Genomic DNA, 56869 nt, shown 5'->3' with positions numbered 1-56869 from the left:
GGCGACGTCACCGACGAGGCCGTCATCGAAGCGTGCGAGACCCTGGCGAACATCCGCCAGTTCCACGACGACGACGTCACGGCGGCGGTCGCCCTGACCGATGCCGCCGCGCGCCTGGTGGTGTCCGACGAGGCCGTCGAACGGCTGCGGCTGCTCCGGATGGCGCACCAGGGCTGGGGCGGGGACTTCGCCGAGGTCCGGGCCGAGATCGAGCGCAGCGGCATCGTGGACGCCCCGACGATGCCGATGTCGTTCCTCGCCGTCGCACCCTGCGCCGTGATGGCGTTGGCGACCGCCGGCCGACTGGACGACGCGTCCGCGCTCGGCCACCGCGCCCTGGCCACCGCCGTGGCGCACGTCGAGGCGGCGCCCTGGAGCGTCGGCGAGAACTCCTCCGTCCTGCACCAGGTGCAGATGTGGCGCGGCGACCTGGACGACCTGATCATCGAGGTGCCGGCCGGCCGGTCCAGCCCCTACCTGAAGTACGACTTCACGCTCGAGCTCATCGGCCAGGGCAACCTGGCGATCGCGCAGCGCCGCTGGGACGACGCCGTCGCCGCGTTCTCGGCGGCGTGCGAACGGTACGACATCGCCGACCACGGCGGGTTCGCGGCCTACCCCTGGGCACGTCTGGCCCTGGCGCACGCCTACGCAGGACGCCCGGAAGCAGCCTCCGGCGCGCTCGAACGGGCCCGGACCACCCCGCAGCGGGCGATGCGGATCACCGGCGAGCAGGTCGCCGTGTCGATCGCCTGGACCGAGGCCGTGCTCGGCAACCCGGCCGGGCTGCAGCACGCCGACGAGATCATCGAACGCAGCACGGCGAACGGCTCGTGGACGCACGTGATGTACGGGTACGCCCTGCACCACGCGGTCGGCATGTCGCAGGGGCGCGACTCGACCGGCTCGCTCGAGCGGATGCGCGAGGCCGCCACCCGCGTCGACGGGCCACTCGCCGCCGCCGTGATCGAGTACGCCGACGCCGTGCGCGCCGACGACCGCACGCGGGTGATCGCGGCGCAGGGCGTGCTCGCGGCGCACGGGGTCTCGGTGGCCGCCGGGCGCTCGAAACCGCCGCTGACGAAGCGCGAGTACGAGGTCGCCGAGCTCGCGGCGCAAGGGCTGAGCAACCGGCGGATCGCGGAGTCCCTCGGGCTCTCGACGCGGACGATCGACGCGCACCTGTCACGTGTCTTCGCGAAGTGGGACCTGCACGCGCGGTCGGAGCTCAGCGAGCTGCTCTGAGCTGCTCGGCGTTCGGCATCGGCTGTCGCACACGCAAGAACGTTGCGGATTGCAGCACGACGCGCCGCCACGATTGACACGTTGTGTGGAACATCGCGTACCTTGGTGCCTGTCGCCGGGTTCGGACCCGTTCGGGTCGGGTCCGAATCCCGGCGACTTCAAGCTTAGGAACCAGGTCGATGCGGGCGCATCGGTAGGCACTACCTAATTCGCGCGGGACTCCTCCGCAGGCGCCTTCGGCGTGGGTGGCTCTGATTCCGGTGGGTCTGGTGCCGGCGGATCTGGAGCCCGGGGGGTCAGGCGCCGGGGGCGGGCAGCCGGACCGGCAGGAACGCCGTCAGGTCGGCGCGCGAGCCCGAGGCGCTGACGCGCGACTGCGCGACCGCCTCGGCCCAGGTCAGCTCGCCCGACGCGAGCGCCAGCCACGTGGTGGCATCGGTCTCGACCACGTTCGGCGGCGTGCCGCGGGTGTGCCGGGGCCCGGGCACTGCCTGGACGGCGGCGAACGGCGGCACCCGCACCTCGACGCTGTTGCCCGGCACCTCGTCCGCCAGGCACTGCAACGTCCACCGCACCGCGGTCGCGACGGCCGGTCGGGCCGTCTCCCCACGACGCACCGCGGCGAGTGCCGCGCGCCCGTCGGCGTCCTCGATCCTCCTGGGTGGCATCTCCACAGGCTAGCCCTCGCATCGCGGGCGGCGAGTCGGGCTGGGTAGGGTGATCGGGTGCGAATCCTCGTCCTCGGTTCCGGTGCCCGCGAGCACGCGATCATCACGGCCCTCCTCGCTGAGCATGCGGGCCACGTCATCACGGCAGCGCCCGGCAACGCCGGCATCGCCGCCGACGTCGAGACCGTCTCCCTCGACCCCACCAACGGTGCGCTCGTCGCCGAGTACGCGATCGAGAACGACGTCGAGCTCGTCGTCGTGGGCCCCGAGGCCCCGCTCATCGCCGGCGTGGCCGACCCGGTGCGCACCCGCGGCATCCCGGTGTTCGGGCCGGGCAAGGCCGCCGCGCAGCTCGAGGGCTCGAAGGCGTTCGCCAAGCGGATCATGGGCGAGGCCGGTGTGCCCACCGGGCGTCCGGTCTACGCCGGCACGGCGGACGAAGCCGTCGCCGCGATCGACGAGCTCGGCGCCCCGTACGTGGTCAAGGCCGACGGGCTCGCCGCCGGCAAGGGCGTGCTCGTGACCGACGACCGCCAGGCTGCGATCGACCACGCCACCTACTGGCTCCAGCACGGACACGTCGTGGTCGAGGAGTTCCTCGACGGCGAAGAGGTCTCGCTGTTCTTCCTGAGCGACGGGCACGACGTCCGCGCGCTCAGCCCCGCGCAGGACTACAAGCGCCTGGCCGACGGCGACCTCGGACCGAACACCGGCGGCATGGGCGCGTACTCGCCGCTGCCGTGGCTCGCCGAGCGCTGGCCGTCCGAGCAGGCCTTCGTCGACGAGGTCACCGAGCTCGTCGCGCTCCCGACCGTCCGCCGCCTCGAGCACGAGGGCACGCCGTTCGTCGGGCTCCTGTACTGCGGCCTCATCGTCACCGAGCAGGGCGTCCGCGTGATCGAGTTCAACGCGCGCTTCGGCGACCCGGAGACGCAGGTCGTGCTCCCCCGCCTGGCCACGCCGCTCAGCGAACTCCTGCTGGCCGCCGCCACCGGGCAGCTCGGTGCCGTCCCCGCACCCGTGTTCCGCGACGAGGTCGCCGTGACCGTCGTCCTGGCGAGCGAGGGCTACCCGGAGAACCCGCAGACCGGTCGACCGATCACCGGCATCGACGACGCGAACGCCCGCGACGGCGTATCGGTCGCACACGCCGCCACCGGCGTCCTCGACGACACGCTCGTGGCCACCGGCGGTCGGGTGCTCAGCGTCGTGGCGACCGGGTCCGACTTCACCCAGGCCCGCGAGCGCGCCTACGCCGGGCTCGGCGACATCACGCTCGACGGCGCGCAGTTCCGCACCGACATCGCGGCGAAGGTCGCGAAGTGACCGCCCCCGCGCCGATCGCCGGCTGGCGGCACGTCTCGTCCGGCAAGGTGCGCGAGCTCTACGTGCCCGAGGGCACCGCTGACCTGGCGAGCGCGTCCGAACTGCTGCTCGTCGCCTCTGACCGGGTCAGCGCGTACGACTTCGCGCTCGAGCCGCCGATCCCGGGCAAGGGCGAACTGCTGACCCGCCTGTCCCGGTTCTGGTTCACCCAGCTGAGCGACGTCCCGAACCACATCATCGGCCCCTCCTCCGGTGGCACCCCGGTGCCCGCCGAGGTCGAGGCACGGTCGATGCACGTCATGCCGCTCACGATGTTCCCCGTCGAGTGCGTCGTGCGCGGGTACCTGGTCGGCAGCGGCTGGGCCGAGTACCAGGAGACCGGCAGCGTGTGCGGCGTCGCGCTCCCCGCCGGGCTGTCCAACGGTGACCGCCTGCCGGAACCGATCTACACGCCGGCGTACAAGGCAGCCCAGGGCGAGCACGACGAGAACATCTCCTACGAGCAGACCGTCGACATGGTCGGTGCCGAGACCGCCGCCACCCTGCGCGACCTCTCGCTGCACGTCTACACCGAGGCCGCAGCCATCGCCCTCGAGCGGGACGTCGTCATCGCGGACACCAAGCTCGAGTTCGGGCAGGACGCCACCGGCCGGATCCGCATCGCCGACGAGGTCCTGACGAGCGACTCCAGCCGCTACTGGGACGCCCGCTCGGCCGACCGCACCGACTCGTTCGACAAGCAGATCGTGCGGGACTGGCTCAGCGCGCACTGGGACCGCCAGGGCACGCCGCCGGTGCTCCCGGACGAGATCGTCGAGCGCACGGCTGCGCGCTACGCCGAGCTGATCGAGCGCCTCGGCGCCTGACGCTGCGCCCGGCGCGGCGCGTGGCGTGGCGCGGCGCGGCTTGGCTTGGCTTGGCCCGAACGGTCACGACACCCCGCTCAGCTCCATCGGGCGGTCACGAACCGTCGGCCGAGGCCCCGCCAACCGACGGTTCGCGACCACTCGGCGACGCACCCACGACACGTCGCGACCACCCGCCGCGCCGGTACCCGGTGCCACCCGAACGGTCACGACACCCCGCTCAGCTCCATCGGGCGGTCACGAACCGTCGGCCGAGGCCCCGCCAACCGACAGTTCGCGACCACTGCGCGGCCCACCCACGACACGTCGCGACCACTCGACCGGCGGTGCCCGGTGCCACCCGAACGGTCACGACACCCCGCTCAGCTCCATCGGGCGGTCACGAACCGTCGGCCGAGGCCCCGCCAACCGACAGTTCGCGACCACTCCGCGGCCCACCCACGACACGTCGCGACCACCCGCCGCGCCGGTACCCGGTGCCACCCAAACGGTCACGACACCCCGCTCAGCTCCATCGGGCGGTCACGAACCGTCGGCCGAGGCCCCGCCAACCGACAGTTCGCGACCACTCCGCGGCCCACCCACGACACGTCACGACCACCCGCCGCGCCGGTGCCCGGTGCCACCCGAACGGTCACGACACCCCGCTCAGCTCCATCGAGCGGTCACGAACCGTCGGCTGAGACCCCGCCAACCGACAGTTCGCGACCACCCGGCGGCCCACGCACGACACGTTGCGACCACTCGACCGGCGACGACCGGCCACTCAACCGGCGACGACCCGCCGACGAGCCGGCGACAGTTCTCGACCGTTCAGGCCCCGAGCGCCCCGAGCGCCTCGCGCGCCACCACGACGACGGTCAGGTCGTCGCCCGGGTCGTGCTCGGCGACGCGTGCGCGCACCCGCTGCAGGAACGTCTCGACGTCCGGGGACTCCCGGTACAGCGACCCGAGCTCGGACAGCGACGCGAGCGTGGAGTCCCAGAGCTCGAGCGCGCCGTCGGTCACGACGATGAGCACGTCACCGGGCCGGAGCACGAGCGAGCCGGCGGCGCGGGGCATCCCGGCGGGGTGCAGCCCGATCGGCAGGTCCGACGACCGCAGGATCCGCTCGGCACCGTCGTCACGGAGCTGCAGCACGAGCCCGTGGCCGGCGTCGGCGAAGTCGAGGCGCCCGGTGGACGGGGTCAGCCGACCGTGGAACATCGTCGCGAAGGACTCGGCGCGGCTGAGCTCCGGGGCGACCTGCGCCTCGAGCTCGGCGACGGCGGTGCCCGGGTCCTGGTCGCCGCGGGCGAGCAGGCCTCCGCGGATGTTCGCGGCGAGGAGCCCGGCGGACATCCCCTTGCCCATGACGTCCGACACGGTCAGGTGGATCGAGTCCTCGCCGGAGCGGTGCCAGTCGTGGAAGTCGCCGGAGACGAGCCCGTGCGGGATCGACATCCCCGTGATCCGGTACCCGGGCACCTGCACCGCGGCGGGCTGCAGGCCGTTGAGCACGGTGCGCAGGCGGTCCTCGTCGGCTCCGGCCAGGAGCTCGCGCTCCGCCCAGATGCCGAGTTCCTGCAGCAGTTCGAGCTCGTCGGCGTCGAGGGTGCGCGGCTCGGGGTCGATCAGGCAGAGGGTGCCGATCTTCAGGTCGTCGTCGCCGGCGCGGAGCCCGACACCGGCGTAGAACCGGACGTTGGGGTCGCCGAGCACCATCGGCAGGTCCGCGTACCGGGCGTCCTCGCGGGCATCGGGGACGACCACGGGGCCCTGCTCGCCCAGGGTCCGTCCGCAGAACGTGTCCTGCAGCGGGATGACCGGGCCGAAAGCAGCGTCGCTCTGCTGTGACTTGATCGTCAGCGTGGTCTCGCCGGCCAGGTTCAGGAAGGAGCCGGACACCCCGAGGGCCTCGCGTGCGATCCGGGTGATCCGTTCGAAGCGTTCCTCGACGCCGCCGTCGACCACGTCGAGCGCCGCGATCAGGGCCGCTCGCCGGACGGCATCGGCCCCGGTCGGCGCGGGCACGGACATCGCGGTTTCCGGCTGCATGCTCCCACGGTAACGCGCTGAACGGACAGGGCCTGGCCCCAGTCCGGAGGGCGCAGATCGTCGGGCGCGTCGGCGTACCCTGGTCGTCGTGCTCCGAGTCGTCCCCGCAACCGTCCTGGGCGTGGCCGCACTCCTGGCCATCGCCGGCTGTGGCGCCCACGACTCCACCGGCCAGGTGTCGGTCACGGTGTCGTCGAACGCCGCCGACCACCCATACGAGGTCAAGGTGTTCGCCTCGACCGGCAAGCTCTCCGAGCACCAGCGGGTGTTCCCGGGCGGAACGGCCGACTTCGCGGGCGTTCCCCTCGGCCAGGTCACGGTCCGCGCCGACGACCTCTGCCCGCAGACGACCAAGGTGTCTGACGGCACGGTCGCGACGGTCACCCTGACCACGACGGGCTGCTGACACCGCCCGCCACCACGACGGACCGCTGACCCCGCCCGCCACCACGACGGACGGCTGACCCCGCCCGTCACCCCGACGACGGACCGCCGACCCCCTCCGCGACCAGGTGCTCGACCCGCGGCTCGCCCGCGACCTCGCGCACCGACTGCAGGGTCCGCGCGTCGTCCCCGGTCTGCCGGACCTCGTGCTGGTCGACGTGCTCCTGCCACGACCCCACCCGGAACGCCTCGACCCAGGCGTCCGGCCCGTTCGCCGCGTCCCGGTACAGGTTCCAGTCACGGGCACCGGTCCGCCGCCGGCTCCGCCCGAGCCGTCCGGCGCGCGCCCGGAACTCGTCGACCGCGTCCGCCGGGACCGTCCAGTGCAGCAGCACGAGGGTCTCCCCCGTCGCCGCGCCGTGGTCGTCCGGCACGAACACCTCGTCGCCGAACGGCATCGGCGTCACGGCGCGCTGCCGGTCGGTGAGCACCGGGAACCCGGACACGAGCAGCAGCGCGGCGCTGAGCGCGGTGACGACACCCGCTCCGGCGAGCACCCCCGTCACCCCGAGGGGCGTGGCGACGGCACCGGCGAGCGCCGCACCGATGGCGGTGCAGCCGAAGAGCACGAGCTGGTAGGCGGCGAGCCCGCGGGTCCGGACCCAGGCGGGCAGGAACGCCTGAACGGTGCCGTTCAGCGTCGTCACCACGGCGATCCAGGCCACCCCGCCGACCAGCAGCGCGACGAGCACGACCGGCAGCACGGGGACGAGCGCGACGACCGCGGTGCAGACGCCGAACACCACCGAGGCGATCCCGACGGTGCGGCCGATGCCGAGCCGCGCACGGACCGCCGGCATCAGGAACGCCCCGCCGACCGACCCGGTGCCGACTGCGGCGAGCAGCAGTCCGTACCCACCGGAGGACAGGCCGAGCGGGCCGTCGGCGACGAGCGGCAGGAGCGCCCACAGCGCATTCGCGGGCACCATGAAGACGGCGAGTTGCACGAGCAGCCGGCGGACGACCGCCGCGTGCAGGACGTACCGCAGCCCGGCGCGGGTGGCGTCGATGAACGGTTCGGCCCGCGTCTCGGGGCGCTGGTACCCGCGCCAGGCGACGAGCACCACCAGGAAGAGCGCGAACGACAGCGCGTTGGCGGCGAACACGAACGGCACGCCGAGCTGCGCGATCACCACCCCGGCGAGCGCCGGTCCGATCGCCCGGGCGACGTTGACGCCGACGGAGCTGAGGGCCGCGGCGTCGGTGATCGCGGCGCGCGGCACGATCTCGGGCACGAGCGCCTGGTACGCGGGCAGCTGGAGCGCCGAGGCGGTACCGAGCAGGAACGTGACGGTGAGCAGGAGCGCCGGGGTCATGTCGCCGGTCGCGGTGAGCACGGTCATCACGACGCCGACGACCACCTGGAACGCCTGCACGCCGATGAGCAGCCGCCGCCGGTCGACGAACTCGCCGATCACCCCGGCGGGGATCCCGACGAGCAGCACCGGCAGGCTCGACGCGGTCTGCACGAGGGCGACGACGACGGGTGCGGCGTGCTCGTCGACGAGCAGCCACTGCGCGCCGACGGTCTGCATCCAGCTGCCGATGTTGCTCACGAGCACCGCGATCCACAGGGCGCGGAAGACCGGGATCGCGAGCGGCGCCAGGGCGCCGCCGCGGGGTGCGGGGGTGGTGCGTTCCGTGGTCACGTCGCCTCCTGGGGTGGAACGGGGACATCCGGGAGGCGCGGTGCGCGTCGGGCGCACGCCGCGCCTCCAGGGGTGGTCGCGTCAGGCGGCGGCGTCGGTCGCGCTGGTCGCGGCGACGGCGCGCTCGATGACGTCGGCGACGTCCTTCGGATGGGTCTGCATGACGAGGTGCGGGGCGGCGAGCTCGGTCACGTCGGTGATGCCGGCGCGGGAGTAGCCGAAGCGCTCGACCTCGGGGTTGATGGTGTGGTCGTCGGACGAGACGATCGCCCACGCGGGGGTGGTCTTCCACGCGGCGGCGGAGGCCGGTTCGCCGAAGGCGGCGCCGGACAGCGGGCGCTGCGAGACCGCCAGGACCTCGGCGACGCGCGGGTCGACCCCGGCGGCGAAGACCTGCGGGAACGCGTCGATCGCGACGGAGACGTCGGTGCCGTCCTCGGCGCCGGCGACCGGGTACGGCGTGTACACCAGGTTCGCGGCGAGGTCCGAGTCGGGGAACCCGCCCTGCAGCTGCCCGAGGCTCTCGCCGACCTCGAGCACGTAGCCGGAGACGTAGACGAGTCCGACGACGTTCTCGGCCTCGCCGGCGACGGTGATCACGGCGCCGCCGTACGAGTGCCCGGCGAGGACGACCGGCCCGTCGACGTGCTCGGCGACGGCGCGGATCGAGGCGGCGTCCTCGGCGAGGCTGCGGTTGTAGACCGGCGGGACGAGGACCGTGTGGCCGCGGTCGAGCAACTCGCGGGTGACGGGCGCCCAGCTGGCGGAGTCGGCGAACGCGCCGTGGACGAGGACGATGGTGGGTGCAGCCATTGCGGGTCTCCTTCGTGACGAACGTCTGGGGTGGTGCGGGGACCGGGGGTCCCGGCGTCGTCACGCTAGGGCTGCGGGCGCTGCGCCGTCGTGTCCCTGTCGTTGCCCGTCACCCCCGACGACAGCGCGCGTCGACGGCGCCGGGAGCGACGCGGGGTGCCCTCGGACGGCCGGACGCACCGTGCCGGGGTCCCCCTGCGGGGCGGAGGCACGGCGACGGGGGCCCCGCCGGGGCCCCCTTCTCCCCCCTTCTCCACTGCCCGGCCGGTTAGCGTGATCGCATGGAACACGAGGACGGCACGACGACGACGTCGGCCCAGGACTTCGTGGACGCGCTCGCCGAACCGATCGTGGTCTTCGACCGGCACCTGGACGTGGTGGCGGCGAACCGGCTCGCCGGGGCCCTGTCCGCGTCCCTCACCGTCGGTACGAACCTGGCGCGGTTCACCTTCCTGAACCCCTGGGTCGAGGACTCGGTCGACGGCTGGGAGGCCGAGGCGCACCGCACCGCCGCGATGCTCCGGGACTCGCTGGACGAGCACGACGCCGACGACCGGTTCCAGGAGCTGCTGGGCGAGCTGATGGCGCGGAGCACGACGTTCGCGACCGAGTGGGCCGGCGGCGCGGTGCGGCCGGCTCGACGCGGGGAGTCGACGTTCGAGAACCCGCTGGTGGGCCGGATCGACCTGCGGTGGGAGCAGCTGCGTCGACTGGAGGACCCCGAGCACGTGCTCGTGGTGTGGACGGCAGCGGACGAGGAGTCGGCCGCACGGCTCACGACGCTCCGGGGACTGCTCGACGAGGACGCGACGACCGCCTGACCGCGAGCGCGGCGAGCGCGGCGAGCGCAGCGACCGCAGCGCCCGCAGCGACCGCCTCGCTACCCCACCGCGGTCTCGCCCGCGACCGGCTGCCGGCGGGCGGTGCCCTGCTGCACCTGCGCGGCGAGGTACGCGACGGCCGCGGCTGCGGGGGTGCCGGGGTCGGCCCAGAAGGTCACGAGCACGTGCGAGCTGCCCGGGATCGCGAGGTTCTGCCAGCGGAACTCGACCCACCCGATCGGGTCGATCCAGTGCCGCGAGACCCCGGTGCGCTGCACGGCGACGTCGTGCCGGGCCCAGATGCGGGCGAAGTCCGGGTCCTGCAGGGTCAGGGTGCCGACGATCTCCTGCAGCCGGGGGTCCTCGGGTTCGGCGTGCAGCCGGAGCGCGGCGACGACCCGGTGCGCGGTGGGGTGCCAGTCGGCCGCGTGCTGCCGGGACGCCTCGGAGAACATCTGCAGGACGAGGTTCGCGCCCGGCTCCATGTACCCGGGGCCGAGCGCGCTCGCCAGGGCGTTGGACAGGATGATGTCCTGGTTGCGGTCCATCACGAACGCCGGGGTGTGCGACCACTGCGCCAGCAGCGACCGGACCGAGTCGTCGAGCCCCGGCGGCACGACCCCCTCGGGGCGGCGGCGTTCGGCGTGTGCGAGGCGGCGCAGGTAGTCGACGGCCTCGTGGTCGAGCCGCAGTGCGCGTCCGAGCGCCACGAGCACCTGGTCGGACGGCTGGTGGTCACGGCCGCGTTCGAGCCGCAGGTAGTACTCGGGGCTGATGCCCGCGAGCCGTGCGACCTCTTCGCGGCGCAGGCCGTCCACTCGTCGTCCGGGCTCGCGGGTGAGGCCGACGTCCTCGGGCTGGACGAGTGCCCGACGGGCGCGGAGGTACTGCCCCAGTTCGGACCGTCGCGCATCCACGCGAGCAGGATAGCCGGAATCCGCAAAGAACGCGAGAACTACCGTTCTCCGGGTGTGCCGCTCCGCGCGATGGTCTGGTGCGGCTGCTCCCCGAACCGCTCCCGGTAGTGCGCCGCGAACCGCCCCAGGTGGGTGAACCGCCACCGCCGTGCGACCTGGCTGACGAGCAGCGCGCGGGAATCGGGCCGCCCCAGCTCCAGGTGCACCCGGTCGAGACGGACCTCGCGCAGGTACTGCATGGGGGTGACGCCGAGACGACGGCGGAACAGGTCCTGCAGCCCGCGCTCGCTCAGGTCGCAGGCCGCTGCGACGTCCGCCACCGTCAGCGTCCGGTCGGCGTGGTCGTGCACGAAGCCGATCGCCCGTCGCATCCGGTCAGCGACGTCCGATCGCGACCGGGCGAAGGTCGACAGGACGACGGTCGCGATCCGCCGGTTCAGGGCCGCACGGTCGGCGGCGGGCAGCGCGGGGTCGAGGATGCGCCCGGAGGCCTCGCGCAGCAGTGCCCGCAGCGGCTCGAGTGCGGGATCGGCCGCGTCCGGCTGCCCGAACACCGAGGACTCCCCCGTGTCGCCGAGCAGCGACGGCGACAGGTGCAGCAGCGTCGTGGCGGTCGCGTCGGTCTCGAAGCCGTACGCGACGGACGCCGAGAGCATCATCGGCCGCTCGGCGCCGACCTCCCAGTGCTCGCCGTCGTCGGCGGTCAGGCTGGCCCGGCCGTCGGCGAGCCAGAACACGACGTGGTCGGGGCGCGGACCGATCGTCCCCGACCGCTTGCCCGGTGTCGCGATCCGGTGGATCGACAGATCGTCGTCCCCGCCGGTCTCGTAGCCGAAGCCCTCGTCGTCCGCGGTCACGGCGTCGGGACCCGGTCCCACTCGTCGCCGTACCGGGACAGCACCGACCACCGCGAGACGGGCCACGTGGTGACGAAGGCGCGCCCCACGACGTCGTCGACCGGCACGGTGCCGTGCACACGCGAGTCGGCGGAGTCGTAGCGGTTGTCGCCCATCACCCAGATGCGCCCCTTCGGCACGGTGATCTCGAAGTCCTTCCCGGCGACACGGTCGGATCCGCGTTCGAGCACGACGTAGGGCTCGTCCACCGCGTGCCCGTTCACCGACAGGCGACCCCGCGCGTCGCAGCACGACACCGTGTCACCCGGCAGGCCGATGACCCGCTTGATCAGGTCGTCGCCCTGGCCCATGCCGAGCCAGCCGCCCGGGTCCTGGAACACCACGACGTCACCGCGCTGCAGTGGGACGACCCCGGGCACGAGCTCGTTGACGAGCACCCGGTCCCCGACGAGCAGCGTGTTCTGCATCGAGGCCGAGGGGATGTAGAAGGAACGGACCAGGTACGCCTTCACCAGGAAGGACGCCAACAGCGCCACGACGACGATGATGACGAGGTCGCGCAGGAACCGCAGACCGCCGCGCTTCGGCTCGCTCTCGGGCGCGGGTTCGGAGTGGGGTCCGGCGTCGGCGTGCGTGTCGCTCAATGCGTCAACACCACCTTGACGAGGCCGATCACGAACGCCACGGCGGCCAGCACGATGCCGCCCCACAACCCGAGGAACGTCGGCTGCTTCCCACTGAACCGCTGCATGAACACGCCCACCAGCCCGATGCGCACGACCAGGATCACGGTCGCCGCGACCTGTGCCCACTCCGCCGGCAGCCACCCGATCCAGGCAGCCGCGTAGAGGACCGCCGGGATCATGCCCGAGGTCGCGATCGGGTTGGCGTTCCGGACGATCGTCGCGACCGAGTCGCGGCGCACAGCGCGGTCCGCAGCGGACTCCTCGCCGTCGTCGCCGAGCCCGTGCGCGACCAGGTGCGCGAGCACGTGCGCCAGGTACGTGAGCACCGCGGTCGCCAGGACGGTCGCCACCGCGGCACCGTGGTGGATCTGCTCCGGGTTCACCGCGATCGCGACGGCGAGCACCGTGATGTTGCCGTAGATGTACGACGACATCCGGTCGCGGACGTGCTCGAGCGGCAGATCGCGGGGGTCCGGGCGACCGCCGCGGGGTCCGCGCCCCGGTCGGGAGGGCCGTCGTGTGCGTGGCATCCGTCCATCTTGGCCCCGCGGTCGGCCGTCCGCCGACAGGACACCGGATGCGATGGTCACACGGGTGGCCGGTTCCGGCAGACTGGGTGCCGATCGGCGCGACGGAGCGCCGGACAGGAGGCACGCATGACGTCCGCACGACCACTCGCCCTGGTGACCGGGGTGGGCCGCAGAGCCGGCATCGGCGCAGCGCTCGCCACCCGCCTGGCGACCGACGGCTGGGACCTCGCCATCTCGTGGTGGGGACCCTACGACGACCGCGTGAGCGGCGGGGCAGACCCGGACGGGGTCGAGTCGGTGGTGCAGGAGTGCGAGGCGGCGGGAGCACGGGTGACGCGCCTCCCGGTCGACCTGGAGGACCCGGAGCAGGCGGCCGCGCTCGTCGGCCGCGCCGAGACGGAAGCCGGCGCCCCCGTCACCGCCCTCGTCATGTCGCACTGCGAGTCCGTGGACTCCGACCTGCGCACCACCACGGTCGAGTCGTGGGACCGCCACTTCGCCGTGAACGCCCGCGCACCGTTCCTGCTCGTGCAGGCCTACGCGGCCGGGCTCGAGCGTGCCGGGGACGCCGCTCCGCGCGACCGACGTCGGATCGTCGCGCTGACGAGCGACCACATCGCGTACAACCTGCCGTACGGGGCGTCGAAGGGCGCGCTCGACCGGATCGTGTTCGGCGCCGCGAAGGAGCTCGGCAGCCTCGGCGTCAGCGCCAACGTGGTGAACCCGGGCCCGAACGACACCGGCTGGATGTCCGACGAGGTCAAGGGGTGGGCCGTCGAGGGCACCCCGCTCGGTCGGCTCGGACGCCCGTCGGACACCGCCGCGCTCGTCGGGTTCCTCTGCTCGGAGCAGGGCGCCTGGGTGAACGGGCAGCTGCTGAAGTCGGACGGCGGGATCTCGAACAGCGCCTAGGGCACCGAGTTTGGTTGACGCGTCATCAAATTGGTTGACGCGTCAACCAAACGGGGTCACACTGGGTGCATGCAAACGCACGAACTGCTCGCCGCCGACACCGGGATGGGCGCCGTCACGCTCCGCGTCGCCGACCTCGACGCGATGATCCGGTACTACCGCGACGGCGTGCGGCTGTCGCTGCTCTCCCACGACGGCGGCGTCGCCGTGCTCGGCCGGGGCAGCACGCCGATCGTGGTCCTCGAGCACGCCCCCGCGATGCGGCACGCCGGCCCCCGCGAGGCCGGGCTGTTCCACACGGCGATCCTGTTCGACACCCGCGCCGACCTGGCCGCCGCGCTCTACTCGGTCGCCACGCAGTACCCGGCGGGCTTCACCGGCAGCGCCGACCACCTGGTGAGCAACGCGTTCTACTTCACCGACCCCGAGGGCAACGGCGTCGAGCTGTACTGGGACCGTGACCGCACCGAGTGGTCGTGGACGCACGGCATGGTCGACATGGACACGAAGTACGTCGACCCGAACGCGTTCCTGCAGTCCCACCTGACGCAGGACGCCCTGGACACCGCCGCGGCACGCCCGGGCAAGGTCGGCCACGTGCACCTGTCCGTCGGCGACGTCGCCACCGCACGCTCCTTCTACGTGGACACCCTCGGCTTCGAGACCACCGCCGGCTTCGGCGAGGCACTGTTCGTCAGCGCCGGCGGCTACCACCACCACATGGCGATGAACACCTGGAACTCCCGCGGCGCCGGGCGGCGACAGCTCGCACTCGGCCTGGGGCTCGTGCGCATCGAGGTCCCCGCCGCCGACGACCTCGGTGCCCTGACCGAGCGCATGCGGCACGGCGGCGTGGAGCTCGCCGACGACGGCCGGACCGTGGCGTTCGACGACCCCTGGGCGAACCGCATCGAGGTGACCGCACCGGGTCGCGGGTGACGCGTCGCGACACTCCGCGCTGACCGACACCCCACGCGCGCCAGGACCCGCGAGGTGTCGCGCAGCGCGAAACCTCGCCACACCGGCCGCCGGACCGGCAGGATGGACCCGTGACTGACGACATCCGGTGGAAGGTGGTCGAGGAGAGCACGCTGTCGCTCCCCGACCACGAAGCGATCGCGGCACTGCTCCGGCAGGCCTTCCCCGACTGGTCGCACTGGTACGTGGGCGGCCGGAGCTGGTCCGGCATGCAGCCGGAACGCCGGGTGCTCGCGCACGACGCCGACGGGGTCGTCCTGGCCCACGTCGGCATCCGCCGCATGTACATCTCCGTCGGCGGGCAGGATCTCCTGGTCGGCGACACCGGCCTGGTCGCCGTGTCGCCCCGACTGCAGGGCACCGGCGTCGGCCGCGAGCTGATGACCCGCACCGCCGCGGTCCTCGAGGGCCTCCGCGTGCCCTTCGGGTTCCTCGGCGCGGGCGAGGACCGCATCCCCTTCTACGCGAAGCTCGGCTGGCACGAGTTCCCCGAGGCCGTCGGCACCTTCTCGGCGTTCACCGCCGAGGGCGCGGGCGTCAGCAACACCGAGCAGGGCGGCTGGATGGCACTGCCGGTGGCAGCGCAGCTCGAGGACTGGCCCGCTGGCCCGATCTGGCTGAACGGCCAGCAGGTCTAGACCCGCTTCAGACCAACGGACAGGAGGCCCGGTACCAGCTGGTACCGGGCCTCCCGTCCGTCAGGTCGTCCAGCGGGGCTTACGCCTCGACCGCGACCTTCTCCGGGTCCTCGTTGGAGCCCGGCGCGCTCGGCGCGACCGCGGCGCGCACGCGCGCACCCAGGTCGGCGTCGACGTTCGTCCAGTAGGCGAACACGCGCTCGCGCAGGTCGTCGCGCGTCACCTTCGAGACGTGGCCGGCGATGTTGCCGACCAGGCGCTCACGGGCGGCGTCGTCCAGGACCTCGCGGACGAGCGTGCCGGCCTGGCCGAAGTCGTCGTCCTCCGGGTGCAGGGTCGCGGCGGAACGCTGCAGCGCACCGTCGGACTCCCAGCCCGGGGCGTCGTCGGTCGCGTTCGGGTCGGCGTGCGCACCACCGAGCGAGTTCGGCGCGTACACCGGCACCTCGGACTTCTGGAAGTCGAAGCGCATGCCGCCGTCCTTCGAGTACGAGTGGACCTCGTTCTTCGGGGCGTTCACCGGCAGCTGCGCGTGGTTCGTGCCGACGCGGTAGCGGTGTGCGTCCGCGTAGCTGAAGATGCGCGCCAGGAGCATCTTGTCCGGGCTCGCCGCGATGCCGGGCACGAAGTTCGAGGGGGCGAAGGTCGCCTGCTCGATCTGCGCGAAGTAGTTCTCCGGGTTGCGGTTGAGCTCCATCGTGCCGACCTCGATGAGCGGGTAGTCCGCGTGCGGCCACACCTTCGTCAGGTCGAACGGGTTGAAGCGGTAGGTCGCGGCGTCCTCGTAGGGCATGACCTGCACCTTGAGGGTCCAGCGCGGGAAGTCCTGACGCTCGATCGCGGCGTGCAGGTCACGGATGTGGAAGTCCGCGTCCTCGCCGGCGATGCGGTCGGCGTCCTCCTGCGTCAGGGTCTTGTGGCCCTGCTCGGTGATGAAGTGGTACTTCACCCAGAAGCGCTCGCCTGCGGCGTTGATCCACTGGTAGGTGTGCGAGCCGAAGCCGTCCATCTCACGCCAGCTCGCCGGCAGTCCGCGGTCGCCCATCAGCCACGTGACCTGGTGCGCCGACTCGGGCGACAGGGTCCAGAAGTCCCACTGCATGTCGTGGTCGCGCAGGTGCGAACCCGGCAGGCGCTTCTGCGAGCGGATGAAGTCGGGGAACTTGATGCCGTCGCGGATGAAGAACACCGGGGTGTTGTTGCCGACGAGGTCGTAGTTGCCCTCTTCGGTGTAGAACTTCAGCGCGAAGCCGCGGGGGTCGCGCCAGGTGTCGGGGGAACCCTGCTCACCGGCGACGCTCGAGAACCGGGCGAGCATCTCGGTGGTCTGCCCGGGCTGCAGGAACGCGGCACGGGTGAAGCGCGAGACGTCGTGCGTGACGGTGAAGGTACCGAAGGCGCCGCCGCCCTTGGCGTGCACGACCCGCTCCGGGACACGCTCGCGGTTGAACTGGGCGAGCTTCTCGACCAGGTAGTGGTCGTGCAGCGCGAGGGGGCCGTCGGCCCCGACGCCCATCGAGTGCTCGTCGCTCGAGACGGGGGCGCCGCTGTTGGTCGTGGTGGTCGGGGTGCCGGTCGGCGTGTTCTGGTCGGACACGGTTCCTCCTGGAGGTGGGACGTTGGTTCGGTCAGGGGTGCTCGGGTGGTTCGGGGTCCGGCGCGTCGTGCGGCCGGTGCGGTGGGCGGTCGCCGTCAGGCGGGCGTGGGGGCGCTGGGCGCCTGCACGCTCTCGTCGGGCGCGTCCGGGTCGTTGCGCTCCGCGTCGTCGCGCTCTGCGTCGTCGCGCTCTGCCGCCGCGCAGCGTTCGCAGATGCCCCAGTAGGTGACCTCGGCGGTGGTGACCGCGAAGCCGTGGGTCTCGGACGGTGTCAGGCAGGGCGAGTGGCCGACCGCACAGTCGACGTCCTCGATCGCGCCACACAGGGTGCAGACGATGTGGTGGTGGTTGTCACCGGTGCGGCGCTCGTACCGTGCAGGGCTGCCGGCCGGTTCGATGCGGCGGACGAGCCCGACGCCGGTCAGGGCGTTCAGCACGCCGTAGACGGCCTGGTGACTGGTGGTCGGCAGCTCCACGGCGAGCGCGGTGACGATGTCGTCCGCGGTGGCGTGCGGCATCGAGTCCGTCGCGCGGAGCACCGCGAGTCGTGGGGTCGTGACCCGGAGCCCCGAGGAACGGAGCAGATCGGCGTCGGCGTCCATGCTGAGCCTTTCTTTTGCAGGAATCAAGACAACGCGTTCACTGTACACGAGCTTCTGCTGCCGACCAGCGAGGACCCACATGCCGCTACCGGAATACGAAGTGTCACGATCCGGTCGCGATCAGCTGGGACGACCCTGGACCGACCGTTCTGCACGCTAACGTCCGGACATGTCCACGAGCCAGGGTCTGCCTGAACAGGCGAACAGCACCGCGGACGTCCGGGGGATCATCGCGAAGCGGGACCTGGTCGTCGACCTCATCCGGACGGCCTGCGTCGTCCTCGTCGTCATCGTGCACGTCACGATGGTCGGCGTCGCCGCCGATGACCAGGGGGTGCGGGTCACGAGCCCGCTGCAGGAACTCCCCTGGTACGTCGCCGCCACCTGGGTCGGTCAGGTGATGCCGCTGTTCTTCGTGGTCGGCGGGTTCGCGAGCGCCGTCGGCTGGCGCAGCACCGTCGCCCGTGGCGCGCCGAGCCCCGCCCGCGACTACCTGGCCACCCGCCTGGTGCGGTTGTTCCGGCCCGCGGTGCCGCTGTTCGTGTTCCTCGCGCTCGGGCTCGGGGTCGCCACGGCCGCTGGGACGCCGCCGGAGCTCCTGGCCGAGGTCGCGTTCGGCATCGGTTCGCCCCTCTGGTTCCTGGCGGCCTACGGCATCACCCAGTGCTGCGTCCCCGTGATGATGCGCCTGCACGAGCGAGCACCCTGGGCCACCCTCGCCGTGCTGCTCGTGCTCGCCGGAGCGGTCGACGGCGTCCGCCTGGCCACCGGTGTCGCCGAGGTCGGGCTGCTCAACCTGGGCCCGGTGTGGCTCTTCGCGCAGCAGCTCGGCTTCCTCTGGGCCGACGGCTGGTTCGCGCGCCGGTCGAAGGTGCTCCTGCTCGGCATCGCCGTCGCCGCGTACGCCGTGCTCGTGCCGATGACCTCGGTCGGGCTCTGGGCACCGGACATGCTGCAGGACCTCAACCCGCCGATGCTCCCGCTGGCGTTCCTGGCGATCGCACAGGCCTGCCTGGTCCAGCTCGTGCACGCTCCGCTCACCAGGCTGATGCGCACGCGGGCCGCACTCGGGGCCGTGTTCGTCCTCGGCCGCGACGGCATGACCATCTACCTGTGGCACCTGCCGCTGTTCATCGCGCTGAACGGCGTCGCCCTGCTCGTCGGGGTGCCGTTCCCGGCGCCGGGCTCCGGCCCGTGGTGGGCGTCGCGCATCGTCGCACTCGTGGTGGTGCTCGCCGTCGCGATCGGGGTGGCCAGGGCTCTGCGCTGGTTCGACCGACCGCTCCCCCGGCTGCTGCCGTCGGCCGACCGTCCGTCGTGGCCGGTCGTCGCGTTCGCCGCCCTCTGCACGATCGGCCCGGCGTTCCTCGTGATGCAGCTGCACCTGTCGTTCGGCGTCGCGCTCGTCGGTGCCGTGGCCGTGCCGGCGGGCGTCTGGCTGCTGTCGCGGACCGTCCCGGCACGCGGGGTCGCCCGGATCTGAACCGGTTCTCACCGTCGCGGGGCCACGACGGACCCCCGGCGGACGTCGGGCGGACGGAGGATGGTTCCGGCGGCGCGAAGGACGAGTCCGCCTGATCCCCAGGAGGCTCCCCACGCCGTCGACACCCGAGTTCTGGAGCACCTGGCGGTTCGATCCCCTGGCGGCGGTGCTCCTCGTCGTCGCCGCGGTCGCCTACGGCCGGTGGGTCGTCGGCGCGGCTCGACGGGGCGCCCGGTGGCCGTGGTGGCGCACGCTCGCCTTCGCCACCGCGCTCGTGCTGTTCGGCGTCCTGCAGTTCGGCATCGTCGGCGTCGACGACGAACGGTTGCGCTGGGCCTTCGTCCTGCGGGCCGCCCTGCTGTTCTTCGCGGTCCCCACCTTCGCCGCGCTCGGTGCGCCCGTCGCACTGCTCCGGATCGGAGGCCCGGCTCGCCTCGCGCAGGCCGCCGACGCGGTCATGAGGTCACGTCCGGTGCGCCTGCTCGGCAACGCGATCGTCGCGCCGCTGGTCGCGCTCGCGCTGTTCGCCGTCCTGCTCACCCCGTTCTCGGCGGCGATCCGGGAGTCCCCCGCGTGGGCCGCCGTCATCACCGTGGCCGTGCCGGCGCTCGGGTTCGGCCTGCTCGCGCCCCTGTCCGAGGTCGGCGTGCTCGTCTCGTCGACGTTCGCCACGGCCGAGTTCCTGCTGGCGTTCGTCGAGCTCGTCGTCGACGCGGTGCCCGGCATCGTGCTGCGGATCACGAACCACGTGCTCGACGGGTCCCTCGTGCCGGTGGTCGGGCGGGCCTGGTACCCGTCGCCGCTGCAGGACCAGCACCTGGCGGGCGACCTGCTGTGGTTCATCGCCGAGGTGGCGGACATCCCCGTGCTCGTCGCCCTGTTCATCCGGTGGCAGCGGACCGACCGCCGCGAGGCCCGGGCCGTCGACGCTCTGACCGACGAACAGATGGACGAGCTGACCCGAGCGCATCTGCAGCGCCGCGGCTGAGCGTCGTGGATGTCCCGCGTTCCGCTTCGTGAGCAGAAATGGTCGGGTGCCCGAAGGCGACCCGACCATTCCTGCTCACGAAGTGCGCTCGTGCCCTACTTCGACGGGGCCCCCGCGGGCTCGGCGTCGGGCTGCGTGGTCACCGAGCCGGTCTGCTGCCAGGCGACGGTCTGCTTCGGCTTCGCCAGGAACAGCGCCGCGACGATGGCCACGATGAGCACGATCGCCGGCAGGTAGAGCGACTCACCCATGGCCTTGGAGAACGGCTCGAGCAGGAAGCCCGGCAGTGCGCCGACCTGCTGCTCCGCGCCACCGGCCGTGGCCCCACCGGACGACGCCGGGAAGTTCGCGGTGATCCGGGCCTCCATCAGGGCGGCGATGCCGGCGGAACCGAGCACCGCACCGATCTGGCGCGTGGTGTTGTAGACGCCCGAGCCGGCACCGGCCAGCTTCGGCGGCAGGTTGCGCGTCGCCGAGACGGACAACGGTCCCCACATGCAGGCGTTGGCGAGGCCGAGGAGCGCGCTCGGCAGGAGCACCCAGCCCCACTCGGCACCGCTCGACAGCAGGGCGCCGAACCAGAACAGGCCGACCGAGAAGCAGGCGAGCCCGAACGAGGCGACCCAGCGCGGGTTCCAGCGGTTCAGGTTCTTGCCGACGATCGGCGCGAGTGCGGCTGACAGCACGGCCTGCGGCACGAGGAGCAGTGCGGCCTGGGTCGGCGAGAAGCGCAGGACGTCCTGGGCCCACAGCATGATCGGCAGCGCGAACGAGGCGATCGCGACACCGACGGCGGTGATGGCGACGTTGGCCAGCGTGAAGTTGCGGTCCTTGAACAGGCCGAGCGGCAGCAGCGGCTCACCCTTCTGCACGCCCTGCCAGACGACGAAGCCGGCGAGCACCACGAGGCCGACGATGATGAGCGACCACACCGAGATCGGACCGGCGATGACGCCCCAGTCGTAGGTCTCGCCTTCCTGGATGCCGAAGACGAGCAGGAACAGGCCCGCTGCCGACAGGAAGATGCCGAGGTAGTCGAAGCGGTGTCCGTGACGCTCGAACGACGGCACGAAGCGCTGCGCGAGCACGAACGCCACGACACCGACGGGGACGTTCACGAAGAAGATCCACTCCCAGCCGAAGCCGTCGACGAGCAGGCCGCCCACGATCGGGCCGACGAGCGACGCGACACCGGCGACGGCGCCCCAGAGGCCCATGGCCGCGCCGCGGTTCTGCGGCGGGAAGATGCGCGTGATGACCGACATGGTCTGCGGGCTCATCATCGCGGCGCCGAGGCCCTGCACGACGCGGGCGACGATCAGCACCTCGATCGAGCCGGCCAGGCCGCACCACAGGCTGGCGAGCGTGAAGACCACGAGGCCGATCTGGTACATGACCTTCGGGCCGAAGCGGTCGCCGAGCCGGCCGGTGATGAGCAGCGGCACGGCGTAGGCGAGCAGGTAGGCGCTCGTCACCCAGATCACGGAGTTGATGTCCGCGTCGAGCTTCTGGGCGATGGTGGGGGTGGCGACCGACACGATGGTCGAGTCGACGAGGATCATGAAGAACCCGACGACGAGTGCCCACAGGGCAGGCCACGGCTTCTTCTCGGTCGTCCGCGGAGGCGTGACGGTGGTCATCGAGTGGTTTCCTTGCTGTTCGTGGTGGTGTCTGCGGACGCGACGGAGGCGTCCCAGGAGATGTGGCCGGCGGCGATCCGGTCGGCCGTGGCGGCGAGCCACTCGATCTGCGTCGTGAGCATGGCACGCACGTACGACACGTCGAGCCAGTACCGCTCGGGCAGGTCCTTCGCACGGACGAGCCCGAGGATCTCGTCCGCCTCGTCGCGCTGGGCCCGGAGTGCGACGGCCCGTGCCCGGAGCGCGGACTCGGCCTCGTCGACCGACAGGTTCTCGATCTCGGCGACGGCCAGGTGGAAGACGGGGTACTCCTCGGCCGGTTCGGCGATCAGCCGGACCAGCCCGTCGTGCAGGGCCGTCCACCCGTCGTCCGTGATGGCGTAGGTGGTGCGTTCCGGACGGTTGCCCGCCCGGTCGGTCCCGACGACCTCGGCGAGGCCGAGCTCCACCAGGCGGCCGACCTGGTGGTACAGGGTGCCGGGCCGGACCTTGACGTTCCGGCCGTCCCGGCGGTGCGTCATCGTCTGGAACATCTCGTAGGGATGCGTCGGCCCCTCGGCCAGGAGCCCGAGCGCGGCGAACGCGAGTGGCGTGAGCGACGGCACACGTGCCTCCAGTCCGCTTGTTCGTTGTTGACTATTCGGCTTGGAATATACGCGTTGGAACAGAAGTGAGCAAACGCACAGCAAGGGCCCGCCTGGAGGCCCGGGGCCGTCCCGGCGTGTCGCGCGCGCCCCGTAGACTGGTCGCGTCCCCCCACCCCTGAAGTGCTGGAGAGAACACGTGCCAACGATCGTCGTCGAGGTCATGCCCAAGGCCGAGATCCTCGACCCCCAGGGGAAGGCCGTGGGCAACGCCCTGGCCCGCCTCGGCAAGGCCGACCTGACCAACGTCCGCATCGGCAAGCGCTTCGAGGTGACCGTCGACGGCCCCGTCGACGACGCCAAGCTCGCCGAGGTCCGTGACATCGCGGCCGACGTCTTCTCGAACGCGGTCATCGAGGACGTCGTGTCCGTGACCGTCGAAGGCCAGTGACCCGGATGCGCATCGGCGTCATCACGTTCCCCGGCTCGCTCGACGACCGCGACGCCCAGCGCGCCGTCCGTCTCGCCGGCGCCGACCCCGTCGCCCTGTGGCACGGCGACCACGACCTGCAGGGCGTCGACGCCATCGTGCTGCCCGGTGGGTTCTCGTACGGCGACTACCTGCGTGCCGGCGCGATCGCCGCGAAGGCCCCGATCATGGCCGAGGTCATCGACGCCGCCGGCAAGGGCATGCCCGTGCTCGGCATCTGCAACGGTTTCCAGATGCTGGCCGAGGCCCGTCTGGTCCCCGGCGCGCACACCCGCAACGCGCACCAGCAGTTCATCCGCCGCGACCAGAAGCTCCGCGTCGAGACCACCGCGACCGCCTGGACCTCCGGCTTCAGCGCCCAGCAGGAGATCACCATCCCGCTGAAGAACGCCGATGGCCGCTTCGTCGCGGACGCCGACACCATCAAGCGCATCGAGGACAACGGCCAGGTCGTGTTCCGCTACGTCGGCGTGAACCCGAACGGCTCCATCGACGACATCGCCGGCGTCTCGAACGAGCGCGGCAACGTCGTCGGCTTGATGCCGCACCCCGAGCACGCGACCGAGGCCGGCTTCGGCCCGGACACCCCCGCTGCGATGGCCTCGGGCACCGACGGCCTGACCTTCTTCACCTCCGTGATCGAGCACGCGCTCGTCAAGTGACAGGGAACAACGACACCGTGACGACACCCGTTCGCCCGAAGCCCGACACCGTGCAGGACGCGGCAGCCACCCCCGACAAGGAGCAGCCGTACGACGCGCTGGGCCTGAAGCCGGACGAGTACGCCCGCATCAAGGAGATCCTCGGCCGACGCCCCACCTCGGGCGAGCTGGCGATGTACTCGGTGATGTGGAGCGAGCACTGCTCCTACAAGTCCTCGAAGAACTACCTCCGTCAGTTCGGCAAGAAGGTCACGCCGGAGATGACGAAGAACCTGATGGTCGGCATGGGCGAGAACGCCGGTGTCGTCGACGTCGGCAACGGCTGGGCGGTGACCTTCAAGGTCGAGTCGCACAACCACCCGTCCTACGTCGAGCCGTACCAGGGCGCGGCCACCGGCGTCGGCGGCATCGTCCGCGACATCATCTCGATGGGCGCCCGCCCCGTCGCCGTGATGGACCAGCTCCGCTTCGGTGCGATCGACCACGAGGACACCGCACGCGTCGTGCACGGCGTCGTCGGTGGCATCTCGTTCTACGGCAACTGCCTCGGCCTGCCGAACATCGGCGGCGAGACCTACTTCGACCCGGTGTACCAGGGCAACCCGCTGGTCAACGCCCTCGCGGTCGGCGTGCTCCGCCACGAGGACCTGCACCTGGCGAACGCGTCCGGTGCCGGCAACAAGGTCGTCCTGTTCGGTGCCCGCACCGGTGGCGACGGCATCGGCGGCGCGTCGATCCTGGCATCCGACACCTTCACCGAGGGTGGCCCGACCAAGCGCCCGGCCGTGCAGGTCGGCGACCCCTTCGCCGAGAAGGTCCTGATCGAGTGCTGCCTCGAGCTGTTCCAGAAGGACCTGGTCGAGGGCATCCAGGACCTCGGCGCCGCGGGCATCTCCTGCGCCACCTCGGAGCTCGCGAGCAACGGTGACGGCGGCATGCACATCTCGCTCGACGACGTCCTGCTCCGCGACCCCACGCTCACCGCCGAAGAGATCCTGATGTCGGAGAGCCAGGAGCGCATGATGGCGGTCGTCCGCCCCGACAAGCTCGACGAGTTCCTGAGCGTCGTCGGCAAGTGGGAGGTCGAGACCAGCGTGCTGGGCGAGGTCACCGGCACCGGCCGACTCGTCATCGACTGGCAGGGCCAGGAGATCGTGAACGTCGACCCGCGCACCGTCGCCGTCGACGGCCCGGTCTACGACCGCCCGGTCGCCTACCCGACCTGGATCGACGCGCTGCAGGCCGACACCGCCGCCTCGCTCGACCGACCCGCCGACGGCCCCGCGCTGAAGGCACAGTTCCTCAGCCTGCTCGGTTCGCCGAACCTGGCGTCGAAGAACTGGGTCACGAACCAGTACGACACCTACGTGCTCGGCAACACCGCGCTGTCCTTCCCCGACGACGGCGGCATGATCCGCGTCGACGAGGAAACGGGGCTCGGTGTCGCCATCGCCACCGACGCGAACGGCCGCTACTGCCAGCTCGACCCGAAGCAGGGTGCACGCCTGGCCCTGGCCGAGGCGTACCGCAACGTCGCCGTCACCGGTGCCGTCCCCGCCGCCGTCACCGACTGCCTGAACTTCGGCTCCCCCGAGAACCCCGAGGTCATGTGGCAGTTCTCCGAGGCGGTCGAGGGCCTGGCCGACGGCTGCATGGAGCTGGGCATCCCGGTCACCGGCGGCAACGTGTCGTTCTACAACCAGACCGGCTCGACCCCCATCCACCCGACGCCCGTCGTCGGCGTGCTCGGCATCATCGACGACGTCGCCAAGCGCGTGCCGTCGGGGTGGCAGGACGACGGCCACAACATCTACCTGCTCGGCACCACGAGCCTCGAGCTCGACGGTTCCGCGTGGGCCGGCACCGTGCACGGGCACCTGGGCGGGCGTCCGCCGGCGGTCGACCTCGAGCGCGAGAAGGCCCTCGCCGAGCTGCTGTACGCGGCGTCCGGTGAGCAGCTGCTCACCAGCGCGCACGACCTGGCGGACGGCGGCCTCGGCCAGTCCCTCGCCGAGTCGGTGCTCCGCTTCGGCATCGGCGCCCGCGTGGTCCTCGACGAGCTCGAGACCCGCGACGGCATCGACACCGCGACGGCGCTGTTCTCCGAGTCGACCGGTCGCGTCATCGTGACCGTCCGCCGCGAGGACGACGTGCGGTTCCAGGGCATGTGCGACGGCCGGGGCTTCCCGGTGCTGCGCATCGGCGTGACCGACGCGACGTCGAGCACGCTCGAGGTCCAGGGCGCGTTCGAGGCCACGGTCGACGAACTGCGCGGCACCCACGCCGCGACGCTGCCGGCCCGCTTCGGCGACGTGATCGTCGAGGACGTCACCGAGGGGTACGTCGGCCGCGGGCCGCTCGACTCCGACGGTGCCTTCTCGCCGCGCACCGACGCCTAGGCCCGGGTCGCGGATGCCGATCGTCACCCTGCCCTTCGCCGAGCTCGTCGACCGGTTCGGCCCCGTGCCGGACGGCATCGAGCTGGACGTCTGGGACGTCGAGTCGCCGTACGGTCGCCCGGACGACGTCGCGATCACGTTCCTGCCGTTCTACTTCGAGGGGCGGCACCGCTGGCAGTTCGTGCACGACCTGCCCGAACTCCAGCTGCTGCAGCTGCCGAGCGCCGGGTACGAGCACGCCGTCCCGCACGTGCCGGGTCACGCGCAGCTGGCGAACGGCCGCGGCATCCACGACGACGAGACCGCCGAGCTCGCGGTCGGTCTCGCGCTGACGTCGCTCCGTGAGATCTCGGCGTTCCAGGTCGACCGTGCCAACGGCGTCTGGGACGCCCGCGAGACCCGATCGCTCGCCGACCGCCGGGTGACCGTCGTCGGCTACGGGGCGATCGGGTCCGCGATCGCCACCCGGTTCGAGGCGTTCCGCACCGAGGTGACGGTGGTCGCCCGGACCGCTCGCGAGCAGGACGGCCGGCACGTGCACGCGTTCGGCGAGCTGCCCGAGCTCGCCCCGACGACCGACGTGCTCGTGCTCATCGCACCGCTCACCGCCGAGACCGAACGCCTGGTCGACGCGGAGCTGCTCGCGGCACTGCCGGACGGCGCCCTCGTGGTGAACGTGGCGCGCGGCAAGGTCGTCGACACGGACGCCCTGGTCGCCGAGCTGCGGTCGGAGCGGCTGTTCGCGGCCCTCGACGTCACCGACCCGGAGCCCCTGCCCGCCGGACACCCGCTCTGGACGACGCCGAACACCGTGCTGACCCCGCACGTCGGCGGCAACACCGACCTGAGCGTGCCGCGGTCGATCGAACTGATGCGCAAGCAGGTCGCCGCCCTGGCCGAGGGTCGCCCGTTCGAGAACCTGATCGAGTTCTAGCGCGCTGCGGCTCCGAACACGCCGGCGTCAGAGCGGGACGACGCAGGTCGGGGTGCCGACCGGGATCTGCCCGACGGCTTCGCCGGGCATGCCCTCGGCGTCGAGCGGCAGGACGGCAACGGCATCGGACATCTGGTTCGCCACCAGGACGAACCCGGGCACCCGCGCGAAGTGCCTCGGCCAGACCCCACCGCAGGGCACCGACCCGACGACGGCGAGCCCGCCGTCACGTGCGTCGAGCACCACGAGCAGGTCGCGCCCGCGCACCGCCACGTACGCGCGGCCGGCCTCGTCGACCTCGATGTGGCTGAGCAGCGACTCCCCCACGGCACCGTCGAACGTGGGCACGGCGGCGATCGTCACGAACGACCCGGAGTCGTCACGGCGCAGGCGTTGCACACGCCCGTCGAGTTCACCGGCGACGAGCAGGTCACCGTCGATCCAGGCCATGTGCCTCGGGCCGGCGCCGGGTGTCACGTGGTGCACGCGGAGCGCCTCGATCGCGGGGACCCCGTCGGCCGACACCGTGACGCGGAACTCGTGCAGGGCATCGCCGCCGAGGTCGGCGACGAGCACCGTGCCGTCCGGGGTGGCGATCGACTGGTGGGCGTGCGGGCCGTCCTGACGGTCGTCGTCAGGACCCGTGGCGTCGGGCAGCACGGCGACCGCGACGGCTGCGGCCGGCACGGAGCGCTGGTCGGCGTCCCCGTGCAGCACCACGCCGTCGCTGGCGGTCACCGAGGCGGCGTGCGACTCGGCCGGGGCGAGGGAGATCGCCGTGACCGTACCGGAGACGTAGTTCGTGACGACGAGCGCGCCCGAGGGGTCGACCCGCACGTGGCACGGGGCGTCTCCGCCGGCGGGGGCGTCCCACAGGTGCTCGAGTGCGCCACCTTGCAGCCGGAAGGCCGACACGGCGCCGTCGTTCGTCTCGGAGACCGCGTAGACCCGGTCACCTGAGACGGCGACAAAAGAGGGGTCGTCGAGCACCGCGACGGTCCGGGGTGCCGGAACGGCTCCGACCGGCCCGGCGTCGACCAGCGAGATGCCCGTGGCGTTCCCGCCGCCGGTCGCCGTGTACGACCCGATGAGAAGCGACGGCAGCTCGGCGCTCATTCGTCGCGGCCCGCGATGCGCTCGTGGTGGTGGATGACCTCGGCGACGATGAAGTTGAGGAACTTTTCGGCGAAGGCGGGGTCGAGGTGGGAGTCGGCGGCGAGCGACCGGAGCCGTGCGACCTGGATCCGTTCGCGGTCCGGATCGGCGGCCGGCATGCCCGACTCGGCCTTCAGGTGCCCCACGCGCTGCGTGTACTTGAAGCGTTCCGCGAGCATGTGGATGACGGCGGCGTCGATGTTGTCGATGCTCTGCCGGATGTTCCGCAGTTCGGCGACGGCGCTCGCGTCGGCCTCGGTCGGGGTGACGTCGTCGTTCATGGTCCGAGCCTACTGGCGGACGTGCAGCGGAACCCGGCCCGCTGCTGCGAGAATGTGCACATGTCGGTCCTGCTGGTGATCTCGGGTGTCTGTGCGGTCCTCGCGGGCCTCATCCACGTGTACATCTTCTTCCTCGAATCGGTCATCTGGACCAGTCCGCAAGCGCGCCGGATCTTCGGCATCGCTTCCGAGACCGAAGCCGTTGCGACTCGCTCGCTCGCCTTCAACCAGGGGTTCTACAACCTGTTCCTGGCGATCGGGGCGATCCTCGGCGTCGTGCTCGTGCTGGCCGGCAACACCGTGAGCGGCTGGACCCTCGTGGTGTTCTCGACGGCGAGCATGCTCGGTGCCGCGGTGATCCTGCTCGGCTCGGGTCGCAAGTACGTCAACTCCGCGTTCAAGCAGGGCACGCTCCCCCTGATCGCGCTGCTCTTCGCGCTGCTGGGCTCCACCATCGGCGTCTAGCCCCGCTTCCCCTCCCCCAAACTGCGAAAGCGACAGGGTGCCACCGGACATCGGCGGCACCCTGTCGCTTTCGTGGTACTGACCAGCGGAACCGGCCAGCAGCGACGACCAGCCCTAGCCGAGCTTCTCCTCGAACTGCGCCGGCAGCTTGTCGAGCGCCCACTCGATCGCAGCCGTGGTGCCCATCGAGAACGCCGACGAGACGTCCTTGTCGTCGAAGACGATCGCGTGCCCGGCCTCGACCGACGGCACCTTCTGGAACAGCTTGTTCGACGAGGCCTCTGACGCGTCGACGTAGATCGGCAGGATCAGCGTCAGGTCGGCGTCGAGCAGGTCGAGGTTCTCGTCGGACAGGTGCACGGAGAACTCCTTGCCGGCCTGCTCGTCGATGGCCTTCGGGATCTCGAAGCCTAGGTTCCGCATGAAGGTCGAACGGCTGTCGGTGGAGGCGTACGCCCCGAAGCCCTCGGAGCTGTAGGCACCGACGACGGCGGTCTTGCCCTCGAAGTCCGGGTGCGCCTTGCGTGCTGCGGCGTAGGCGTCGTCGAGGCCGGAGAGCAGCTTCTTGCCCTCGGACTCCTTGCCGAGCGCCTTCGCGATCATGGTCGTCTGCTGCTCGGTCGAGGCGAGGTAGTTCGCGCCGCCCTTGGGGATCGCCACGGTCGGCGCGATTGCGGAGAGCTTGTCGTACCGCTCCTTGTCACCCGAGGACTTCACGTCGAGGATGACGTCGGGGTTGAGCTTGAGGATGTCCTCGTAGCTCGGCTCGAGCGTCTGGATGATCTTCGGCGACTTGTCGTACGCACCCTTGAGCCACGGACCGACACCGTCGCCGCCGAAGGCGAGCCAGTCGCTCGCGCCGACCGGCTGGACACCGAGCTCGAGCGCGGTCTCGGCGTCACCCCACCCGAGCGCGACGACGCGCTTCGGTGCCGACTCGATGGTGGTGGTGCCGAGGCCGGTCGTGATCGAGACCGGGAACGCGGCGTCGGACGACCCCGACGACGCCGAGTCGGTCGAGGAGCCGGAGCCGGACGCGCATCCGGCGAGGACGAGGGACGCTGCGACGACGGCGCCGGCTGCGGCGAGCACGCGTCGGAGACGCAAGGGAGAACGGTTCACGAAGGGTAGCCTAACCTAACGGGGTGCTCAGGAACACGGCTGGCTAGGCTGGGTGACCGTGGCGTTCACCGATCCAGGCCGCACGCACCTCGCGGTGCTCGGCTCCCCCATCGCGCACTCGCTCTCGCCCACGCTCCACGCAGCGGCCTACGATGCGCTCGACCTGCCCTTCACCTACGGGAGGCACGAGGTCGCGTCCGGCGAGCTCGCCGCGTTCGTCGCGGGGCTGGGTCCGGAATGGCGTGGGCTGAGCCTCACGATGCCGCTCAAGCGCGAGGTCCTGCCGCTGCTCGACCGCACCACCCCGCTCGTCGACGAGCTCGGGGTCGCCAACACCGTCGCGTTCCGCCTCGAGGGCTCCACGCTCGTTCGAGCCGGCGCCAACACCGACGTGCAGGGGCTCGTCCGCCCGGTCGAGGCGCTCGAACACCTGCCCGGCGAGGCCACGATCCTGGGCGGCGGAGCCACTGCGGCGAGCGCCCTGACCGCTGCCGTGCGGCTCGGGGCATCGCTCGTCCGGGTGTTCGTCCGTGACACCGCGAAGACGCGCGCGCTGGTCGACCTGGCCGTCCGGCTCGGGGTGACGCTCGAGGTGCACCCCCTGAGCGAACTCGCCGGCACGCACCACGGGTTCGTCCTCTCGACGCTGCCTGGCGGCGCCGCCGACCCGCTCGAGTTCCGTCCGTCGGGGCCGGACGCCGTCCTGTTCGACGTCGCCTACGAACCGTGGCCCACCTCGGTCGCCAGCCGCTGGACCGACGCCGGTGGCCGTGTGCTGAACGGCCTCGACATGCTCACCGAGCAGGCGATCGGGCAGATCCGGTTCTTCCTGACCGGTGACGAGGACGAGCTGCTCCCCGACGAGGCCGGGGTCCGCCGGGCGATGCGCACCGCGGTCGACCTGCCCGCCGTCATCGGCAGCTAGCCGGCGCCGGCAACCCTCACTCAGCGGCGGGAACGCGCCTCGGCGTCGAGCAGCGCGACGGAGACGTCCCACAGGCGATCGGCCTGGTCCGGATCGAGTGCCCAGGGCAGCACCCCGTGCAGGCCGTCCTCGATCCGCTCCACCACCGCTGCTTCGTGGCAGTCCTCGAAGTACCGACCCGTGACCCCGTCGAGTTCCGGTGCGGTGGCGAGCAGGACCGAGGTCGCGGCTCCCTGCTCCGGGGACTTCACGGCGTCGGCCGCGGCGATCTTCGTGGCGGCCAGGACCTCCGGGTCCCAGTGCTTCTGCAGCCCGGTCCAGATCCCGCCGGGCATGAGGGCGTTCGCGGTGATGCCGTCGGCGGCCCACCGGCGGCTGGCAGCGACGGCGAACAGCACGTTGGCGGTCTTCGACTGCCCGTAGGCGAGTCCGGGCTCGTAGCGACGCCGGCGGAAGAACAGGTCGTCGAACACGACGGGCGAACCACCGTGTCCGCTCGACGACACCGAGACGATCCGTGCCGAACCCGAGGCAGCCAAGGAGTCGTGCAGCCCGAGCGCGAGGGCGAAGTGCCCGAGGTGGTTGGTCGCGAAGTGCGACTCCCACCCGGCGGGCGTGTACGACTCGGGCGCGTCCATGATGCCCGCATTGGCGACGAGCACGTCGAGCGGCCCCGACCACGCTGCGGTGAAGGCCTCGACGGAAGCCGGACGGTCCAGGTGCAGCTCGACGACGGCCGGTGCTTCCGTCCCCGTCGTCCGGGCGATGTCGTCCGCCACCCGTCGGCCGGCATCGACGTCCCGCACCGCGAGCGTCACGCGCGCCCCGGCTCCGGCGAGCGCTCGGGAGGTCTCCACGCCGATGCCGGACGCAGCACCGGTGACGACCGCGGTGCGCCCCGACAGGTCGAGGCCGTCGACGACCTCGGCGGCCGTGGTCCGGTCGCCGAAGCGGGTGAGGTCGCGTGCGGGCATGTGGGCTCCTGTCAGCTGGCGTGGTGCGCAGTCATCAGGCGACCACGCCGTCCACGTAGAACCATCGTCCCTGCTCGCGGACAAAGTCGCTCGTCTCCTCGAGCGTGCCGCGCTCGTCGTCGGAACGCCACCACGCGCGGAACGTGACGGTGCCGTGGGAGTCGAACGGGCCTCCCGAGGTGGTCGCCAGCACGTCCAACCGGGTCCAGCGCTGGGTCGGGTCCAACTCGAGGCCCGCGGGGCGGGTGCGCGGGTGCCAGGTGAGCAGCAGGTACTCCGGCAGGCCCAGCGCGAAGGCGCTGAAGCGGGAGCGCATGAGCCGTTCCGCGGTCGGCGCCACGGCCCCGGCGTGCAGGGGGCCGCAGCACTCCCCGTAGGGGTTGCCGCTCAGGCAGGGGCAGCGCGTCGTGTCGGTGACCACCGGCCGAACGCTAGTCGACGATGGACAGCGTGACGGTGATGTTGCCGCGGGTGGCGTTCGAGTACGGGCAGATCTCGTCTGCACGCTCGGCCAGGCGCTGGCGCTGCCCCTGCGGGGCGTTCGGGGCGTAGACGTCGAGCTCGACCGCGAGACCGAAGGCGCCGTTGCCGGTGCCGCCGATGCCGACCTCGGCGGAGACCTCGGCGCCGGTGGTGTCGACCTCGAGCTCCTTGCCGGCGGCGTGCAGGGCACCGAGGAAGCACGCGGCGTACCCGGCGGCGAAGAGCTGCTCGGGGTTCGTGCCCTCGCCGCTGCCGCCCATCTCCTTGGGCGGGCGGGTGTCGAGGTCGAGCCGGTCGTCCTCGCTGCGGACGTGTCCGTCGCGGCCGCCTCCGGTGGCGTGGGCAGCGGCGGTGTAGACGATGTCGAGACTCATGGTCCGAGGTCACCGTGCTCGCCTGGACGAATCCTGAGCGGCAGCACCACGTCGCGGGTGCGACGGCTCGGGGCGGGGAGCGCTCGGGCGTGTCCGGGTGGGGGCTGCGGGTGCGAGCGCGTCGCTTGGTGAGCAGAAGATGTCGAGTCCCTCGCCCGCACCCGACATCTTCTGCTCACGAACGAGAGGACGATCGACCGTCCGGGCACGGACACCGCGCGCCGGGTAGACATGACCCGTGTTCACGCTCGGCTGGCAGGTCTTCCGCCGGCACGTCACGGACGTGCTGGATCCGGCACGCGTCCGTCGCGCTGCCCGGTGGTCCGGGTTCGCGGCGGTCGTCGCGCTGGTTGGCATGGCCGTCCTGGAGGCCCGGGTCGACTGGACGGGGACCACCCCGGTCCGCAGCGTGGTCGCGATGGTGCTGCTGGCGCTCGGCGTCGGACTGCTCGCCTTCGCGTGCATCCCGACGTGGCAGCCGCCGGACCCCTCGACCACGATCAACGGTCGGCAGGTGCGGCCCTCGTGGCAGCTCGCCGCGCGGGGCGCCACGCAGCTCTACGTGCAGCGTCGTCCGGTGTCGGTCCTGCCGGAGCACCGCGACGTCGTCCGCACCGACACGGTCCTGCTGCGGCGGGGGCTGATCGGCACGCTCGCCCGGACGGCACCGTTGCTCGGTTCGGCTCTCGTCGCCGTCCTCGGGGCGTTCGTCCTCGGGCTCGCCACCTGGTTCCACGTGCTCTGGATCGCGGTCTACGCAATCGGGCTGTCGGAGTACGTCGTCCGCCTCGGCCGCTCCGAACGCGCCCGCCTGGCCGCCGAGTCCCTCGACCCGGTCCCGGAGACGCCCGCACCCGAGACCCCCGCCCGCCCCACTTCGTGAGCAGAAGCGGTCGAGTCGCTGTGGGGCACTCGACCATTCCTGCTCACGAAGCGGAACAGGACCCCCGACGCGCACCACTGTCGGCGGTGACGGGCACACTGGGCGCATGTGTGGAAGGTTCGTCGTCTCCGACACCACGGCCGATCTGTTGCCCGAGCTCATGGGCGAGCTCGCCGCCCGGACCGAGCACGTCGACGAGGACACCGGCGAGGTGCACCCCGGCCTCGCCCCGAGCTGGAACGTCGCCCCGACCGACCCCGTGTACGCCGTCCGCCAGCGGCACGGCGAACGGGAGCTCCCGCAGATCAGTTGGGGCTTCGTGCCGAGCTGGGCGAAGGACTTCCAGAAGCAGCGCCCGAAGCCGATCAACGCACGCATCGAGACGGTCGCGACGAGCGGCATGTTCAAGCGGGCCTTCGCCACGAACCGCTGCATCGTCCCGGCGCAGGGGTACTACGAGTGGGTGGTGCGCGAGGACGGCAAGGAACCCCACTTCGTGCACGAACCCGGCGGCGCCCTGGCGATGGCCGGCGTCGTGAGCGCCTGGCCCGACCCCACGAAGTCCGAGGGCGACCCGGACAAGTGGCGCCTGTCGCTCGCCATCATCACCCGTGACGCCCACGTCGCCCCGGGCGAGGTCCACGACCGCATGCCGGCGTTCCTGACGCCCGACGGCTACGACGACTGGCTCGGCGGCGACCTGCACGCCGACGACCTGCTGGCCCTGCTCGACCACGAGTCGCTGACGGTGGCCGCGGGCCTTGCGCAGTACGAGGTCTCCCGCACGGTGAACAGCGTGCGGAACGACGGACCGCAGCTCATCGCGCCCGTCGCGTAGGCGGTCGCGCCCCGCGCGCGGACAGGAGGCCCGGATCACCGCAGCGGGTCTGCTGCGGTGATCCGGGCCTCCAGTCCGGTGCCCGTTACGGACGTGCGCTGCGGCGGATGCCCGGCGCGACGCGGACCGCGATCCGTCGCCGGGTCACCAGGAGCACGCCCGCCAGCATGAGCGCGAGTGCCGCGAGCCCGAGCCCGACCAGTCCGGTCACGCCCGTGAAGGCGAGCTCGGTGCCGTGGACGAACGCGGCGAGCCCGGTCGGGAACGTGACCGTGACGGTCGCGGTGACCGTCTGACCCGCACTGTCGGTGATGGTGTAACCGACGAAGGTGGTTCCGGTGAAGCCGTCTTGCGGGGTGAAGACGACCCGGCCGTCGCGGATGGTCCACGTGCCCTGGTCGGCGACGACCACGCGGTCGGTCGGTGTGCCGGACTCCGGGTGGAGCAGGTGCAGCGTGCCCGGCTCGAACGTGGCGCCGCCGGTGGCGGAGTCGTTGTCGAGCGGATCCACGACGACCCGGTGTCCGACGATCCCGGTGGCGGAGTCGTCGGTGGCGACCGCCGCGGCGACCACGGTCATGGTCGCGGTGGCGGTGGCGGTCTGCCCCGAGGCGTCCGTCACCGTGTAGGTGAAGGTGTCCTTGCCGGTGAAGCCGGCGGCCGGGGTGTAGACGTACGCACCGTTCCGCTGGATCGTCACGGTGCCGTGGGCGGGCTTCCGGGCCGGGGCCGCGGTGAGGCCGGTGCCCTGGTCGTCGGCGAGCAGGCCGTGGCGGGCGTCACGGGTGACGGGCGTGCCGGACACGGTGTGCCCGGTGTCGTCCGCTGCGGCGATGCCGACCGTGATCGTGACGGTGGCGTCGACCTGCTGCTCCATCGAGTCCTGCGCACGGTACGTGACGGTGTCGGTGCCCGAGAAGCCCTTCGCCGGGGTGTAGACGAACGTGCCGTCGGCGGCGATGGTGGCCGTGCCGTGACGGGCCTGACCCGCCGCGACGACCGTCAGGGCGTCACCGTGGTCGTTGCCGAGCACGCCGTGGCCGGCGACCCGGACCGTCTTGCCGGCCGTGGTCGTCGCCTTGTCGTCCGTAGCGGCGGGGGCGACGTCGATCACGACGCGCGCGAACGCCGCGGTGCCGTCGGAGTCGTTGGCCGAGTAGGTGAACCAGTCACGGCCGGACCAGTTCGACGTGGGCGTGTAGACGTACGAGCCGTCCTTCTCGAGCGAGAGCTCCCCGTTGAACGGCTTCGTCTCCATGGCGGCCCAGAGTCCACGACCGGAGTCACCGACCAGCACACCCCTGTCGGCGGACATGCGCATGCTGCGGTTCGTCGACATCGTGTGCCAGTGGTCGACCGCGGCGACGCCGACGAGGACCGTGACCGTCGCGGTCGAGGTCCGTCCGGCGCCGTCGGTCACCGTGTACTCGAACGTGTCCGCGCCGGAGAAGCCCTTCGCCGGGGTGTAGACGAGCGAGCCGGGCTCGGTGCCCTCGGTCACGGTGCCGTGCTCGGCGCGGCCGTGCGCGGTGACGGCGAGGCCGGTGCCGCGGTCGTTGCCGGTCAGGGTCGCGCCGCTGATCGGCAGCGCGGTGTTCGCCGCGGTGCGCAGGGCGTCGGCGATCGCGGTCGGCGTGACGGTCACGGTGACGGTCGCCGTCGCGGTGCCGCCGGTCGGGTCGGTCACCGTGTAGGTGAACGTGTCCGTGCCGGAGAACCCGTCGGCGGGCGTGTACGTGACCGAGCTGGCAGCGGTCGCACCGCCGCCGGTGCCGCCGGCCGTCGTGCTGCCGGTGATCGCGGCGGTGCCGTGGCCGGGCTTCGACACCGCGGTGACGGCCAGCTTGGTGCCTGAGTCGTTGCCGGTGACGGCGACGTCGACCGGGGTCGCGGCGCTCGTCGTCGCGGTGTCCGCGGCGGCCTTGGGGGCGACGACGATCGTCACGGTGCCCGTGGTGGTCCCGCCGGAGCCGTCGGTGACCGTGTAGTCGAACCCGTCCGGGCCGGAGTAGCCCGGCTCGGGCTTGTACGTGTACGAGCCGTCCTCGTCGACCGTCACGTCGCCGTGCTCGGGCTCCGTGTGGTCGGTGACCGCCAGGTCGGTGCCTTTCGCACCGTCGAGCAGGCCGGTGCCGGCCGGCACGGTGGTGGTGGCGTCGGCCTCGGCCGAGGTCGACCCGCCGCCGGCGACCGGGGTGACGGTGACCGTCACGGTGCCGGTGTTCGTGGCGCCCGACGGGTCCGTCACCGTGTAGGTGACGGTGTCCGTGCCCGAGAAGCTGTCCTTCGGCGTGTACGTGATCGTGCCGTCGTCGTTGCGGGTCGCGGTGCCGTGGTCGCCGTGGGTGACGGACACGACGATCAGGCCGGTGCCGTGGTCGTTGCCCGTCAGGGCGCCGGAGGTGACCGTGGTGCTGCCACCCGCCGCGACGGTGACGGTGTCGGGCTCCGTGCCGGGGCGGACCGTGACCGTGACGGTGCCGGTGGTGGTGCGGCCGGCGGGGTCCGTCGCCGTGTAGGTGAAGGTGTCCGTGCCCGAGAAGCCGTCCTTCGGCGTGTAGGTGTACGAGCCGTTCGCCGCGAGCTCGACCGTGCCGTGTGCGGGCTGCTGGTCGACGGTCGCGGTCAGGCCGGTGCCCCGGTCGTTCGCGAGCACGCCGTCGCCCTTTGCGACGGTCAGCGTCGAGCCGGCCGTGGCGGTGGCGGTGTCGGCCGTGGCCCGGGGGCCGACGACGACCGTGACCGTGCCGGTGGTGGAGCGGCTGGCGGCGTCGGTCACCGTGTAGGTGAAGGTGTCCGTGCCGGAGAAGCCGTCGGCCGGGGTGTAGACGACGCGGCCGGTGGCACGGTCGAGCGAGACGGTGCCGCGGGCGGCGCCGGTCTCGCCGGTGCCGGTGCCGGTGCCGGTGCCGTTGCCGGCGGCCCCGCCTGGGGTCACGTCGGTCACGGTCAGTCCCGCTCCCCGGTCGTTGCCGGTCAGGGTGGCGGCGTCGAGGGTCAGCGCCTCGTCGGCCCGGGTCGACACCGTGTCGGCGGTCGCGACGGGTCGCACGGTGATCGTGACGGTCGCCGCACCGGTGGTGACTCCGCTGCCGTCGGCCACCGTGTAGGTGAACGAGTCGTTGCCGGACGCGCCGGCGGCCGGCGTGTACTCGACCGAGCCGTCCGCTGCGACGACGGCCGTGCCGTGGGACGGACCGGTGACGATCGTGGTCTCGAGGTCCGAGCCACGGTCGTTGGCCTGCACGTCGATCGTCACCGGGGTGCCGGAGTCCGTCGACGCGGTGTCGGCGCCGACGGTCGGGTTGACCGTGATGGTGACGGTCGCGGTGCTCGGCGAGCCGGAGCCGTCGACGGCCGTGTAGGTGAACGCGTCGGGGCCGGAGTACCCGTCGGCCGGCGTGTACGTGAACGTGCCGGTGGCCTTGTCGAGCGTCAGCGCACCGTGCGAGGGGGACGTGTTCGACGCCACGGTGAGCCCGGTGCCGGAGTCGTTGCCGAGCACACCGGTCGCGCGGGTGCCGGCGGTGGCCGTGCCGCCCGCGGCGACCTCGACGGTGTCGTCCTGTGCCGCGGGCGCGACCTGCACGGTCACCGTGACGGTGTCGGTCCCGCCGCTGCCGTCGGTCACGGTGTACGTGAAGGAGTCGGTACCGGAGAACCCGGCTGCCGGGGTGTACGAGTACGAGCCGTCGGGACGCACCGTCGCCGAGCCGTGCGCGGGGGCGCTGCTGCCGGTGACCGTCAGGCCGGTGCCCAGGTCGTTCGTGAGCACGTTGCCGGTCGTCGTCGACCCGGCCGTCGCGGCGACGGCGTCGGCCGTCGCGGTGGGCAGCACGGTGAGCCGCACCGTCGCAGTGACCGTCGCGCCGGAGCCGTCCTTCGCCGTGTACGTGAACGAGTCCGGGCCGGAGTACCCCTTGTCGGCGCCGTAGGAGAACGACCCGTCGGGGCCGATCTTCACCAGACCGTGCGACGGCTGGCCGCTGCCGGTGAGGGTCAGGTCCGACCCGCGGTCGTTCGTCAGGACGCCGTCCGCGGCGTTCACCTTGAGCACGGTGCCCGCGTGCACGCTGTACGCGTCGTCGGAGCCCTTCGGTGCGACGGTGACGGTCACGGTGCTGGTCGAGGTCTGCCCGGAGGAGTCCTTCGCCGTGTACTGGAACGTGTCCGAGCCGGAGAACCCGCCGGCCGCGGTGTACGTGTACGAGCCGTCGGCGGCGACCGTGGCGGTGCCGTGCGCCGGCGTGGTGTTCGAGACGACGGACAGGCCGGTGCCGCGGTCGTTCGCGAGCACGCCCGAGGCGGCCGGCACCGAGAGCGCCGTGCCGGTGGGGGTCGTGGCGGTGTCGCTGCTGGTGGAGACGTGCGTGGCCTTCAGCGTGTTCGTGAAGGTGACCAGGACGTCCGTGCCGTCCGCGGTGGTGGCCGCCGGGAACGTGAAGGTCCCCGTGGTGCCGGTGCCGCTGGCGACGGTCGTGCCGGTCGTCTGGTCCACCGCCTTCCACGTGGTGTCGTAGTTCGCCGGGTCGGTGGTGCCCGCGGCGGTCTGCTTGACCGTGTACTCCTTGTTCGGCGTCGTCAGGACGGCGCCGGCCTTCTGCGCCTGCACACCGGTGGCGGAACCGCTGGTCGTACCGGCGCTCCCCGGCTTGGTGGTGTCGATGCCGCCGCCGCTGATGGCCAGGGCGAACTGGTCGCCGCTGGTCCAGCGCTGGTCGACGCTCGCCGCACCCGTGACGGTGTCGGCGTAGTTGCAGCTCGCCAGGTCACTCGCGGCGTAGTTGCCGACGATGGGGAAGCTGCGGACCTCCTTGCCCGAGGTCGGATCGAGCTGGTAGATCGTGGTCGTCGCGACGCTGTTGGTCGTCACGGTGTTCGAGACGTAGAGGTAGCCGTCCGACGAGAACGCGATGCCGGGGCTGTTCGTGCCGGCGGGCAGGGTGGCGATCGCGCTGGTGGTCATCGCGGTCGTCCCCGAGGCCGTGGGGACGGCTTCCGTGTTCACCCGGTACACGGTGTCCGACGCGACGACGAAGAACAGCCCGCGCGAACTGAACGCGAAGTCGCCGTTGCCGTCCTTCAGGCCGTCGATCTGGCCGACCTGCCCGAGGTACTTGCCGCTCTTCGGGTCGTACGCTCCGAGCCAGCCCTTGTTGGAGCCGTAGTAGTAGATGCCCGTCACCGGGTTCACCGCACCACGGATCACCGAGCGGACGGACTCCGTCGCGACCGGGTCCGACGCGACACCGGTCTTCGGGTCGAACTGCCGCAGGGTCGCGGTCTGGTTGTTCGACGCCGCGAACATCGAGACGCCCTCGCGCGAGATGCCGAGAGCGTTGTTCGCGCCGGTGCCGAGGTTCGTGACGTCGGCGGTGGTGCCCCGCGAGGCCCCGGTGCTGATGTCGACCGCGACGACCTTGCCCGTGCCGTCGACCGCGTACAGCGTCTCCTGCGGGGTGCAGACCATGGCGCCGTCCTTCGTGGCGCTGACGGCCGAGGCCGGCGCAGCCGCGACGACCGCCGAGGTGGCGGTCAGCCCGGTGCCCACCAGGAGTGCCGCACCGAGCACGGCGACCGCGCGCAGGCCGGATCGGCGGGTGGCACGGGTGCCGGCAGGACGGCCGGGACCGTCGGCGGGCACAGCGGTGCCCGGGTTCGTACGCTGCATGATCACTTTCGGGTCGAGACGATGCGGGCACCGAAACCGACCGGAGGATCAGGGAGAACGGTCGTTGGCGCCAGGTTGATCCTGGCAGTTCCTCGGGTTCGGATGGGGACAACCGGGGTCCCCAATAGGGGGGACCACTCGTTCAGGGGCCACGCCGCAGCCTGGCCTGCCACGGCACGCCGGCGCGGTCCGATCACGCCCCGGGCTCACGGAAGAACCCCCGCCGGCAGGGCCGGCGGGGGTTCGAGGATCAGCGAGGGATCAGCAGCGGATCAGGCGGTCGGACGGATGACGTCCGGCAGCAGCACGTGCAGGCGTTCGGCCAGGCGTGCCTTCGCCTCGTCGAGGGAACGGAAGTCCCCGACGTACTCACCGAAGGTGTCGGCGACGAAGAAGTGGCTGCCCTGACGGTCGACGGTGCCGCCGTAGTAGCCGCCGTAGTTCGCGACCCACAGGCCCGTGTCGGCCTGGGCCCACGAGATGCGGACGGGGGCTGCCTGCACGGGAGCCACGACCTGGGCCTCGATCTCGGCGATGACCTCGATCGTCTGGGTGTCCAGGGTCACCTCGGCCTGCTGGCGGTGGGCGACGGTCGTGCTCATGGTCCTGCTCCTTCGTGCTGTGCTGCGTGCTGGGTGATGCCGGTGGTTCCGGGTGGTGCGGGCGTCGCGGCCGACGCCGGTGGAGCTGGTGTCCGCTGTCGTCACTCGACCGGCCGGATCACCGGCGGGAGCATGACGTGGAGCTGGTCCTCGAGCTTGGTCTGCGCCTCTTCGAGAGAGGAGAACTCGCCCACGACGAGCCCGAAGGTGTCGGAGGCCACGTAGCGGTCGTCGCGCTTGTCGACGCTGCCGCCGAAGTACCCGCCGTAGCCGGCGATCCACTCGCCCTGGTCTTCCTGCACCCAGGTGACCTTGGCGCGCTTGGGACGCGACGAGAGCGCTGCATCGGCTTCGAGGATCGCGATGGTGTCCACGGTGTCGGTGTCGAGGGTGACCTCGGCCTGCGTCGCGTTGTTCACGGTGATGCTCATGTCGCTCTCCTTCACGATCCGGGGTACATCTGCTGACACCAGAACGCTACGAGAAGTGCCGAGGGGATCGCCAGCGAGGCCCGTGAATTCACGGGTTCCGTCAATGCCACCCATCGGGCAGCCCCGGATTTCCGGGCAGGTGCGTCGCACTTCCGGGGTACAGCGTCAGGATCGGGGTACTCGTTTTCCGGATCGCCGCGATCGGGGGACGAAACGGCGCGGACACCTGCCTGGAGGCGCGACTCGCTAGCGTCGGCACGTGACCTCCGACAAGCCCCGCGTCGACGACCGCGCCCCGGCCACCTGGCGCAGCCGTCGGTTCGCGACGGGGCTGGCGATCGCCTACGGCGTCGCCCTGGCGCTCGTCGGGTTCTGGGGCTCCCCCGTCGACGCCGCAGGAGGCCCGTGGCTCACCCGCGCGCTCGCAGCCGCGCACCGTCACGGCCTGCCGGAGCGCATCGACTACGCCGCCGTCGAGTCCCTTGCGAACGTGGTCTACTTCGTGCCGCTCGGACTGCTCGTGGTGCTGCTCGCCGGAGCGCGGTGGTGGTGGGCCGCCATCGCCGCGGGGCTCGTCGTCAGCACGTGCATCGAGACCGGTCAGGCGCTGTTCCTGCCCGCCCGCACCGCGACCATCGACGACGTCGTCGCCAACGGCGTGGGGGCGGTCCTGGGGGCCGTGGTGGGCGTACTGCTGCTCAGCCGGGCGGCTCGGCGGCGAGCGTGACTACCGTTCACGGCATGAGCACACAGACGGACCCGTTGGAGCAACACGTCGCCGTGTTCGGAGGGAGCGGCAGCGGGAAGACCGTGCTGCTGTCGTCGTTCTACGGCGGCGCTCAGGAACCGAGCTTCCGCCGAGCGAAGGGGTACGCCGTCCGGGCCGTGGACAAGGCGCAGGGCCGGAAGCTGCACCAGAACTACCTCGGCATGCGGGATTCTGCGTCAGCCCCGACGGCGAACCGCTTCGCGTCGACGGAGTACGCGTTCACGATCGAACCGACGGTTGACACCACGTCGAAGTCGAAGGCCCGGGGAAAGCCGAAGGCCGCGAAGACACTCCGGGTCGTCTGGCACGACTACCCCGGAGAGTGGTTCGAGCAGGACCCGAGCTCAGCAGAGGAGGCGGAGCGGCGGGTCGAGACGTTCCGTTCGTTGCTCAGCGCCGACGTGGCGATCCTGATGGTGGACGGACAGCGTCTGGCGGAGCACTCAGGTGAAGAGGAACGGTACCTGAAGGCGTTGCTGACGGACTTCCACAGCGGGCTGTCCGAGCTCCGCGACGACGTGCTGAACGGCGGCCGACGGCTCGCTCGCTTCCCGCGCATCTGGGCGCTCGGCCTGTCGAAGGCCGACCTGCTTCCGGACGTCGACGTCGAGCGGTTCCGGGAACTCGTGCTCGGTAAGGCCGGTGAGGAGCTCGGGGAGCTCGAGACCGTCCTGAAGAGCTACGTGCAGGACCCGGACGCGCTCGACGTCGGCGAGGACTTCCTCCTGCTGTCCTCGGCGCGCTTCGAGCCGGGCAGGATCGACGTCGGCACCCGCACCGGCATCGACCTGCTCATGCCGATCACGGCCATGTTGCCGTTCGAGCGCTTCGCCAAGTGGGCCACGAACAAGCAGCGCGCAGCAGTGGCGGCCGAACAGCTCCTCAGGTTCGCTGGGCCGCTCCTGGGCTCCCTGGGGAGCAAGCGCCTGAAGCTGCCGACGCCGGTCGGTGCGCTCGTCGGCCTCATCGCCGGCGAGGCGGGCGTCCGCGGGGCGAACTACGCCGCCAAGCGCGTCGGCAAGCTGAAGAAGGCGGCGACCGCTGAGGCGGACTTCGTCACCACGGTGCTCGAGCGGTTCGCCGACGACCTCGACCGAGGTGTCGAGCAACGGATCCTTCGCCGAGGCGACGCATGATCTGGGCCACGCGTGGCCGGACGTGGGGTTTCCGATTCCTGATGCACGACGGAAGCGGAATTGATCCGCTCCGCGCCTACGACGAGGCGTTCGACGGAGTCGGTGATGCGACCGCGGTCCTCCGACACAAGGACGGGTGCGCAGCGCTGCGGTTCGACGACCCCGAGGGTCGGCGTGACCGTGCAGGTCGGCCGATCCCCCACGAGTTCGTGCTCTTCCCGCCGCTGAGCGAGCGCATCCGTTCGATGGACGCTGCCGTGACAGAAGTCTGGCCGCTGGTTCGTGACCGGTACGCCGCCGTGTGGGACCAGCCGACCCCACCCGATTCCTGACGTCGGCCCGGGCGGACGGACCCCGAGCACGACGAAGCCCCCGGAGCAGTTGCTCCGGGGGCTTCGTTCAGTGCGTTGAGACTCAGACGGACTCGCGCTGGCGGCGGACCGAGCCGCGGACCAGCAGGAGGCCACCACCGAGGACGACTGCGCCGCCGGCGACCCAGAGGGCCAGGGCGGAGACGGTCGAACCCGTGAAGGCCAGCGTGCCGTCGGTGCCGTTGCCAGCACCAGCGGCGGGAACCGCAGCAGCGTCAGCCGGGGCGACGGTGAAGGCCGCGAAGCCGACGACGCCCGAGGTGGCGCCGGTGGCCGTCAGGTTGTAGGTGCCCGAGGCGCCCTGGGGGAACGTGACCTTGACGACGAGCGAGCCGTCCGAAGCGGCCGTGTAGGTCTTCGAGACGGTCGTGGTCGGCAGCGCGCCGAGCGTGACCGCACCGGCACCGGTGACCTGGACGTTGACGGTCTCGTTGTCCTGGAAGGCACCCGGCGTGAAGCTCACGGCCGCGGTGCCACCGGCGACGGCGGTGCCGGAGACGGAGACGTCGGAGTCAGGCGTGTAGCCGGCGGCGTTGGCGACGGCCGGAGTGGCGAGCAGTGCGGCGCCAGCCAGCACCACCGCTGCGATGAGCTTCTTCATGAATGGTTCCCCTAAAGATCTGAAAATCCAGACCCTGACACCCAGAGCCCGCTGTTCGCCGGTGGTTGACCCCAGCCACAGAAATGGCGGTTGTTATGGCGAAGTTGTCTCAATCTAGCGGACTTTCCCAGCTTGGTACCAGATCACGTGGATTTCGGTCATTGGTCGACGTGTGTTCATCCGCGTTCACTGCCCGCCGCACGGCCCAAGCGTCGGTCGATCGAGGCCTTAGGTGCCAGAAACCCCAGGTGAGAGGCCCTCACGGTGCGCGCTAGAGCACGCTGTGCGTCAGATCAAGGACCTTTGGACCCGGACAGGTTGGTCTTCTGCCCCTCGGAGTGGGGGCACTCCGCGGTTCGCTTTCCGGAGCTTCCGATGTCAGCCAGCGGCGAGCGGCTGCTCGCAGTCGAACGTGAGGGGCTTCGTCTCGGCCTGCCGGACACCGGGAGTCGAGTTCGCCTGCACCGCTGCCTTCGCGTACTTCGCCTCGCCGAGGAACGCGACGCGGTAGGTCAGGCTCTCGCCGGGGGCGAGCAGGGTCTGCAGCTGGGCCACGGGATGCCCACCGTCGGTCGCCGTCTGCACGGCGGTCGTCTTGCCGTCCTTCGTGGCACCGAGGAAGATCGCGTCCTCGGGCGCGTACGCGGCGAGCAGGGTCTTGATCTTGCCGGGCTCGACGCCGAAGTCCCCACCGCCGGTGACGTACTCGGGGAGACTGGTCGCCGCATCGGCTGGTGCCGTGTTCTTGATGGTGATCTGGACGACGGACGTCGGACGCCCGTCCTTCCGGCACACCGAACTGCCGACGGAGACGCTCTTGTCGAGGTAGTAGTCCATCTTCGAGCCGGTGCCGTCGTTCAGGTAGACGGCGAACTGGCTCGAGTCAGCGGTCGCCGTCGGCAACTCGCCGGCAACCGGTGTCCCGCTGATGCGGCGCTGCTCGGCCTTGTCCGCGCTCCAGAGCCGCAGGCGGCCCTCATCAGCGCTCTGGGTCAGCGCAGACACGAAGGCCTTCGTGTCGAACCCGCCCGAAGAAACCTTGGCGAAGACCGCGCTGGCGGCGGATGCGAAGAACGCGTCCTGCACGGCCGGGTCTGGGTACTTGGCGTACACATCGCTCAGCAGCAACGGGACCGCGTTGTCCGCGGTCAGGGTGTCGCCGGTCGGAAGCTGCACGGGGCCGGTCGCCCTGAGCAGGTAGCTCAGCGTCACGGGATCGATGGCGAGTACGCCGTCGACCTGCTGCGCGAACCGCTGCTTCCACATCTCCCGCGCGAGCTTCGCCGACACGTCGAAGCGCGGCGTGAGCGTGACGTCCAGCATGTACTCGCCGGTGATGTCTCCGTAGAGCCCACGCGTGTCGTCGGTCAGCGGGAGTACCGGCTTGTCGTACGGTCCGAAGGACGACCCGGACGCTTGGCTCCCCAAGTTGATCGCACCGTCCTTCACCTGCAGGAGCGCCACTGCCCCGGGGATGCCGCCGCCCGCGCGCAACTCGGCGTTGTTCTGGAACAGCAGCAGGTAGTTCCGGTCCCCGTCATGGCCGAGCATGGCCGGCGCGAGGTGCACGATGCGGTTCGCTGCGACCGCCTGCTCGGACGCTGACGACAGGGCGTTCCGCAGCTGCCCCACCGCCGTGGTGACGGGCGACAGCGTTCCGCTGGTGTCGATCCGCGCCGCGTCGGTGCGTGCCTGCTGGAGCGTCTTCGTGGCCTCGGCGACCGCCGGCTGCGCGTCCTCGATCGGCTGGAGGTCGATCCTGCCGTTCTTCGGCGCGAACGAGTCCGACCCGAGCCCTCCGATGACGCGGGCAACCGGACTGACGGCGCCGCTGGCCACGTCGTCGACAATCACCGACACGTCACGCACGGCCCGCAGGTTCGTCCCGAAGAACGGCACGGACTGCGCCGCACCCCAGACGGGGTCACCGGTCAGCGATCGCGCCGACGCTGCTTCGTCCTCGAGGTGGCGCGCTGTCTTCTGGGCGGCGGCGGTGTCGCCGCCGGTCAGCTGGGACCGAAGCGTGTCGACGTCCCCGACGGCGCGCTCCAGGTGCCCCTTGGCGAGCATGCCGCGGACACCGACCCAGGCGACGGCGAGGATCAGCAGCAGGACAAGGGCGAGGACGACCCACAGGACGATCCGGGCCCTGGACCCCCGGCGTACTGCAGTGCGTCGCGACTCGGGCGCGTCGGACATGTGGCGATCCTACGGTTCCGCGCGTCCGACAACCGTCACTGACGGACGGAATCCGCGTGTTCGCGGTACCAGTCGATGGTGCTGCGAAGCCCGTCCTCGAGACCGATCTGCGCCGTCCATCCAGCGTCTGCCAGCTTCGACACGTCGAGCAGCTTCTGCGGAGTACCGTCCGGCTTGGTGGTGTCCCAGACTGTCTCGCCCTCGAACCCGACGATCTTGCCGATGGTCTCCGCGATTTCCTTGATCGTGACGTCCGATCCGGTACCGACGTTGACCTGGTCAGGACCGTCGTAGTGCTCCATGAGGTGGAACACTGCTGCCGCCATGTCGTCGACGTGCAGGAACTCACGACGGGGAGACCCGGTCCCCCAGTTCTCGACGGTCGACGCACCGCTGCGAGCGGCTTCGTCGTACCGGCGGATGAGTGCCGGCAGGACGTGGGAGCCGGTCGGCGAGAAGTTGTCGCCCGGGCCGTAGAGGTTGGTCGGCATGGCCGAGATCCACGGACGGCCGAACTGCCGACGGACGGCCTGCACCTGCAGGATGCCGGCGATCTTCGCGATGGCGTACGCGTCGTTCGTCGGTTCGAGATGCCCCGTGAGCAGCGCGTCCTCATGGATCGGCTGCTCGGCCATCTTCGGGTAGATGCAGGACGAGCCGAGGAACACGAGCCGTTCGACGCCGTGCTCAACCGCGGCATCCATCACGTTGACCTGGATCTGCAGGTTCTCGCTCAGGAAGTCGTGCGGATAGGTGTTGTTCGCCATGATCCCGCCGACCTTGGCAGCGGCGAGCACGACGTGCTTCGGCTGCTGGTCCGCGAAGAAGGCGAAGACTGCGCCGCGGTCCTTGAGGTCGAGCTCGGACGAGGTGCGCCCGACCACGTCCGTGAAACCCTCCGACTCGAGCTTGCGCCAAACCGCCGAGCCCACCAGACCACGGTGTCCCGCGACGTAGACGCGATCAGCCCGGTTGATCGGACCGGCGGTGAAGTCGGTCGTGGCCATCAGGAACCCCAGCTCTCGAGTCGGACGGTGTCGATCCACGGACGGCCCTCGTGCTCGAGCGCTGAGATGTCGGCGTCGACCATGATCCTCGCCAGCTCGGCGGTGTCGACGGTCGCCTCCCAACCGAGCTTCTCCTTCGCCTTCGAGGCGTCGCCGACGAGGGCGTCCACCTCGCTCGGTCGCAGGTACCGTTCGTCGAACCGAACGTGGTCCTCCCAGTTCAGCCCGGCGTGCGAGAACGCGGTGGTGAGGAAGTCCTTGACCGTGAAGTCGCCACCGGTCGCCAGGACGAAGTCGTCCGGCTCGTCGACCTGCAGCATCCGCCACATGCCCTCGACGTACTCGGCGGCGTACCCCCAGTCGCGGACGGAGTCGAGGTTTCCGAGGTACACGTGGTCCTCGAGGCCGGCCTTGATCCGAGCAACCGCACGGGTGATCTTCCGGGTGACGAACGTCTCACCGCGACGCGGGGACTCGTGGTTGAACAGGATGCCGTTCACCGCGAACATGCCGTAGGCCTCGCGGTAGTTCCGGGTCACCCAGTAGCTGTAGACCTTCGCTGCGCCGTACGGGGAACGCGGCCAGAACGGCGTCTCTTCGTTCTGCGGCGGCGGGGTGGCGCCGAACATCTCGGAAGAGGACGCCTGGTAGAAGCGCGTGTGGATGCCGGACACCCGGACCGCCTCGAGCATGCGCATGGTGCCGACGCCTGTCACGTCTCCGGTGTGCTCCGGCTCGTCGAACGACACCCGCACGTGCGACTGCGCCGCGAGGTTGTAGACCTCGTCGGGCTTCAGCTCGCTGAGCAGGCTGACGAGCCGCGCACCGTCTCCCAGGTCTCCGTAGTGCAGGAACAGCTTCGCGTCGGGGTTGTGCGGGTCAACGTACAGGTGGTCGATACGCGAGGTGTTGAACGTGGAGGCACGACGGATGAGTCCGTGCACCTCGTACCCCTTCCGGAGCAGCAGCTCGGCCAGGTACGAGCCGTCCTGTCCGGTGATACCCGTGATGAGCGCGCGCTTGGTCAATCGTTCCCCGATCCCGTGGATGTGTCCGTCGGACGCCCCTGCGCCAACCCTTGCAGCAGTTGAGCATATGTGTCGAATGATGCGCGGCTCGACAATCGCTCGTCTCGAAAACGCCGACCTGCTTGGCCCAATTCCGCAGAGCGAACGCTGTCCCCGCCGAGCATCTCCGCTGCTGAAAGGAGGGCCTGAGGATCACCTGCAGGCACAGAAGTTCCACCTCCGGACAGGAGGATCTCGCTCTCGGTGACGCTGCCAGGGTCAGTAGCAGCAATCACCGGAAGGCCGGTACTGAAGTACGACGTGAGCTTGCTGGGCACTGCCATACCCGCTACACCGGGCTTTTCGTTCACGAGGAGGACATCGGCCGCAGCCAGCGCACGGCGGAAGGCGTTGTCCGAAAGCGATGGAAGCATCCGTAACGCCTCGACGCCCTTCGCCGCTTGCTCAAGCACCGTGCGCTGGTTCCCGTCGCCCAGCAGAACGAAGCGAACATGACTGCCTTGCCCAGAGGCCAGCCGTGCAGCCTCCACAACGTTCTCAAGCCCCTGCTTGACGCCCATGTTCCCCGCGTGGAGGACGATGATGTCGTCGTCGGCCCACCCGAAATCGCTGCGCGCCGACGCACGGTCGACGATCTCGATCTCCTCGAGGTGTGACCAGTTCCGGACCACGGTGACGTTGCTGGGCGGGACGTTCATCCGCTCCACCACGGTGTCTCGGAATCGCTCGTGGATGACGACGACGCCGTCGGCCCGTCGAAGGAGCCATCCTTCGAGCCGCGCGACCGCTCGCGCCATCAACCCAGGACGCTCACCGAGTTCGTCGAGGCCTAGCGAATACAGGTCTTGAACCCAGACGACCACTGGCGCCCGGGTGGACAGTCGCGAGCGGACGAAGCTGATCGCGCTCGACAACAAAGCCGGCGACACAAGGACCACCACATCGGGTCGGCCGAAGCGGGTCGCACTCGAGACGATCCCGAACGAGATCTCGGAGAGCGCCCGAGCGAGTCCCCCGGGCTTCGATGGCAAGCGGTGCCGAAAACGCTCGATGCGAACGCCCGCCCGCTTCTCACGTGTGTGTCGCTCTGGGTCTCCGTCGAACCGCCACTGCGGGTAATGGGCGTGCGCGGTGAGCACCCGTGCGCGTCCTCCGCGACGCACCAGGTCCTCTGTGAGGCCAGTCGAGTACGGCGCGATACCCGTGGTCTCCGGGGCGAAGTTGATGCCGATCAGCAGAACCGACAGGGGACTCGTCACCGGGTGAACATAACAGTCGTACGGCTTCAGGCTCGCATGGGAAGCGCGATGTCCGAATCGAGAGATGCTCTAGGACGCGTGCTGCATCCGGCTACCCTGTGCCTTGTCAATTCGAGAGAAGGTTCGCAATGGCGCGAGTCGTGATCATGCAGCCGTACGTCCCGTCGTACCGGGTTCCGCTCTTCGCCGAACTCGCAACGCGCCTTCGGAAGCAGGGACACGAGTTGGTCATCGCAAGCGGTGAACCCACCGGCTCGCAGGCAGACCGGCATGACAGCGCATCACTGGAGGGCGTTCGAGAACGTTTCGTCCGAACAAGCTCCCTGAGGATTGGGCCGGTTCACTTCCGCTTCGGGTGGGGACGGAGCGCTTGGCGCGACGCGGACGTCATCGTTGCGGAGCTGGCAGCCGGGTCTCTCACGACGTACGGGGCGCTGATGCAACGGCGCCGACCCGTCGCGGTGTGGGGGCACGTTGACTCCTTCGTCCAACCGGACACGGCACTCGGCCGGGCACTTCGGCGATGGCAGGCGCGCACGTCGTCCCGCGTGCTCGCATACACCACGCGGGGGGCGACGCTCGCTCGCCGATGGGGGGTCCCGGCAGAAAGGGTGACCAATCTCCAGAACACTGTCGACACTGCCGATCTGAGTCATGCGATGGAGCAACGACGCTCGATCGACCCGCAGGCGATTCGCGAGCGTCTCGGGCTGGATGGTGGGCCCGTGTTCGCGATGATCGGAGGCATAGACGAGGTCAAGCGTGTCGATCTCGTTGTCGCAGCGCTTGATGTCCTTTGGCAGACGCATCCGTCAGTCCAGTTGGTGGTGGGCGGCCGGGGTGGGCTCGAGCCGGAGTTCAAGCGCTCGCGCGACCGCGGCCAGGTCCGGATGCTCGGGTATGTCGAGGCCGCGACGAAGGCGGACATCGCGCGAGTTGCCGTCGCCCTCCTCAACCCTGGCCGGGTCGGTCTGGTGGCCGTCGAGAGCATGGCGTTGGCGCTCCCGATCATCACGACGCGAGGGACTCGGCACGGACCGGAGTTCGACTATCTCGAGCCGGGGACGGACTGCCTGGTGTGTGCACCGGAACCGACTGCGCTGGCGGAAGCCATGACGTCGCTCGCTGACCACCCGGAGGCCGCAAATCGGCTCGCCTCCGCGGTCGCGGCCAAGGGTCCGGCATTCGCCCTGGCAGGCATGGTGGACCGGTACGCCGATGCGATCGATTCACTGCTGCAAAGCATCAAGACGAGATCTGGTCACCCTAAGATGTGATGAGACGAGGTCGCTCCTCGCAGGCAGAGGGAAATCCGGGACTCATGGCAGGGGACGTCGTGCGCGTCATCAAGCTCAAGGCTGCGCCAGGAGAGCGAAGCACGTGGGGCCGTTCGAAGCTAGCGGTCTACGCGTGGGGGGTCGCGGAACTGCTCTTCGTGACCAATCCCTGGCAGATCTCGTCGAAACTCCGAGTGAGGGTTCTCCGGGCCTTCGGGGCCGAGATCGGCGACGGAGTGATCTTCCGACCCAGGACCCGAGTGCGCTTCCCTTGGAAGCTCCACATCGGTGCCGACAGTTGGATCGGGGAAGGTGTCTGGTTCCACAACCAGGACCACATCCACATCGGCAACGACGTAGTGATATCGCAAGAGACGTTCCTCACGACCGGGAGTCACGCGCATCGGCGCGACATGAGTTTGATCACCAGACCAATCGTCATCGAGCCCGGGGTCTGGGTGACTTCGCGTTGCATGGTCGTCGGCGGCGCAGTCATCGGCACCTCGAGCCTCATCAAACCGATGAGCCTCGTCGAGGGACACCTCCCTGCCAACTCGATTGCAGAAGGGCGACCAGCTCAGATTGTCGGTGTTCGCTTCACCGAAGGGGCGCAAGAAGGGTGAGAGTCCTCATCTCGGTGACCTACATCTCGGAAGACGGCGCGTTCGGCGGGCCGGTGAGCGTCGCCCTCAACCAGGCAGCTGGTCTCGCAGAAGCCGGTCACGAGGTGACCGTCCTCGCCGGTTGGGACGGAATTGCGCGACCAAGAGCACCCGGATTCGAGCTCGTTCTCCTCAAGTCGAAGCCCTTCGCCGGCATGGGATTCGTAGCGACGAGCACCCGATCGCTCGGCAGTTGGCTGCGGAGGAATCTGCGGAGATTCGACGTCGTCCACGTGCACAGCGGTCGTCATCTTTTCGACCTCGCGGTCGCCACGGCCGCACGCCGCATGGGACGTCCTTACGTGGTTCAACCACACGGGATGATCGTCCCCTCTTCTCGGCCCGCGATCTTGATCCTGGACTCTCTCGCGGTGCGTCCGATGCTTCGCCATGCGTCCTCGGTCCTGGCACTGACAGATGCTGAGGAGCGAAGCCTTCGACGGCTCGAACCAAGAGCTTCGGTAAGGCGGATCAGGAACGGGATCCGACCCGTTCAGGCGGCGACGTCCCCACGGCGCGCCGAGGTGCTCTTCCTCGCCCGTCTCCATCCGCGCAAGCAAGTCCTCGTCTTCGCCGAGATGGCACGCCTCCTCAGTCAAAGGAACCGTACTGTCCAGTTCGCAGTGGTGGGTCCGGACGAGGGCGACCTCACCGCCCTTCGGTCCTTCATGAGCGCGAACCCTGACGTGCCTCTTCGGTACGAGGGCGCGATCCAGCCTGGCGAGGCTCCGGCGCGGCTGGCGCAGGCGCTGGTGTTCGTCCTGCCGAGCCGCGGAGAAGTCTTCCCGGTCACGGTGCTTGAAGCGCTTTCCGTCGGGACCGCGACGGTCATCACGGATGACTGCGGAATCGCTCAAGAGCTTGCGGACCACAAAGCGGCGCTCGTGTCTGAGGGTTCGCCCGAGGATCTCGCTCAGCGGGTCGAATCTCTCCTTCTCAACCCGTCCCTGCTCGAGTCAACGACTGCAGCGGGACGAGCCTCGGTCAGAACCCTCTACGGGATTGAAGCGGTCGTGAACTCACTCCTGCCCTTCTACGAGGACGCGGTCGGCGCTCGCGGCATCCTGTGGATGACGAACACTGCGGCACCGTACCGCATCCCGGTCTGGGAGAGCCTCGCCCGCAGGTTCCCCGTTGAGGTGATGCTTCTCGAACCTGACCAACGATTGGCGAGAGACGACAACAACCGCGGACCGGAGTGGGAGGCCCGCTCGCGAACCAATCTTGCTTTCGGAGTCTCGTGGCTCAAAACAGCGGTGCTGAAGCGCGGCGAAGCGCGTTACTACTTCGGCTGGCTTCGGCACGCTCATCTGCGAAACAAGCGGGCTGTCGTCTTGGGAGGGTGGGAATCGCCCGTCTACTGGCTGGCATTGGTCAGAGCCAAGAGAGCGCGCGTTCGAACGGTCGGGTTCTACGAGTCACACCTTGGCTCGCAAGGGAACACTCGCGGACCGATCTCCTGGTTGCGGCGTCGGTACTTCGCGACGCTCGATGCGGTCGTCACGCCAGGTCCCGCCGCAACTGAGGCCGTGCTGCAGATGGGTGTGTCCAGGAGCCGAATCCACGAGGGGTTTAACGCCGTGGACGTCACACGCATCCGTGAAGTCGTTCAATCGACACGTCCCGTCCAGCACGGTGACCACCGCCTCCGGATCATCTACGTGGGACAGCTGATACCTCGGAAGAACGTTGGAGCCCTCATCGGCGCGCTCACGGCTTTGCCAAACGCTTCACTCACGATCGTGGGCGTGGGGCCGCTCCGTGCTCAGCTCGAGCAGCAAGTCGTCGCGACTCTGTCTGACCCGGATCAGGTGACCTTCGTGGGATACGTCCCCGGACAAGATGTCGCAAAGCTGATGCTGCAGCACGATGTTCTCGTGCTTCCGTCGCTTTCGGAAGTTTGGGGGCTCGTGGTGAACGAAGCGCTTGCGTGCGGGCTCCACGTAGTCGTCAGCACGAGGGCGGGAGTGACTCGCTCGGTTGAGAGGCATGCCGGAGTCATTGTCTCGGACCCTGACACTTTGTCCTTGCTGTCGGCACTGCAGAGTCTTCCGGATCCAGTGGTCCGGATACTGAACCCAGAGATCCTCCAGCAAACGCCGGCCCGATTCTCCGATGTCTTCGAGAGGGCGATCATGTCGGAGAAGGAATTGTGAAGCGGTCGCCACGGGACGGGTACCTGTCGTCATCAGATAACCGGACCTGGCGCCCCGGAGCACTGCCTCAACCACTTCTGGGGACCATCGTCTTCGCGATCCTCGCCTTGATCGTTCCCTTGTTCGTCGTCGCGACGACTCCGAACAACGGCTACGACGCATGGGCCGGTTGCCTCGCGATAGCGGTCCTCGCAGCGGCGCGGTTCGCCTGGGCCGTCTCCGCTCGTGAGTCCCACATCGTCGACATGGTGGTGTCCGTATTCGTTTACGGATTCCTCGGAATTGCTCCGATGGTCCAACTCCGACAGCGCGCGGAGATCTCTACTACGCCTGGATTCATCGAACAGTATGCGTGGCAATCAGTCGCCATCGTGTTCATCGGGTACGGCGCGCTGCTAATTGGTGCGTTCTTCGGCAAGCGATCGTCGCCGCAAAACCTCCCGGCTTCGGAACCTGCTGCTGTGACGCTTCGGAACTCCCGGGTCGTACTGACGACCCTCCTGGCATTTGGGATCACGGCGTACTACGTGTACTCGCTCGGACCCGAGGCGCTGTTCCACACCAGGAGCGTGATCGACGCCGAGCGTGCAGCTACTTGGAGCAATCCGACGACTGCTGCACTGGTGACCGGGTTCTCAAACATGGGCCTGCTCGTCGCTGCCGTGGCACAGATCCTGCTGTTCCGTCAGCGGCGCGCTTCTGGTGGGCCAGCTCCGTTGGTGCTCATGGTCGCCACCCTCGTCACGCTATTGGTCGTCGTCAACCCTGTCTCCAGCCCCCGTTACACGGTCGGCACGGTGTACGTGGCCCTATTGGCGGCTTGTGGGGCTTGGTCTTCGCTCAGGAAGTACCGAACGGTCTCGGTCTCGTTGATGACCGCCCTCTTCTTTCTCTTCCCGATCGCGTCGACCTTCCGGAACTCGATCGACGCGAAAGTCCAGTTCAAGGGCCCACTCGAATCGCTCGTGAGCGGCGACTTCGACAGCTTTTATCAGATCAACAACGCCGCCTATTTCATCGCGAGCCGAGGGATCACTTGGGGAGACCAGCTACTCGGCGTGGTCCTCTTCTGGGTCCCGCGGGACATCTGGCCCGGGAAGGCGGTCGACACCGGAATTCTTTTGGCAGAATTTCGCGGTTATTCGTTCACGAACCTCTCCGCTCCGCTCTGGGCCGAGTTGATGATCAACGGGAGCTGGCCGCTCCTCGTGCTGGGGATGGTGCTCATCGGATTCATGGTTCGTCGATGGGACAGCAAGCTCGCGTTGCACATCGCCAGGGCCGGTACCCCGGGGCTCGTCGGCTGCATCGTTCCGGTCTACCTGCTTATCGTACTGAGAGGCTCGCTTTTGCAGTCGATGGCGTCCCTATCGGTCATCCTGCTGTTGGCTTGGTTCCTGTCTGCCGGCTCAGCTCGCGTCAAATCGAGTCGCAGGTAGCCGGCACTCGAGCCTCGTCACCACGAACAAGTGACGACGCAGCCTGGGTTCATACTTGTTTGTGTGACGCGAGGCGCGAAAGACGATCCTCAAAAAGTTCGATCAATCGCCTCTTGAACCGTCCCGGTCCGGCTCCGTAGAACTCGCCGGTGGACCCAGACTGGCCGACGATCCTTGGACGAACGGGAAACCGCTCGAGACGGATCTGCTTCAACGCCGCCGAGCGGGCGAGTGAAGCCGCGACGGCGTGCTCGAGGTAGACGCCCGCAGGCTCGTCGATCATGGTCGTCTCTGCGAGGATCACGTCGAGCCACTCTTGAGCACGTCCGGTCATCAGTCGGGTGTCAACGAACGACCGGTCTGCAGTCGTCCGAACTCGCACGACGGGCCCGAGCACGGGCAGCAGAACTTGCGATGGGTTCTCCAACACGAGGCGGCCCGTCATCTTGTGAATGGTCGCGTCCCTGCCAGAGGACCGGATGATTCCCTCGACGGCGAAGCGGATGGCATCGGCCTCGACACGTCCCTTGCCCTTGTCCGCTTCAGAAGTCGTCGGGTCGAATCGCACCACCCGAGTCAATGCCCGATCCCTGTCAGTGAGGAGTTCGGTGAGGTCAGCTGTAGCTTCACCACTCGTTTCGACGACCACAAGATCGACTCGTTCGTCGAGCTGGGACCGGATTGCGCTGATTGCCTGCCGGTACTGGAGCAGCCGCACCGCGGGATCAGCCTGCGCGACGAACAGATTGGTGTTCGGGCGAACCGTCGCGGTCAGCAAGACCGTTTCGCGAGTCATGGCTTCCTCCGAGTGGAACGAGCAAGGCTGATGGTCCCGCCGAGGAGCGAGACGAGGATGAAGAGCTGGGCGATCAACGCCGCGTGAGCTGCGCCGAGCGCGCCCGCGGAGCCTCCGAGCACCAGCACCAATGCGAGCTGACCGACTGCCGCAAGGACCATCACGATCGCGACGTAGCGGTCCCGTCGGAACGATTGGAGTACCACGACTAGCGGCTGACAGATGATGGACGGGATAACGACCAAGGCGAGGACCTGAAGCGTCGCTGCTGAGCCTTCGTAAGAGTCGCCAAGGAGTATCCCGACGACGAAGGGCGCTGCGAAGTACACCGCAATCGAGACGGCAATCGCCGCGAGTGGCATCCAGATAGCTCGTCGCAGCTCTGACCATGCACCCCGAAGGCTCGTGCTCCGAGCGGCGTACGGTGCCAACGCAGAAGAGAACGCCGCTGCTAGGAGCGACATGGGTTGTGTCCAGCGATTGACAGCGCCGTAGACTCCCGCCGCCGCGGGTCCTCCCACGGCCGAGAGCAGTGTGAGGTCCAGCGCCTGGGAACTGTTGGCCACGACGGTGAGCCCGAAGTAATGGGCACCGGACCAAGGGTTGGTCAGCCTCGGACGCCGCCGCAGATTGCGCGGGCTCATCGACCAACCCACCACCGCAGCACCGACTGACCCCGCCGACAACGCGATCCACAAGGCCGTCGGTGCGGAAACGTCGGCGGCCAACATCACGAAGAAGAGGACCGACGCGAACACCCTGTCGGCCAGGATGACGAGTGCGACCAATTCGCCCCGCGCAGCACTTCTGAGCGGAACTTGGTACGCCTGATTCGCCACCAACGCAACCGTGATCGGACCGGCCAGCCACAACGCAGAGCCCGGAAGCAGGATCGCAACGCCAGCACCCCACAGCAGCGCCGCGCAGACGGTGATCGCGAGCTTTGAGAACAACCGATCGACGAAGGCCTGGTCTGCGAGGGCGCGCCGGGCAAGTTCTCGAGTCCAGTGGTTGTTCGTCCCGAAATCAACGAAACCGGCAGCAGCGGTACCGAGCGCGATCGCTGAGACCGTCGAACCGAACTCCGATGGAGAAACCTCCCTCGCTGCAACGAGGTAGAGCAACGCCACAAGCACTTGTGCCGCCCCGGTTGCGGCCGCCAGGAAGAGCGCCTGATGGGACATGGGGCGCTCTTGCGA

53 protein-coding genes (1 of these 53 running past the window's edge) are annotated in these 56869 nt (G+C 70.2%); 25 read left to right on the top strand and 28 right to left on the bottom strand.

Features of this window, described 5'->3' with window-relative positions; genetic code table 11:
• Positions 1-1245: the final stretch of a LuxR C-terminal-related transcriptional regulator gene (locus tag DEJ00_RS06930; RefSeq protein WP_146247897.1), read on the top strand. Its footprint begins 1344 nt before the window's first position; only the last 1245 of its 2589 coding nucleotides appear in the window; its start codon lies beyond the left edge, outside the window; the stop codon is at positions 1243-1245.
• A gap of 296 nt (positions 1246-1541) precedes the next feature.
• Here DEJ00_RS06930 and DEJ00_RS06925 read toward each other — a convergent pair whose 3' ends face one another.
• Positions 1542-1913: a sterol carrier family protein gene (locus DEJ00_RS06925; RefSeq protein WP_071248502.1), complete on the bottom strand. Its 372-nt coding sequence runs from the start codon at positions 1911-1913 to the stop codon at positions 1542-1544.
• Positions 1914-1970: 57 nt separating this feature from the next.
• Here DEJ00_RS06925 and purD point away from each other — a divergent pair, with 57 nt between their 5' ends.
• The gene (gene purD / locus DEJ00_RS06920) at positions 1971-3239 is read left to right on the top strand and encodes a phosphoribosylamine--glycine ligase (RefSeq protein ID WP_111056840.1); all 1269 of its coding nucleotides are present in this window, start codon (positions 1971-1973) and stop codon (positions 3237-3239) included.
• Positions 3236-4105, top strand: a complete 870-nt coding sequence (locus tag DEJ00_RS06915) for a phosphoribosylaminoimidazolesuccinocarboxamide synthase (protein WP_111056839.1) — start codon at positions 3236-3238, stop codon at positions 4103-4105. Before purD ends, DEJ00_RS06915 begins: the two co-directional genes overlap by 4 nt.
• Before the next feature lie 813 nt (positions 4106-4918).
• On the opposite strand, the gene DEJ00_RS06910 is transcribed toward DEJ00_RS06915, so the two are convergent.
• Positions 4919-6142 (bottom strand): PP2C family protein-serine/threonine phosphatase, encoded by a 1224-nt coding sequence (locus tag DEJ00_RS06910; RefSeq protein WP_181440104.1) that lies wholly within the window; start codon positions 6140-6142, stop codon positions 4919-4921.
• Positions 6143-6230: 88 nt separating this feature from the next.
• On the opposite strand from DEJ00_RS06910, the gene DEJ00_RS06905 reads away from it, so the two are divergent.
• The gene (locus DEJ00_RS06905) at positions 6231-6548 is read left to right on the top strand and encodes a hypothetical protein (RefSeq protein WP_181440103.1); all 318 of its coding nucleotides are present in this window, start codon (positions 6231-6233) and stop codon (positions 6546-6548) included.
• 67 nt (positions 6549-6615) lie between these two features.
• On the opposite strand, the gene DEJ00_RS06900 is transcribed toward DEJ00_RS06905, so the two are convergent.
• A complete protein-coding gene (locus tag DEJ00_RS06900) occupies positions 6616-8235 on the bottom strand; it encodes an MFS transporter (RefSeq protein WP_181440102.1) in 1620 nt (539 codons plus the stop codon).
• 81 nt (positions 8236-8316) lie between these two features.
• On the bottom strand, positions 8317-9048 hold the full coding sequence (locus DEJ00_RS06895) for an alpha/beta fold hydrolase (protein ID WP_071248357.1): 732 nt from the start codon (positions 9046-9048) through the stop codon (positions 8317-8319).
• 281 nt (positions 9049-9329) lie between these two features.
• On the opposite strand from DEJ00_RS06895, the gene DEJ00_RS06890 reads away from it, so the two are divergent.
• Positions 9330-9869 carry a hypothetical protein gene (locus DEJ00_RS06890; protein WP_111056835.1) on the top strand — a complete coding sequence of 180 codons (540 nt, stop codon included), beginning with the start codon at positions 9330-9332 and terminating at the stop codon, positions 9867-9869.
• A 59-nt stretch (positions 9870-9928) separates the two neighbouring features.
• Here the strand turns inward: DEJ00_RS06890 and DEJ00_RS06885 are convergent, their stop codons facing one another.
• Genes DEJ00_RS06885 through DEJ00_RS06870 form a run of 4 tightly spaced genes read right to left on the bottom strand, consistent with a single transcriptional unit; the run spans position 9929 to position 12859 of the window.
• Complete coding sequence (locus DEJ00_RS06885; RefSeq protein ID WP_071248360.1) at positions 9929-10786, bottom strand: helix-turn-helix domain-containing protein; 858 nt, start codon at positions 10784-10786, stop codon at positions 9929-9931.
• 38 nt (positions 10787-10824) lie between these two features.
• The gene (locus DEJ00_RS06880; RefSeq protein ID WP_111056833.1) at positions 10825-11664 is read right to left on the bottom strand and encodes a helix-turn-helix transcriptional regulator; all 840 of its coding nucleotides are present in this window, start codon (positions 11662-11664) and stop codon (positions 10825-10827) included.
• On the bottom strand, positions 11640-12287 hold the full coding sequence (lepB, locus tag DEJ00_RS06875; RefSeq protein ID WP_111056832.1) for a signal peptidase I: 648 nt from the start codon (positions 12285-12287) through the stop codon (positions 11640-11642). Before lepB ends, DEJ00_RS06880 begins: the two co-directional genes overlap by 25 nt.
• Complete coding sequence (locus DEJ00_RS06870; RefSeq protein ID WP_146247893.1) at positions 12284-12859, bottom strand: hypothetical protein; 576 nt, start codon at positions 12857-12859, stop codon at positions 12284-12286. Before DEJ00_RS06870 ends, lepB begins: the two co-directional genes overlap by 4 nt.
• A 126-nt stretch (positions 12860-12985) precedes the next feature.
• Here DEJ00_RS06870 and DEJ00_RS06865 point away from each other — a divergent pair, with 126 nt between their 5' ends.
• The 3 genes from DEJ00_RS06865 to DEJ00_RS06855 all read left to right on the top strand — a co-directional run bounded on the left by DEJ00_RS06865 (position 12986) and on the right by DEJ00_RS06855 (position 15387).
• On the top strand, positions 12986-13771 hold the full coding sequence (locus tag DEJ00_RS06865) for an SDR family oxidoreductase (RefSeq protein ID WP_111056830.1): 786 nt from the start codon (positions 12986-12988) through the stop codon (positions 13769-13771).
• Between the two features lie 69 nt (positions 13772-13840).
• Positions 13841-14710, top strand: a complete 870-nt coding sequence (locus DEJ00_RS06860; protein ID WP_111056829.1) for a VOC family protein — start codon at positions 13841-13843, stop codon at positions 14708-14710.
• 110 nt (positions 14711-14820) lie between these two features.
• Positions 14821-15387: a GNAT family N-acetyltransferase gene (locus DEJ00_RS06855; protein WP_111056828.1), complete on the top strand. Its 567-nt coding sequence runs from the start codon at positions 14821-14823 to the stop codon at positions 15385-15387.
• Positions 15388-15466: 79 nt separating this feature from the next.
• On the opposite strand, the gene DEJ00_RS06850 is transcribed toward DEJ00_RS06855, so the two are convergent.
• Together DEJ00_RS06850 and DEJ00_RS06845 are read right to left on the bottom strand one after the other, a co-directional pair.
• Positions 15467-16984: a catalase gene (locus DEJ00_RS06850; protein WP_111056827.1), complete on the bottom strand. Its 1518-nt coding sequence runs from the start codon at positions 16982-16984 to the stop codon at positions 15467-15469.
• Positions 16985-17079: 95 nt separating this feature from the next.
• Entirely contained in the window at positions 17080-17586 is a 507-nt protein-coding gene (locus DEJ00_RS06845; protein ID WP_258373572.1) for a Fur family transcriptional regulator, read from the bottom strand.
• Between the two features lie 169 nt (positions 17587-17755).
• Here DEJ00_RS06845 and DEJ00_RS06840 point away from each other — a divergent pair, with 169 nt between their 5' ends.
• Positions 17756-19069, top strand: a complete 1314-nt coding sequence (locus tag DEJ00_RS06840; protein ID WP_111056826.1) for an acyltransferase — start codon at positions 17756-17758, stop codon at positions 19067-19069.
• 166 nt (positions 19070-19235) lie between these two features.
• On the top strand, positions 19236-20057 hold the full coding sequence (locus tag DEJ00_RS06835; protein WP_111056825.1) for a cytochrome c oxidase assembly protein: 822 nt from the start codon (positions 19236-19238) through the stop codon (positions 20055-20057).
• A 95-nt stretch (positions 20058-20152) separates the two neighbouring features.
• Here DEJ00_RS06835 and DEJ00_RS06830 read toward each other — a convergent pair whose 3' ends face one another.
• Positions 20153-21697 carry a DHA2 family efflux MFS transporter permease subunit gene (locus DEJ00_RS06830; RefSeq protein ID WP_027465025.1) on the bottom strand — a complete coding sequence of 515 codons (1545 nt, stop codon included), beginning with the start codon at positions 21695-21697 and terminating at the stop codon, positions 20153-20155.
• Entirely contained in the window at positions 21694-22302 is a 609-nt protein-coding gene (locus tag DEJ00_RS06825; protein ID WP_181440101.1) for a PadR family transcriptional regulator, read from the bottom strand. Before DEJ00_RS06825 ends, DEJ00_RS06830 begins: the two co-directional genes overlap by 4 nt.
• A gap of 178 nt (positions 22303-22480) precedes the next feature.
• On the opposite strand from DEJ00_RS06825, the gene purS reads away from it, so the two are divergent.
• Genes purS through DEJ00_RS06805 form a run of 4 tightly spaced genes read left to right on the top strand, consistent with a single transcriptional unit; the run spans position 22481 to position 26766 of the window.
• Positions 22481-22732, top strand: coding sequence for a phosphoribosylformylglycinamidine synthase subunit PurS (gene purS, locus DEJ00_RS06820; protein ID WP_017886272.1), 252 nt, complete (start codon positions 22481-22483; stop codon positions 22730-22732).
• A gap of 5 nt (positions 22733-22737) precedes the next feature.
• The gene (gene purQ, locus DEJ00_RS06815) at positions 22738-23433 is read left to right on the top strand and encodes a phosphoribosylformylglycinamidine synthase subunit PurQ (protein ID WP_027465024.1); all 696 of its coding nucleotides are present in this window, start codon (positions 22738-22740) and stop codon (positions 23431-23433) included.
• Between the two features lie 17 nt (positions 23434-23450).
• A complete protein-coding gene (purL, locus tag DEJ00_RS06810) occupies positions 23451-25832 on the top strand; it encodes a phosphoribosylformylglycinamidine synthase subunit PurL (RefSeq protein ID WP_231495638.1) in 2382 nt (793 codons plus the stop codon).
• 13 nt (positions 25833-25845) lie between these two features.
• Positions 25846-26766 (top strand): 2-hydroxyacid dehydrogenase, encoded by a 921-nt coding sequence (locus tag DEJ00_RS06805; protein WP_111033674.1) that lies wholly within the window; start codon positions 25846-25848, stop codon positions 26764-26766.
• Between the two features lie 27 nt (positions 26767-26793).
• On the opposite strand, the gene DEJ00_RS06800 is transcribed toward DEJ00_RS06805, so the two are convergent.
• A complete protein-coding gene (locus DEJ00_RS06800) occupies positions 26794-27882 on the bottom strand; it encodes a beta-propeller fold lactonase family protein (protein ID WP_111056823.1) in 1089 nt (362 codons plus the stop codon).
• Positions 27879-28202 carry a chorismate mutase gene (locus tag DEJ00_RS06795; RefSeq protein WP_111056822.1) on the bottom strand — a complete coding sequence of 108 codons (324 nt, stop codon included), beginning with the start codon at positions 28200-28202 and terminating at the stop codon, positions 27879-27881. Before DEJ00_RS06795 ends, DEJ00_RS06800 begins: the two co-directional genes overlap by 4 nt.
• A gap of 60 nt (positions 28203-28262) precedes the next feature.
• Between DEJ00_RS06795 and DEJ00_RS06790 the strand changes: the two genes are divergently transcribed.
• On the top strand, positions 28263-28667 hold the full coding sequence (locus DEJ00_RS06790) for a DUF1304 domain-containing protein (protein WP_051596616.1): 405 nt from the start codon (positions 28263-28265) through the stop codon (positions 28665-28667).
• Positions 28668-28781: 114 nt separating this feature from the next.
• Here DEJ00_RS06790 and DEJ00_RS06785 read toward each other — a convergent pair whose 3' ends face one another.
• Positions 28782-29774: an iron-siderophore ABC transporter substrate-binding protein gene (locus tag DEJ00_RS06785; protein ID WP_250892279.1), complete on the bottom strand. Its 993-nt coding sequence runs from the start codon at positions 29772-29774 to the stop codon at positions 28782-28784.
• Between the two features lie 73 nt (positions 29775-29847).
• On the opposite strand from DEJ00_RS06785, the gene DEJ00_RS06780 reads away from it, so the two are divergent.
• Positions 29848-30714 carry a shikimate dehydrogenase gene (locus tag DEJ00_RS06780; RefSeq protein ID WP_220038844.1) on the top strand — a complete coding sequence of 289 codons (867 nt, stop codon included), beginning with the start codon at positions 29848-29850 and terminating at the stop codon, positions 30712-30714.
• 20 nt (positions 30715-30734) lie between these two features.
• Here the strand turns inward: DEJ00_RS06780 and DEJ00_RS06775 are convergent, their stop codons facing one another.
• The 3 genes from DEJ00_RS06775 to DEJ00_RS06765 are packed head-to-tail and all read right to left on the bottom strand — an operon-like array spanning position 30735 to position 32545.
• Entirely contained in the window at positions 30735-31688 is a 954-nt protein-coding gene (locus tag DEJ00_RS06775) for an SDR family NAD(P)-dependent oxidoreductase (RefSeq protein ID WP_111056820.1), read from the bottom strand.
• A 34-nt stretch (positions 31689-31722) separates the two neighbouring features.
• On the bottom strand, positions 31723-32109 hold the full coding sequence (locus tag DEJ00_RS06770; protein WP_027465017.1) for a YchJ family protein: 387 nt from the start codon (positions 32107-32109) through the stop codon (positions 31723-31725).
• Between the two features lie 10 nt (positions 32110-32119).
• Positions 32120-32545 (bottom strand): organic hydroperoxide resistance protein, encoded by a 426-nt coding sequence (locus DEJ00_RS06765; RefSeq protein WP_111056819.1) that lies wholly within the window; start codon positions 32543-32545, stop codon positions 32120-32122.
• A 238-nt stretch (positions 32546-32783) separates the two neighbouring features.
• Between DEJ00_RS06765 and DEJ00_RS06760 the strand changes: the two genes are divergently transcribed.
• Together DEJ00_RS06760 and DEJ00_RS06755 are read left to right on the top strand one after the other, a co-directional pair.
• Positions 32784-33428 carry a hypothetical protein gene (locus DEJ00_RS06760; protein WP_111056818.1) on the top strand — a complete coding sequence of 215 codons (645 nt, stop codon included), beginning with the start codon at positions 32784-32786 and terminating at the stop codon, positions 33426-33428.
• A 106-nt stretch (positions 33429-33534) separates the two neighbouring features.
• Positions 33535-34266, top strand: a complete 732-nt coding sequence (locus tag DEJ00_RS06755) for an SOS response-associated peptidase (RefSeq protein WP_111056817.1) — start codon at positions 33535-33537, stop codon at positions 34264-34266.
• Between the two features lie 85 nt (positions 34267-34351).
• On the opposite strand, the gene DEJ00_RS06750 is transcribed toward DEJ00_RS06755, so the two are convergent.
• The 3 genes from DEJ00_RS06750 to DEJ00_RS06740 all read right to left on the bottom strand — a co-directional run bounded on the left by DEJ00_RS06750 (position 34352) and on the right by DEJ00_RS06740 (position 40970).
• Positions 34352-39937 carry an Ig-like domain-containing protein gene (locus DEJ00_RS06750; protein ID WP_146247891.1) on the bottom strand — a complete coding sequence of 1862 codons (5586 nt, stop codon included), beginning with the start codon at positions 39935-39937 and terminating at the stop codon, positions 34352-34354.
• Positions 39938-40209: 272 nt separating this feature from the next.
• A complete protein-coding gene (locus DEJ00_RS06745; RefSeq protein WP_027465012.1) occupies positions 40210-40539 on the bottom strand; it encodes a hypothetical protein in 330 nt (109 codons plus the stop codon).
• Positions 40540-40640: 101 nt separating this feature from the next.
• Positions 40641-40970 (bottom strand): hypothetical protein, encoded by a 330-nt coding sequence (locus DEJ00_RS06740; RefSeq protein WP_071248415.1) that lies wholly within the window; start codon positions 40968-40970, stop codon positions 40641-40643.
• A 259-nt stretch (positions 40971-41229) separates the two neighbouring features.
• Here DEJ00_RS06740 and DEJ00_RS06735 point away from each other — a divergent pair, with 259 nt between their 5' ends.
• The 3 genes from DEJ00_RS06735 to DEJ00_RS06725 are packed head-to-tail and all read left to right on the top strand — an operon-like array spanning position 41230 to position 43207.
• Entirely contained in the window at positions 41230-41697 is a 468-nt protein-coding gene (locus tag DEJ00_RS06735; protein ID WP_111056814.1) for a VanZ family protein, read from the top strand.
• 14 nt (positions 41698-41711) lie between these two features.
• A complete protein-coding gene (locus tag DEJ00_RS06730) occupies positions 41712-42875 on the top strand; it encodes an ATP/GTP-binding protein (protein ID WP_111056813.1) in 1164 nt (387 codons plus the stop codon).
• Positions 42876-42916: 41 nt separating this feature from the next.
• Positions 42917-43207, top strand: coding sequence for a hypothetical protein (locus tag DEJ00_RS06725; RefSeq protein WP_250895962.1), 291 nt, complete (start codon positions 42917-42919; stop codon positions 43205-43207).
• An 82-nt stretch (positions 43208-43289) separates the two neighbouring features.
• Here the strand turns inward: DEJ00_RS06725 and DEJ00_RS06720 are convergent, their stop codons facing one another.
• The 5 genes from DEJ00_RS06720 to DEJ00_RS06700 all read right to left on the bottom strand — a co-directional run bounded on the left by DEJ00_RS06720 (position 43290) and on the right by DEJ00_RS06700 (position 49340).
• A complete protein-coding gene (locus tag DEJ00_RS06720) occupies positions 43290-43847 on the bottom strand; it encodes a hypothetical protein (RefSeq protein WP_111056811.1) in 558 nt (185 codons plus the stop codon).
• Between the two features lie 378 nt (positions 43848-44225).
• Complete coding sequence (locus DEJ00_RS06715) at positions 44226-46046, bottom strand: DUF4012 domain-containing protein (protein ID WP_111056810.1); 1821 nt, start codon at positions 46044-46046, stop codon at positions 44226-44228.
• Between the two features lie 35 nt (positions 46047-46081).
• Positions 46082-47053, bottom strand: coding sequence for a GDP-L-fucose synthase (locus DEJ00_RS06710; RefSeq protein ID WP_111056809.1), 972 nt, complete (start codon positions 47051-47053; stop codon positions 46082-46084).
• Positions 47053-48081, bottom strand: coding sequence for a GDP-mannose 4,6-dehydratase (gene gmd, locus DEJ00_RS06705; protein ID WP_110864285.1), 1029 nt, complete (start codon positions 48079-48081; stop codon positions 47053-47055). Before gmd ends, DEJ00_RS06710 begins: the two co-directional genes overlap by 1 nt.
• The gene (locus DEJ00_RS06700) at positions 48078-49340 is read right to left on the bottom strand and encodes a glycosyltransferase family 4 protein (RefSeq protein ID WP_111056808.1); all 1263 of its coding nucleotides are present in this window, start codon (positions 49338-49340) and stop codon (positions 48078-48080) included. Before DEJ00_RS06700 ends, gmd begins: the two co-directional genes overlap by 4 nt.
• A gap of 128 nt (positions 49341-49468) precedes the next feature.
• On the opposite strand from DEJ00_RS06700, the gene DEJ00_RS06695 reads away from it, so the two are divergent.
• The 4 genes from DEJ00_RS06695 (at position 49469) to DEJ00_RS06680 (ending at position 54874) form a co-directional block, all read left to right on the top strand.
• On the top strand, positions 49469-50617 hold the full coding sequence (locus DEJ00_RS06695; RefSeq protein ID WP_111056807.1) for a glycosyltransferase family 4 protein: 1149 nt from the start codon (positions 49469-49471) through the stop codon (positions 50615-50617).
• A 59-nt stretch (positions 50618-50676) separates the two neighbouring features.
• Complete coding sequence (locus DEJ00_RS06690; protein WP_309148137.1) at positions 50677-51240, top strand: acetyltransferase; 564 nt, start codon at positions 50677-50679, stop codon at positions 51238-51240.
• A 14-nt stretch (positions 51241-51254) separates the two neighbouring features.
• The gene (locus tag DEJ00_RS06685) at positions 51255-53435 is read left to right on the top strand and encodes a glycosyltransferase (RefSeq protein WP_181440099.1); all 2181 of its coding nucleotides are present in this window, start codon (positions 51255-51257) and stop codon (positions 53433-53435) included.
• A 107-nt stretch (positions 53436-53542) separates the two neighbouring features.
• Positions 53543-54874 (top strand): hypothetical protein, encoded by a 1332-nt coding sequence (locus DEJ00_RS06680; protein ID WP_146247890.1) that lies wholly within the window; start codon positions 53543-53545, stop codon positions 54872-54874.
• A gap of 49 nt (positions 54875-54923) precedes the next feature.
• Here DEJ00_RS06680 and DEJ00_RS06675 read toward each other — a convergent pair whose 3' ends face one another.
• A complete protein-coding gene (locus DEJ00_RS06675; RefSeq protein ID WP_111056803.1) occupies positions 54924-55670 on the bottom strand; it encodes a hypothetical protein in 747 nt (248 codons plus the stop codon).
• Positions 55667-56854, bottom strand: coding sequence for a lipopolysaccharide biosynthesis protein (locus tag DEJ00_RS06670; protein ID WP_173032175.1), 1188 nt, complete (start codon positions 56852-56854; stop codon positions 55667-55669). The genes DEJ00_RS06675 and DEJ00_RS06670 overlap by 4 nt, the downstream gene beginning before the upstream one ends.
• Positions 56855-56869 lie beyond the last annotated feature (15 nt).

This window comes from Curtobacterium sp. MCLR17_039 (assembly GCF_003234745.1).
Taxonomy (GTDB): domain Bacteria; phylum Actinomycetota; class Actinomycetes; order Actinomycetales; family Microbacteriaceae; genus Curtobacterium; species Curtobacterium flaccumfaciens.
The sequence above is the reverse complement of the archived record's forward strand: the minus strand, read 5'-3'. Positions and strand labels throughout refer to the sequence as shown.

Bases quoted from the DNA above. Each gene is read 5' to 3' on its own strand.
- DEJ00_RS06925 (WP_071248502.1), bottom strand. From the start codon at position 1,913: ATGCCACCCAGGAGGATCGAGGACGCCGACGGGCGCGCGGCACTCGCC.
- DEJ00_RS06910 (WP_181440104.1), bottom strand. From the start codon at position 6,142: ATGCAGCCGGAAACCGCGATGTCCGTGCCCGCGCCGACCGGGGCCGAT.
- DEJ00_RS06895 (WP_071248357.1), bottom strand. From the start codon at position 9,048: ATGGCTGCACCCACCATCGTCCTCGTCCACGGCGCGTTCGCCGACTCC.
- DEJ00_RS06890 (WP_111056835.1), top strand. From the start codon at position 9,330: ATGGAACACGAGGACGGCACGACGACGACGTCGGCCCAGGACTTCGTG.
- DEJ00_RS06870 (WP_146247893.1), bottom strand. From the start codon at position 12,859: ATGCCACGCACACGACGGCCCTCCCGACCGGGGCGCGGACCCCGCGGC.
- DEJ00_RS06865 (WP_111056830.1), top strand. From the start codon at position 12,986: ATGACGTCCGCACGACCACTCGCCCTGGTGACCGGGGTGGGCCGCAGA.
- DEJ00_RS06860 (WP_111056829.1), top strand. From the start codon at position 13,841: ATGCAAACGCACGAACTGCTCGCCGCCGACACCGGGATGGGCGCCGTC.
- DEJ00_RS06845 (WP_258373572.1), bottom strand. From the start codon at position 17,586: ATGGACGCCGACGCCGATCTGCTCCGTTCCTCGGGGCTCCGGGTCACG.
- DEJ00_RS06840 (WP_111056826.1), top strand. From the start codon at position 17,756: ATGTCCACGAGCCAGGGTCTGCCTGAACAGGCGAACAGCACCGCGGAC.
- DEJ00_RS06830 (WP_027465025.1), bottom strand. From the start codon at position 21,697: ATGACCACCGTCACGCCTCCGCGGACGACCGAGAAGAAGCCGTGGCCT.
- purQ (WP_027465024.1), top strand. From the start codon at position 22,738: ATGCGCATCGGCGTCATCACGTTCCCCGGCTCGCTCGACGACCGCGAC.
- DEJ00_RS06805 (WP_111033674.1), top strand. From the start codon at position 25,846: ATGCCGATCGTCACCCTGCCCTTCGCCGAGCTCGTCGACCGGTTCGGC.
- DEJ00_RS06800 (WP_111056823.1), bottom strand. From the start codon at position 27,882: ATGAGCGCCGAGCTGCCGTCGCTTCTCATCGGGTCGTACACGGCGACC.
- DEJ00_RS06795 (WP_111056822.1), bottom strand. From the start codon at position 28,202: ATGAACGACGACGTCACCCCGACCGAGGCCGACGCGAGCGCCGTCGCC.
- DEJ00_RS06790 (WP_051596616.1), top strand. From the start codon at position 28,263: ATGTCGGTCCTGCTGGTGATCTCGGGTGTCTGTGCGGTCCTCGCGGGC.
- DEJ00_RS06775 (WP_111056820.1), bottom strand. From the start codon at position 31,688: ATGCCCGCACGCGACCTCACCCGCTTCGGCGACCGGACCACGGCCGCC.
- DEJ00_RS06765 (WP_111056819.1), bottom strand. From the start codon at position 32,545: ATGAGTCTCGACATCGTCTACACCGCCGCTGCCCACGCCACCGGAGGC.
- DEJ00_RS06755 (WP_111056817.1), top strand. From the start codon at position 33,535: ATGTGTGGAAGGTTCGTCGTCTCCGACACCACGGCCGATCTGTTGCCC.
- DEJ00_RS06750 (WP_146247891.1), bottom strand. From the start codon at position 39,937: ATGCAGCGTACGAACCCGGGCACCGCTGTGCCCGCCGACGGTCCCGGC.
- DEJ00_RS06745 (WP_027465012.1), bottom strand. From the start codon at position 40,539: ATGAGCACGACCGTCGCCCACCGCCAGCAGGCCGAGGTGACCCTGGAC.
- DEJ00_RS06740 (WP_071248415.1), bottom strand. From the start codon at position 40,970: ATGAGCATCACCGTGAACAACGCGACGCAGGCCGAGGTCACCCTCGAC.
- DEJ00_RS06730 (WP_111056813.1), top strand. From the start codon at position 41,712: ATGAGCACACAGACGGACCCGTTGGAGCAACACGTCGCCGTGTTCGGA.
- DEJ00_RS06725 (WP_250895962.1), top strand. From the start codon at position 42,917: ATGCACGACGGAAGCGGAATTGATCCGCTCCGCGCCTACGACGAGGCG.
- DEJ00_RS06720 (WP_111056811.1), bottom strand. From the start codon at position 43,847: ATGAAGAAGCTCATCGCAGCGGTGGTGCTGGCTGGCGCCGCACTGCTC.
- DEJ00_RS06715 (WP_111056810.1), bottom strand. From the start codon at position 46,046: ATGTCCGACGCGCCCGAGTCGCGACGCACTGCAGTACGCCGGGGGTCC.
- DEJ00_RS06710 (WP_111056809.1), bottom strand. From the start codon at position 47,053: ATGGCCACGACCGACTTCACCGCCGGTCCGATCAACCGGGCTGATCGC.
- DEJ00_RS06695 (WP_111056807.1), top strand. From the start codon at position 49,469: ATGGCGCGAGTCGTGATCATGCAGCCGTACGTCCCGTCGTACCGGGTT.
- DEJ00_RS06675 (WP_111056803.1), bottom strand. From the start codon at position 55,670: ATGACTCGCGAAACGGTCTTGCTGACCGCGACGGTTCGCCCGAACACC.
- DEJ00_RS06670 (WP_173032175.1), bottom strand. From the start codon at position 56,854: ATGTCCCATCAGGCGCTCTTCCTGGCGGCCGCAACCGGGGCGGCACAA.